At 43.8% G+C, this 56160-nt stretch carries 59 protein-coding genes, 2 tRNA genes, 1 other RNA gene and 1 pseudogene (2 of these 63 only partly in view); 47 read left to right on the top strand and 16 right to left on the bottom strand.

Features of this window, described 5'->3' with window-relative positions; translation table 11 throughout:
* Positions 1 to 671, bottom strand: the 5' portion of a protein-coding gene (gene treR / locus G5B60_RS10700) for a trehalose operon repressor (protein ID WP_164683955.1). 49 nt of this gene lie to the left of the window's left edge; 671 of the gene's 720 nt are visible here — the first part of the coding sequence; the start codon lies at positions 669 to 671; its stop codon lies beyond the left edge, outside the window.
* Positions 672 to 840: 169 nt separating this feature from the next.
* On the opposite strand from treR, the gene treP reads away from it, so the two are divergent.
* The 8 genes from treP (at position 841) to G5B60_RS10660 (ending at position 10388) form a co-directional block, all read left to right on the top strand.
* Positions 841 to 2856, top strand: coding sequence for a PTS system trehalose-specific EIIBC component (gene treP, locus G5B60_RS10695; RefSeq protein WP_164683954.1), 2016 nt, complete (start codon positions 841 to 843; stop codon positions 2854 to 2856).
* A 21-nt stretch (positions 2857 to 2877) separates the two neighbouring features.
* Complete coding sequence (gene treC, locus G5B60_RS10690) at positions 2878 to 4509, top strand: alpha,alpha-phosphotrehalase (protein ID WP_164683953.1); 1632 nt, start codon at positions 2878 to 2880, stop codon at positions 4507 to 4509.
* Positions 4510 to 4729: 220 nt separating this feature from the next.
* Entirely contained in the window at positions 4730 to 5794 is a 1065-nt protein-coding gene (locus tag G5B60_RS10685) for an ABC transporter ATP-binding protein (RefSeq protein WP_164683952.1), read from the top strand.
* A gap of 10 nt (positions 5795 to 5804) precedes the next feature.
* The gene (locus tag G5B60_RS10680) at positions 5805 to 6674 is read left to right on the top strand and encodes a carbohydrate ABC transporter permease (RefSeq protein ID WP_164683951.1); all 870 of its coding nucleotides are present in this window, start codon (positions 5805 to 5807) and stop codon (positions 6672 to 6674) included.
* Positions 6674 to 7489, top strand: a complete 816-nt coding sequence (locus G5B60_RS10675) for a carbohydrate ABC transporter permease (protein ID WP_164683950.1) — start codon at positions 6674 to 6676, stop codon at positions 7487 to 7489. The genes G5B60_RS10680 and G5B60_RS10675 overlap by 1 nt, the downstream gene beginning before the upstream one ends.
* On the top strand, positions 7486 to 8838 hold the full coding sequence (locus G5B60_RS10670; protein ID WP_241154536.1) for an ABC transporter substrate-binding protein: 1353 nt from the start codon (positions 7486 to 7488) through the stop codon (positions 8836 to 8838). The genes G5B60_RS10675 and G5B60_RS10670 overlap by 4 nt, the downstream gene beginning before the upstream one ends.
* A gap of 6 nt (positions 8839 to 8844) precedes the next feature.
* On the top strand, positions 8845 to 9573 hold the full coding sequence (locus G5B60_RS10665; RefSeq protein ID WP_164683949.1) for a glycerophosphodiester phosphodiesterase: 729 nt from the start codon (positions 8845 to 8847) through the stop codon (positions 9571 to 9573).
* Complete coding sequence (locus G5B60_RS10660; protein ID WP_164683948.1) at positions 9573 to 10388, top strand: Cof-type HAD-IIB family hydrolase; 816 nt, start codon at positions 9573 to 9575, stop codon at positions 10386 to 10388. The genes G5B60_RS10665 and G5B60_RS10660 overlap by 1 nt, the downstream gene beginning before the upstream one ends.
* Positions 10389 to 10433: 45 nt before the next feature.
* Here the strand turns inward: G5B60_RS10660 and G5B60_RS10655 are convergent, their stop codons facing one another.
* Complete coding sequence (locus tag G5B60_RS10655) at positions 10434 to 11075, bottom strand: metal-dependent transcriptional regulator (protein ID WP_164683947.1); 642 nt, start codon at positions 11073 to 11075, stop codon at positions 10434 to 10436.
* A 133-nt stretch (positions 11076 to 11208) separates the two neighbouring features.
* Here G5B60_RS10655 and G5B60_RS10650 point away from each other — a divergent pair, with 133 nt between their 5' ends.
* The 4 genes from G5B60_RS10650 to G5B60_RS10635 all read left to right on the top strand — a co-directional run bounded on the left by G5B60_RS10650 (position 11209) and on the right by G5B60_RS10635 (position 15683).
* Positions 11209 to 11934, top strand: a complete 726-nt coding sequence (locus G5B60_RS10650) for a metal ABC transporter ATP-binding protein (RefSeq protein ID WP_164683946.1) — start codon at positions 11209 to 11211, stop codon at positions 11932 to 11934.
* Complete coding sequence (locus G5B60_RS10645) at positions 11931 to 12773, top strand: metal ABC transporter permease (protein WP_164683945.1); 843 nt, start codon at positions 11931 to 11933, stop codon at positions 12771 to 12773. The genes G5B60_RS10650 and G5B60_RS10645 overlap by 4 nt, the downstream gene beginning before the upstream one ends.
* 5 nt (positions 12774 to 12778) lie before the next feature.
* Complete coding sequence (locus G5B60_RS10640; RefSeq protein WP_430523662.1) at positions 12779 to 13702, top strand: metal ABC transporter substrate-binding lipoprotein; 924 nt, start codon at positions 12779 to 12781, stop codon at positions 13700 to 13702.
* 82 nt (positions 13703 to 13784) lie between these two features.
* Complete coding sequence (locus tag G5B60_RS10635; RefSeq protein ID WP_164683943.1) at positions 13785 to 15683, top strand: M13 family metallopeptidase; 1899 nt, start codon at positions 13785 to 13787, stop codon at positions 15681 to 15683.
* 35 nt (positions 15684 to 15718) lie between these two features.
* On the opposite strand, the gene G5B60_RS10630 is transcribed toward G5B60_RS10635, so the two are convergent.
* From G5B60_RS10630 to G5B60_RS10615, 4 genes are all read right to left on the bottom strand, one after another.
* Positions 15719 to 16675 carry a S66 family peptidase gene (locus G5B60_RS10630; RefSeq protein WP_164683942.1) on the bottom strand — a complete coding sequence of 319 codons (957 nt, stop codon included), beginning with the start codon at positions 16673 to 16675 and terminating at the stop codon, positions 15719 to 15721.
* A gap of 105 nt (positions 16676 to 16780) precedes the next feature.
* Positions 16781 to 16851, bottom strand: a tRNA-Cys gene (locus G5B60_RS10625).
* 70 nt (positions 16852 to 16921) lie between these two features.
* Positions 16922 to 18520, bottom strand: coding sequence for a hypothetical protein (locus G5B60_RS10620; RefSeq protein WP_164683941.1), 1599 nt, complete (start codon positions 18518 to 18520; stop codon positions 16922 to 16924).
* On the bottom strand, positions 18513 to 19211 hold the full coding sequence (locus G5B60_RS10615) for an ABC transporter ATP-binding protein (RefSeq protein WP_164683940.1): 699 nt from the start codon (positions 19209 to 19211) through the stop codon (positions 18513 to 18515). The genes G5B60_RS10620 and G5B60_RS10615 overlap by 8 nt, the downstream gene beginning before the upstream one ends.
* A gap of 233 nt (positions 19212 to 19444) precedes the next feature.
* Here G5B60_RS10615 and rpsB point away from each other — a divergent pair, with 233 nt between their 5' ends.
* Positions 19445 to 20212, top strand: coding sequence for a 30S ribosomal protein S2 (rpsB, locus tag G5B60_RS10610; RefSeq protein WP_115271390.1), 768 nt, complete (start codon positions 19445 to 19447; stop codon positions 20210 to 20212).
* A gap of 144 nt (positions 20213 to 20356) precedes the next feature.
* Positions 20357 to 21397: a translation elongation factor Ts gene (gene tsf / locus G5B60_RS10605; RefSeq protein WP_164683939.1), complete on the top strand. Its 1041-nt coding sequence runs from the start codon at positions 20357 to 20359 to the stop codon at positions 21395 to 21397.
* 44 nt (positions 21398 to 21441) lie between these two features.
* Here the strand turns inward: tsf and G5B60_RS10600 are convergent, their stop codons facing one another.
* Complete coding sequence (locus G5B60_RS10600) at positions 21442 to 21909, bottom strand: COG2426 family protein (protein ID WP_115271386.1); 468 nt, start codon at positions 21907 to 21909, stop codon at positions 21442 to 21444.
* 189 nt (positions 21910 to 22098) lie between these two features.
* Here G5B60_RS10600 and G5B60_RS10595 point away from each other — a divergent pair, with 189 nt between their 5' ends.
* Positions 22099 to 22563: a CtsR family transcriptional regulator gene (locus G5B60_RS10595; protein WP_115271384.1), complete on the top strand. Its 465-nt coding sequence runs from the start codon at positions 22099 to 22101 to the stop codon at positions 22561 to 22563.
* The gene (locus G5B60_RS10590; RefSeq protein WP_164683938.1) at positions 22560 to 24998 is read left to right on the top strand and encodes an ATP-dependent Clp protease ATP-binding subunit; all 2439 of its coding nucleotides are present in this window, start codon (positions 22560 to 22562) and stop codon (positions 24996 to 24998) included. Before G5B60_RS10595 ends, G5B60_RS10590 begins: the two co-directional genes overlap by 4 nt.
* A 36-nt stretch (positions 24999 to 25034) precedes the next feature.
* Here the strand turns inward: G5B60_RS10590 and G5B60_RS10585 are convergent, their stop codons facing one another.
* Positions 25035 to 25724 (bottom strand): LiaF transmembrane domain-containing protein, encoded by a 690-nt coding sequence (locus G5B60_RS10585; protein WP_164683937.1) that lies wholly within the window; start codon positions 25722 to 25724, stop codon positions 25035 to 25037.
* Positions 25725 to 25756: 32 nt separating this feature from the next.
* A complete protein-coding gene (locus tag G5B60_RS10580; RefSeq protein WP_164683936.1) occupies positions 25757 to 26203 on the bottom strand; it encodes a LytTR family DNA-binding domain-containing protein in 447 nt (148 codons plus the stop codon).
* Positions 26204 to 26452: 249 nt separating this feature from the next.
* On the opposite strand from G5B60_RS10580, the gene groES reads away from it, so the two are divergent.
* The 14 genes from groES to G5B60_RS10515 all read left to right on the top strand — a co-directional run bounded on the left by groES (position 26453) and on the right by G5B60_RS10515 (position 38888).
* On the top strand, positions 26453 to 26737 hold the full coding sequence (groES, locus tag G5B60_RS10575) for a co-chaperone GroES (RefSeq protein WP_115271658.1): 285 nt from the start codon (positions 26453 to 26455) through the stop codon (positions 26735 to 26737).
* A gap of 30 nt (positions 26738 to 26767) precedes the next feature.
* On the top strand, positions 26768 to 28393 hold the full coding sequence (gene groL, locus G5B60_RS10570) for a chaperonin GroEL (protein WP_164683935.1): 1626 nt from the start codon (positions 26768 to 26770) through the stop codon (positions 28391 to 28393).
* Positions 28394 to 28528: 135 nt separating this feature from the next.
* Positions 28529 to 29479 carry a sugar ABC transporter substrate-binding protein gene (locus tag G5B60_RS10565; RefSeq protein WP_164683934.1) on the top strand — a complete coding sequence of 317 codons (951 nt, stop codon included), beginning with the start codon at positions 28529 to 28531 and terminating at the stop codon, positions 29477 to 29479.
* Positions 29470 to 30792, top strand: coding sequence for a sensor histidine kinase (locus G5B60_RS10560; RefSeq protein WP_430523650.1), 1323 nt, complete (start codon positions 29470 to 29472; stop codon positions 30790 to 30792). The genes G5B60_RS10565 and G5B60_RS10560 overlap by 10 nt, the downstream gene beginning before the upstream one ends.
* Positions 30789 to 31469, top strand: a complete 681-nt coding sequence (locus tag G5B60_RS10555) for a response regulator transcription factor (RefSeq protein WP_164683932.1) — start codon at positions 30789 to 30791, stop codon at positions 31467 to 31469. The genes G5B60_RS10560 and G5B60_RS10555 overlap by 4 nt, the downstream gene beginning before the upstream one ends.
* Positions 31462 to 32739: an ABC transporter substrate-binding protein gene (locus G5B60_RS10550; RefSeq protein WP_164683931.1), complete on the top strand. Its 1278-nt coding sequence runs from the start codon at positions 31462 to 31464 to the stop codon at positions 32737 to 32739. The genes G5B60_RS10555 and G5B60_RS10550 overlap by 8 nt, the downstream gene beginning before the upstream one ends.
* A gap of 118 nt (positions 32740 to 32857) precedes the next feature.
* Positions 32858 to 33292: a PTS sugar transporter subunit IIA gene (locus G5B60_RS10545; protein WP_164683930.1), complete on the top strand. Its 435-nt coding sequence runs from the start codon at positions 32858 to 32860 to the stop codon at positions 33290 to 33292.
* 29 nt (positions 33293 to 33321) lie between these two features.
* On the top strand, positions 33322 to 33816 hold the full coding sequence (locus tag G5B60_RS10540; RefSeq protein WP_164683929.1) for a PTS system mannose/fructose/N-acetylgalactosamine-transporter subunit IIB: 495 nt from the start codon (positions 33322 to 33324) through the stop codon (positions 33814 to 33816).
* Between the two features lie 37 nt (positions 33817 to 33853).
* The gene (locus G5B60_RS10535; protein ID WP_164683928.1) at positions 33854 to 34702 is read left to right on the top strand and encodes a PTS mannose/fructose/sorbose/N-acetylgalactosamine transporter subunit IIC; all 849 of its coding nucleotides are present in this window, start codon (positions 33854 to 33856) and stop codon (positions 34700 to 34702) included.
* On the top strand, positions 34686 to 35540 hold the full coding sequence (locus tag G5B60_RS10530) for a PTS system mannose/fructose/sorbose family transporter subunit IID (protein WP_430523661.1): 855 nt from the start codon (positions 34686 to 34688) through the stop codon (positions 35538 to 35540). The genes G5B60_RS10535 and G5B60_RS10530 overlap by 17 nt, the downstream gene beginning before the upstream one ends.
* Before the next feature lie 7 nt (positions 35541 to 35547).
* Complete coding sequence (locus G5B60_RS10525) at positions 35548 to 35847, top strand: DUF202 domain-containing protein (RefSeq protein ID WP_164684286.1); 300 nt, start codon at positions 35548 to 35550, stop codon at positions 35845 to 35847.
* 351 nt (positions 35848 to 36198) lie between these two features.
* The gene (locus tag G5B60_RS11510; protein ID WP_421038554.1) at positions 36199 to 37167 is read left to right on the top strand and encodes an ABC transporter substrate-binding protein; all 969 of its coding nucleotides are present in this window, start codon (positions 36199 to 36201) and stop codon (positions 37165 to 37167) included.
* Between the two features lie 15 nt (positions 37168 to 37182).
* Positions 37183 to 38082, top strand: coding sequence for an ABC transporter permease (locus G5B60_RS11505; RefSeq protein WP_241154535.1), 900 nt, complete (start codon positions 37183 to 37185; stop codon positions 38080 to 38082).
* 2 nt (positions 38083 to 38084) lie between these two features.
* A complete protein-coding gene (locus G5B60_RS10515) occupies positions 38085 to 38888 on the top strand; it encodes an ABC transporter ATP-binding protein (RefSeq protein ID WP_164683926.1) in 804 nt (267 codons plus the stop codon).
* Positions 38889 to 38896: 8 nt separating this feature from the next.
* On the opposite strand, the gene G5B60_RS10510 is transcribed toward G5B60_RS10515, so the two are convergent.
* Together G5B60_RS10510 and G5B60_RS10505 are read right to left on the bottom strand one after the other, a co-directional pair.
* Positions 38897 to 40126: an MFS transporter gene (locus tag G5B60_RS10510; protein ID WP_164683925.1), complete on the bottom strand. Its 1230-nt coding sequence runs from the start codon at positions 40124 to 40126 to the stop codon at positions 38897 to 38899.
* Positions 40127 to 40228: 102 nt separating this feature from the next.
* On the bottom strand, positions 40229 to 41080 hold the full coding sequence (locus tag G5B60_RS10505; RefSeq protein ID WP_241154534.1) for an Rgg/GadR/MutR family transcriptional regulator: 852 nt from the start codon (positions 41078 to 41080) through the stop codon (positions 40229 to 40231).
* A 121-nt stretch (positions 41081 to 41201) separates the two neighbouring features.
* Here G5B60_RS10505 and G5B60_RS10500 point away from each other — a divergent pair, with 121 nt between their 5' ends.
* On the top strand, positions 41202 to 41639 hold the full coding sequence (locus G5B60_RS10500; RefSeq protein ID WP_164683924.1) for a DUF7679 family protein: 438 nt from the start codon (positions 41202 to 41204) through the stop codon (positions 41637 to 41639).
* Positions 41640 to 41729: 90 nt separating this feature from the next.
* On the opposite strand, the gene G5B60_RS10495 is transcribed toward G5B60_RS10500, so the two are convergent.
* The 3 genes from G5B60_RS10495 to G5B60_RS10485 all read right to left on the bottom strand — a co-directional run bounded on the left by G5B60_RS10495 (position 41730) and on the right by G5B60_RS10485 (position 43356).
* Positions 41730 to 41802 (bottom strand) — tRNA-Lys (locus G5B60_RS10495).
* A non-coding RNA gene (gene ssrS, locus G5B60_RS10490) (6S RNA) lies at positions 41802 to 41993 on the bottom strand. Before ssrS ends, G5B60_RS10495 begins: the two co-directional genes overlap by 1 nt.
* 70 nt (positions 41994 to 42063) lie before the next feature.
* On the bottom strand, positions 42064 to 43356 hold the full coding sequence (locus tag G5B60_RS10485; protein WP_164683923.1) for a replication-associated recombination protein A: 1293 nt from the start codon (positions 43354 to 43356) through the stop codon (positions 42064 to 42066).
* A gap of 109 nt (positions 43357 to 43465) precedes the next feature.
* Between G5B60_RS10485 and G5B60_RS10480 the strand changes: the two genes are divergently transcribed.
* The 6 genes from G5B60_RS10480 (at position 43466) to G5B60_RS10455 (ending at position 49787) form a co-directional block, all read left to right on the top strand.
* Positions 43466 to 43936: a DUF3013 family protein gene (locus tag G5B60_RS10480; protein WP_164683922.1), complete on the top strand. Its 471-nt coding sequence runs from the start codon at positions 43466 to 43468 to the stop codon at positions 43934 to 43936.
* A 19-nt stretch (positions 43937 to 43955) separates the two neighbouring features.
* The gene (gene prmA / locus G5B60_RS10475) at positions 43956 to 44909 is read left to right on the top strand and encodes a 50S ribosomal protein L11 methyltransferase (RefSeq protein WP_164683921.1); all 954 of its coding nucleotides are present in this window, start codon (positions 43956 to 43958) and stop codon (positions 44907 to 44909) included.
* Between the two features lies 1 nt (position 44910).
* Complete coding sequence (locus G5B60_RS10470; protein WP_164683920.1) at positions 44911 to 45654, top strand: 16S rRNA (uracil(1498)-N(3))-methyltransferase; 744 nt, start codon at positions 44911 to 44913, stop codon at positions 45652 to 45654.
* A 189-nt stretch (positions 45655 to 45843) separates the two neighbouring features.
* Complete coding sequence (locus G5B60_RS10465; RefSeq protein WP_164683919.1) at positions 45844 to 48027, top strand: PTS transporter subunit IIBC; 2184 nt, start codon at positions 45844 to 45846, stop codon at positions 48025 to 48027.
* 125 nt (positions 48028 to 48152) lie between these two features.
* On the top strand, positions 48153 to 48962 hold the full coding sequence (locus G5B60_RS10460; RefSeq protein WP_164683918.1) for an endonuclease/exonuclease/phosphatase family protein: 810 nt from the start codon (positions 48153 to 48155) through the stop codon (positions 48960 to 48962).
* Between the two features lie 12 nt (positions 48963 to 48974).
* Positions 48975 to 49787, top strand: coding sequence for an endonuclease/exonuclease/phosphatase family protein (locus G5B60_RS10455; RefSeq protein WP_164683917.1), 813 nt, complete (start codon positions 48975 to 48977; stop codon positions 49785 to 49787).
* A gap of 195 nt (positions 49788 to 49982) precedes the next feature.
* Here G5B60_RS10455 and G5B60_RS10450 read toward each other — a convergent pair whose 3' ends face one another.
* Together G5B60_RS10450 and G5B60_RS11810 are read right to left on the bottom strand one after the other, a co-directional pair.
* Complete coding sequence (locus tag G5B60_RS10450) at positions 49983 to 51146, bottom strand: tyrosine-type recombinase/integrase (RefSeq protein WP_164683916.1); 1164 nt, start codon at positions 51144 to 51146, stop codon at positions 49983 to 49985.
* A 349-nt stretch (positions 51147 to 51495) separates the two neighbouring features.
* Positions 51496 to 51691 (bottom strand): annotated as a pseudogene (locus G5B60_RS11810) (helix-turn-helix transcriptional regulator); the annotation flags it as partial.
* Between the two features lie 226 nt (positions 51692 to 51917).
* On the opposite strand from G5B60_RS11810, the gene G5B60_RS10440 reads away from it, so the two are divergent.
* The 10 genes from G5B60_RS10440 to G5B60_RS10395 form a co-directional block, all read left to right on the top strand.
* Positions 51918 to 52106 carry a transcriptional regulator gene (locus tag G5B60_RS10440; protein ID WP_164683914.1) on the top strand — a complete coding sequence of 63 codons (189 nt, stop codon included), beginning with the start codon at positions 51918 to 51920 and terminating at the stop codon, positions 52104 to 52106.
* A 121-nt stretch (positions 52107 to 52227) separates the two neighbouring features.
* On the top strand, positions 52228 to 52740 hold the full coding sequence (locus G5B60_RS10435; protein WP_164683913.1) for a Rha family transcriptional regulator: 513 nt from the start codon (positions 52228 to 52230) through the stop codon (positions 52738 to 52740).
* A gap of 522 nt (positions 52741 to 53262) precedes the next feature.
* Positions 53263 to 53415: a hypothetical protein gene (locus G5B60_RS10430; protein WP_164683912.1), complete on the top strand. Its 153-nt coding sequence runs from the start codon at positions 53263 to 53265 to the stop codon at positions 53413 to 53415.
* 2 nt (positions 53416 to 53417) lie between these two features.
* Entirely contained in the window at positions 53418 to 53594 is a 177-nt protein-coding gene (locus G5B60_RS10425; RefSeq protein ID WP_164683911.1) for a CopG family transcriptional regulator, read from the top strand.
* A 169-nt stretch (positions 53595 to 53763) separates the two neighbouring features.
* A complete protein-coding gene (locus tag G5B60_RS10420) occupies positions 53764 to 54384 on the top strand; it encodes a Rha family transcriptional regulator (RefSeq protein ID WP_164683910.1) in 621 nt (206 codons plus the stop codon).
* A 148-nt stretch (positions 54385 to 54532) separates the two neighbouring features.
* A complete protein-coding gene (locus tag G5B60_RS10415) occupies positions 54533 to 54799 on the top strand; it encodes a hypothetical protein (RefSeq protein WP_164683909.1) in 267 nt (88 codons plus the stop codon).
* Entirely contained in the window at positions 54792 to 54986 is a 195-nt protein-coding gene (locus tag G5B60_RS10410; protein ID WP_164683908.1) for a hypothetical protein, read from the top strand. The genes G5B60_RS10415 and G5B60_RS10410 overlap by 8 nt, the downstream gene beginning before the upstream one ends.
* 11 nt (positions 54987 to 54997) lie before the next feature.
* Positions 54998 to 55264 (top strand): DNA-binding protein, encoded by a 267-nt coding sequence (locus tag G5B60_RS10405; RefSeq protein ID WP_164683907.1) that lies wholly within the window; start codon positions 54998 to 55000, stop codon positions 55262 to 55264.
* Positions 55265 to 55279: 15 nt separating this feature from the next.
* Positions 55280 to 56134, top strand: coding sequence for a DnaD domain protein (locus G5B60_RS10400; protein WP_164683906.1), 855 nt, complete (start codon positions 55280 to 55282; stop codon positions 56132 to 56134).
* A 16-nt stretch (positions 56135 to 56150) separates the two neighbouring features.
* A protein-coding gene (locus G5B60_RS10395) for an ATP-binding protein (RefSeq protein ID WP_164683905.1) crosses the window boundary here: on the top strand, positions 56151 to 56160 show its beginning. 848 nt of this gene lie beyond the right edge of the window; the window shows 10 of its 858 coding nt (coding positions 1-10); its start codon is at positions 56151 to 56153; its stop codon lies beyond the right edge, outside the window.

Below are 56160 nucleotides of genomic sequence, written 5' to 3'. Positions count from 1 at the left end.
TCCAGCTTGTGGCGGCTTTCGGTGAATTGAAATTGCTCTTGACTGGCTAGAAAGACTTTTGATTTGACAGAGACGACGTGGTGCTCTTGACCGATGTCTAGGAGGAGCTTGTCCATATCTGTGAGCTGGTCGATGGTGATTTCCTTTTGGGCAAAGGCGATGTCAAGCCCCAGCTCATCCTCGAGATAGTGGTAGAGAGAGTCCTCAGCTATCTGACGGTTCATCTCAGCCACCAAATCCTTTCGCAAATAGTCGATGTCAATGACAGAAGCTACCCCGTCCACCACCCGCTGTCTGACAATGCGCCAGATGAGGCTACTAGGCTTAAAGCCTGTGAGCTGCGCCAAGTCCTCATCAACGATAAGCTTATCTATAGAGATGACATTGGTCTGTGAGGGGACATTGAGCTGCTTAGCCAACTCTTGATAGCTGGTCAATTCAGAGACGGGAAAGTTAATCTGTTCTTGCTTTAAGACTTGTGAGCCAGAACCTCGTCTTTTTTTGATGAGTCCTTGCTCGCTGAGTTGCTTTAGGGCACGTCTGATAGTATCACGACTGACCTGATAGTGTTTAGTCAAGCTGTCCTCGGTTGGCAAAAAACTGTCTGGCGGGTAGTCGCCGTTTTGGATAGCTTTTTCAAGCTCATTTGCGATTACTTGGTATTTTTTCATCTATAATCCTCTAAATTCTAAGTATTTGTTTTCTAAAAACCATACAACTTCCTTATTTTAACAAAAATTTTGGAAAAAATCTAAAAATAACTTGCAGACAACTTTAAAAGCGGTTACAATAAAGACACAAAAAGAAATCAAGTTCACACTTGAAGGAGGAAAATACATTATGGGGAAATTTGAACAGGATGCCAAAACCCTGCTCACAGCGATTGGGGGTAAGGAAAATGTCAGTGCCGTAACACACTGTGCGACACGCATGCGCTTTGTTCTCGTTGATGATAAAAAAGCAGATACGAAGACGATTGAGAACATTCCGTCTGTTAAGGGAACCTTTACCAACGCTGGTCAGTTCCAAGTCATCATCGGAAATGACGTGCCGCTTTTCTACAATGACTTTACAGCGGTATCTGGTATCGAAGGTGTCTCAAAAGAGGCTGCCAAGTCTGCGGCTAAAAGCAATCAAAACCTCATCCAACAAACCATGACCTTGCTGGCTGAGATTTTCACACCTATCATCCCAGCCATTATCGTTGGTGGTCTTATCCTAGGTTTTAGAAACATCCTTGAGGGTGTTCAGATGGAGTGGCTAGGACGCAAGATTGTCGACGGTGTTGCGCAAACTACCAAAGACGGCACACCGATCTACAATACGATCGTCGATGTCTCTCAGTTCTGGTCTGGTGTCAATAGCTTCTTGTGGTTGCCAGCGCAAGCGATTTTCCACTTTTTACCAGTAGGTATCGTCTGGTCTGTCACTCGTAAGATGGGAACGTCTCAAATCCTAGGGATTGTGCTTGGTATCTGCTTGGTGTCACCGCAGTTGCTCAATGCCTACGACGTGGCAAATACATCAGCGTCTGAGATTGCTAAAAACTGGACATGGGACTTTGGTTTCTTTGCCATTAAGCGTATCGGCTACCAAGCGCAAGTCATCCCAGCGCTACTATCTGGTCTATCTCTAGCTTACTTGGAGCGCTTCTGGCGTAAGGTCATCCCAGAAGTGGTGTCTATGATTTTTGTGCCATTTCTCTCTCTTATCCCAGCGCTTATCCTAGCACACACAGTTCTTGGTCCAATCGGTTGGACAATCGGTCAATGGATTTCAACCATTGTGCTTATGGGACTTACTGGTTCTTTCAAATGGCTCTTTGGAGCAATTTTTGGAGCTCTATATGCGCCATTTGTTATCACTGGACTCCATCACATGACAACGGCTATTGATACCCAGTTAGTGTCAGACACTGGTGGGACAGCTCTTTGGCCAATGATTGCTCTCTCAAATATCGCACAAGGTTCAGCAGTTCTTGCTTACTACTGGATGAACCGTCATGATGAACGTGAAGCGCAGATTGCTCTTCCAGCCACTATCTCTGCCTACTTAGGTGTTACTGAGCCAGCGCTCTTTGGTGTCAATGTCAAATATGTCTATCCATTTGTTGCAGGGATGATTGGTTCAGGTATTGCAGGGCTTCTATCAACAACCTTTAACATCACAGCCAATGCTATCGGTATCGGAGGTATCCCTGGTATCCTCTCTATCAAGGCACAATACATGCTGCCATTTGCAGGTGTTATGGTGGTTGCTATTGTTGTTCCATTTGCTCTGACAGTCTTCTTTAGAAAAGCAGGCTACTTTACAAAAGTCGAGGATGAAACGGTCAAAGCCCCTCAAGTAGAAGCGCTTGAAGAGGCTGAAAGTAAAGCCGGTATTGACAAAGGCACGCTTGAAATCATCAAGAGTCCACTAACAGGTGAGGTGAAACCTCTCTCTGAAGCCGTTGACCCTGTCTTTGCCCAAGGTGTCATGGGTCAAGGGGTGCTTATCCAACCGTCTGAAGGTGAGTTGGTGTCTCCAGTTGACGGTGTGGTGTCTGTCCTTTTCCCAAGTAAACACGCTGTCGGTATCGTCTCAGATAAGGGCGTTGAGTTGCTCATGCACATTGGTATGGATACGGTCAATCTAGACGGAAAAGGCTTTGAAGCCCATGTTCAGCAAGGAGATAAGGTCAAGGTCGGTGATGCTTTGATTAGCTTTGATATGGCTGTTATCACAGACGCTGGCTATGTCACGGAAACCCCAGTCATTGTCACTAACCAAAACGACTATCAAGTCGATACCCTAGGTGAATTGCCAGCTGCTATCGTGCGTGGTGAGGATGTTCTAAGCGCAAGTCGCATTTAACAGTATAAAGTGAGGATTACTATGTCATTTGATAAAAAAAGTGTTGTCTATCAAATTTACCCCAAATCATATAAAGATACCACAGGAAATGGAATCGGAGATTTACAAGGTATCAAGGAAAAGCTCCCCTATCTGTCTGAGTTAGGCATTGATGTCATCTGGCTCAATCCTTTCTATCCTAGTCCCCAGCGTGACAACGGCTATGACATTTCAGATTACACTGCTGTCAACCCACTTTTTGGGACAATGGCAGACTTTGAGGACTTGGTTGCAACAGCAAAATCCTACGGCATCGAGCTCATGCTTGATATGGTCTTAAACCATTGCTCAACGGAGCATGAGTGGTTTCAAAAGGCACTTGCAGGTGACGCTTACTATCAAGACTTCTTTATCCTAAGAGATAAGCCGACGGACTGGCTGTCAAAATTTGGTGGCAATGCCTGGGCACCCTTTGGCGATACTGGAAAATACTATCTACACCTTTTTGATGTGACTCAAGCCGACCTCAACTGGCGCAATCCCCATGTCCGAGAAGAACTGTTCAAGGTTGTCAACTTCTGGCGTGATAAGGGCGTGAAGCACTTCCGCTTTGACGTGGTCAATCTCATCGGAAAAGACGAAGTCCTAGTTGACTGCCCTGTAAATGACGGTAAACCTGCCTACACAGACCGCCCCATCACACATGACTACCTCAGAATGCTCAATGAAGCAACCTTTGGACAAGATAGCGACAGCATGACGGTCGGTGAGATGAGCTCAACAACGATTGACAATTGTGTCAACTATAGCAATCCAGAACGTCATGAGCTATCTATGGTCTTTAATTTTCACCATCTCAAGGTGGACTATGATAATGGGCAAAAATGGACCCTAAAAGCCTATGACTTTGACAGTCTTAAAAATCTTTTTCACACTTGGGGCGAAGCCATGAGTGAAAACGACGGCTGGAATGCGCTCTTTTGGAACAACCACGACCAGCCTCGTGCGCTCAACCGCTTTGTAGATGTCAAGAACTTCCGCAACGAAGGCGCTACTATGCTAGCAGCCAGCATTCATCTCTCAAGAGGAACCCCTTATGTCTACATGGGTGAGGAGATTGGTATGATTGACCCAGACTTTACAAGCATGGACGACTATGTCGATATTGAAAGTATCAATGCCTATAAAGAGCTGAGAGATTCTGGAAAGACTGACGAGGAAGCCTTTGCCATTATCAAGGCAAAATCACGTGACAACTCAAGAACGCCTATGCAGTGGGACGACAGCACCTATGCAGGATTTTCGACTGCTAAACCTTGGCTAACACTTGGAGCGTCTCACAAAGACATCAATGTCGCAAATGAGAAGTCAGGTAAAATCTTCCCCTTCTATCAAAAACTCATCGCCCTGCGTAAAAACTACCCCATCATCGCAGAGGGCGACTACAAGGCAGCTTATCAAGACAGCCATCAGGTTTACGCCTTTGAGCGTCATCTTGACGGGCAAAAACTCCTAGTTCTCAACAACTTCAGTGCTGAAAAGATAGAGCTTGATTTACCAGAAGTTTACACCAATGGTCAAGTGCTTATCAGCAATTACACAACCCCTAAACTCACACAAAAACTAACCCTAAACCCTTATCAAACCCTAGCTATCCTCATCGAAAACGCATAAAACATTTTGGAAACCTATCTCTGTAGTTTACAGGGATAGGTTTTTTCTTGTTCTATTTTTGATGACTATTTGATAAACACTTTACATGATGGTGCTAAGATAACAAAAGATGATATTTGGAGGTTATTATGGATTGATCTAGCAGATGATGACAAGATATTTGTTATTGATGATGATGTGCCGTTTAGGACAGAAATGAAGTTATTAAAGGAGGAAGAATATGTCCATTCAACTACAGGATGTCAAAAAAGTTTATGACAATGGTGAGGAAGTGCTTAGAGAGGTTAACTTGACCATAGAAGATGGGGAGTTTGTCGCCATTGTGGGACCATCAGGCTGTGGTAAGAGTACACTGCTTCGTATGATTGCGGGCTTGGTGCCTGTGAGTGAGGGAAAGGTTTACATCAACGGTAGGGATGTGACCGATTTGCCACCTAAAGAGCGTGATTTGACCATGGTTTTTCAAAATTATGCGCTCTATCCCTTTCTGACCGTCAAGGAAAATGTGGCTTTTGGTCTCAAAGCACGTAAATTGCCTGCTGACGAGATTGAAAGGAGAGTGAGTAAAGCTATTGAAACAGTGGCACTCACAGACTACGCCGATAAGAAACCAAGTGCTCTCTCTGGTGGTCAAAGGCAACGTGTTGCTTTAGCACGTTCGATTGCTAGCGAAGCTAAGATTTGCTTGATGGATGAGCCTTTGTCCAATTTGGATGCTCAATTGCGCACCTCTATGCGCTCCGTCATTCGCCGTCTGCAACGCCAACTAGGGCTTACTGTGGTCTATGTCACACATGACCAAGTAGAGGCTATGACCATGGCAGACCGTATCGTCGTCCTCAACGACCATCACGTCCAACAAGTCGGCACTCCAGCAGAAATCTACAACAATCCTAATAATGTTTTTGTCGGGCGTTTTCTAGGAAGCCCACAGATGAATATCCTTAACGCTCACCTAGACGCAGAGAGAACACTTCATCTAGCAGACAGTATCAAGCTGCCTAAGCAACATATTGTGACATTCAGCTCTGCCTTTGAAGTGGGTGTTCGTCCAGAAGATTTGACGCTCACAAGGACCAAAACGCCAAACGCTTGTATTACCAATATTGAGTATCTGGGTAATCAATCCGTGTGCCACCTTGAGTTGACAAATGGCTCTAACATTACGGTTTTACTGCCAGAAGAAGGAGCGCACAATGATTGGCGCCTAAACGATCAAGTGAGCGTTAGCTTGACAGGTCGTCATCACATTTTTGACCAAAACGACTGCGCTATAAAGGGATAGGAGTGAGCTGATGAAAAAGAAAGATACTCTCTCAACAGTTGCCTTTTTGGCGCCAGCTGTGCTTCTTTTATTGGTCTTTGTCTTTTATCCAATTGTCAAGACGATTTACACGAGCTTTCACTTGACAGACGTCTGTGGCAAGACCAGCATGTTTGTGGGATTTGATAACTATATGAGCCTATTTAAGAACACTGCTTTTCAAAAAAGTACGCTCATGACCTTGGTTTTTGTAGCTGCTGCGACCGTTCTGACCATTATTTTGAGTCTAGCGATGGCTAACTTTGCGGCTAAAAAATTACGTGGTGCTGGCTTTTTTAAAACGGTTTTTTCAAGCACTATGGGAGTGTCTATCTCAGTGGGTGCAGTGTTTTGGCTCTTTATCTTTAACCCAACAGCAGGACCTATCGCACAGCTCCTATCAATGATGAATCTTCCTGTGTCTAACGTGCTAAGTACTCCCAGCGGTGCCATGCTAGCTGTGGTGATCTCGACCGTTTGGTTAAATCTAGGTTTTGCCTTTCTCATTTTATTGGGCGCTATACAGTCCTTGCCTAGTCATTTGTATGAGTGTGCGGAGATAGAAGGCTTAACGCCTCGTTATCAATTTTTTCATATCACCTTGCCTATGATTTCGCCCACTTTGTTTTTTGTTGTGGTGGTGACGGTTATTGACGCCTTTAAAGGCTTTGGCTTAATTGATTTGATGACGTCAGGTGGTCCTGATAATACGACTAACTTTTTAGTCTATAAGATTTACCAAGACGCTTTTATCAGTGGCGATTATGCGACAGCTAGTGCCGAATCCATCGTTCTTGCGATTATTATCGGTATTTTAACCATGCTCCAATTTAAAGTTTTAGAAAAACGGGTGACTTATTGATGAAAATGACAACTATGCAACGCTGTATGAACTATAGTGTGATTCTTTTGATGACGCTTGTCGTGATGACTCCGCTTGTTGTGGGGATTTACACCAGCTTACTTCCGACAGAGGATCTTATACAGGGCAATATCTTTACTAGCAACCTCTCCTTAGATAACTACATATCTGCTATTCGAGATACGCCCATCATTCGCTACTTTTTGAACAGCTTGTTGATTTCAACGCTTACTATGGTCGGATCTGTAGCAGTCTCTGCCCTGTGTGCTTATCCTTTTGCCTTTATGGAGTTTAAGGGGAAAAAGCTAGTCTTTGCTCTCATTTTAGCGACCATGATGATTCCATTTGAGGCGATTGTTATTCCAAACTTTATCACCGTGAAATCCATGAATTTACTCAACAGCTATGCTGGGCTTATCATTCCTTTTTTGGCGAGTGGTTTTGGGATTTTTATGCTGCGTCAAGCCTTTTTACAAATCCCAAGTGACCTGTACGAAGAAGCGCAAATCGAAGGACTCAGTCATTTGCAATTCTTTCTCAAAGTCGTCCTGCCCTATAGCAAGGTCAACATCGTCGTGCTAGCTTCCTATACTTTTTTAGGCAGCTGGAACCAATACTTTTGGCCAATGCTTGCGACCTTTACAGACACCGTGCGCCCTGTTCAGATTGGACTGAGGCAATTGCAGTCGACAGAAACCTTTAATGACTGGGGTATGATTCAGGCGAGTGCTGTGATTATTATCATCCCAACCTTGCTTGTTCTTTTCCTAGGTCAGCGTCATGCCAAAATCAACAATGAAGGAGCTGTGAAATGATGAAAAAGAAACGTGTTCTTATACCCGCAGCAGTCGCTGCTGCGCTTTGTCTGCTGTTTGCCTTGTCTATCCAGCTAGTCTCAACTAGCTCAGATGATAGAGAAAAAATCGTCTTTTGGCACGAGATGACAGGCTCGACCAAAGACACCTTAGCTCAATTGGTCGACGGCTTTAATAATAGTCAAGATAAGTATGAAGTGGTACCCTATTATCAGGGGACTTATGAAGAAGTGATTCAAAAAGTGCTAAACACTTATGGAACCGACGCTTCACCGACTGTTTTTCAGTCAGCGGATATCTCTGTTGCGCAGTTGTATGAGAGTGGTTGTATTACACCGATACAGACCTTTGTTGATAAGGAGAGTTATGACATCGAGCAAATCTACCCTGTAGCGAGAAATTTCTATTCTTATGATGATGAATTATTTGCCATGCCGTTTAACACCAGCCAGCCTGTGCTTTACTACAATAAAAGCTTGTTTGAAGAGCATGGGATTACACCGCCACCAAAGGAGCCGACTTATTCTGATTTGACCCGTGTCGCTAAAGAGCTAAAAGAAAAAGCTGGCACTAGCGTGTCTGGCATGTCCTTTATCGGCTACAGTTGGTACTTCGAAGAGTTTGCAGCGAATGCTGGTGTGACGCTGGTTGATAACAACAACGGTCGAGATGGAACGGTGACAAAAGCGACTTATAACTCAACAGCCATGCAAGAGACGCTCAGCTGGATTCAAGAAGGGATGAAGGCTGGCTATTTTACCAACTATGGCTCTGGAAATACTGCCATGACCAATGAACTAACAGCCTTTTTATCTGGAAAGACAGGCTTGATGGTGCGCTCATCTAGCGCTAGTCAACAAATCATCACAGGAACGGATGACGAGATTGGCATTTGCTACTACCCACATCCAGATGGACAAGAGCGTAACGGTGTGTCTATCGGAGGAGCAGCATTGTGGATTTCAAATGATAAATCACAAGTCCAACAAGAGGGTGCGTGGGCATTTATCAAGTACATGCTCTCAGCCGAATCCCAAGCCACTTGGCAGGCAGGAACAGGCTATCTTGCCCTAAACAAAGGCTCACAGTACACTGATACGCTATTAGACATGTATAAAGAAAACCCAGCTCTAGCCATTCCCTCACAGCAATTAGCCACTACAGTTCCAAATAAAACCAACTCAGGGACCTTTATGCAAGGGATGAACCAGTCACGTCTTTTGTTGCAAACGGCTATGGAGCAGGTCTACAACGGCGCTGACGTCAAAAAAGCTCTGAGTGAAGCGGAAAAGTCAATGGATCATTATATCACACAAAATAACTTAGCCAATAGCAAGCAAGGAGGATAAAAACCAATGGAAATTTTTGCACACAGAGGCTGGAGCCATGTCTATCTAGAAAACTCGTTGGACGCTTTCTTAGCAGCGGCTCATCTAGGCGTTAGTATCGAGCTTGATGTTCATCAGAGTAAGGATGGCGAGCTTGTGGTCTTTCATGATGAAAATCTAAAGCGTATGACAGGCGTAGACGCTCTGATTAAAGACTTGACCTATGACGAGCTGACGCAGTATCCGCTCCAAAAGGCAGGCAGACTAAAGACCAAGGAGCAGACCATTCCACGCTTAAAGGATGTTTTGCTAGCCTTTCAGGAGGTCGGCTTTTCTAAGACCTTAAATATTGAATTAAAAACGGATGTCTACACCTATGAGGGCTTGGAGAAACATCTAGCTCAGTTGTTAGAAGAGTTGAGTCTTGATTTTAGTCTTGTGATTTCCAGTTTTTCCTATGCGTCTTTAGGTCGCATGCATGAGGTCATGCCAGAGCTTGACTACGCCATGCTAGTCAGTGATGAAAACAGTCTAGAAAAGGGCTTGACAAGCGATTGGATAAGAGCTCTTCATCTGCCTTATACAGACCACCCTTGTCCAAAGACGGACAAAGCCATTCGTTACTGGACAGTGGATGTTCCAGATCAGGTCGCAATCTGTAAAGCGCGTGGCGCAAGCGCCGTCTTTGCTAACGATGTGCAAAATACGCTTTGGATTGATACGCATTATGAGGCGAGTAGAGGAGGAAGTGATTGATGCCGATAAAATTGATTGCCATTGATATTGATGGAACGCTTGTGGATGACCAAAAGCAACTCGACACAGCTACCAGCAGTCTTCTATCGGATTTGGCTAATAAGGGAGTGAGAATCGTTCTGTGTACAGGACGCCCTTATCTCGGAGCGCAAGCCTATCTAGAGCAAATGGGTTTTCACAAAGATTCTGAACAATATGTGATTACCCATAATGGCGCTCTGATTTCTAAAACGGATAGTAGTTTTGTCAAGGCTTTGCCACTTGATAGTGCCTTAGTCAAAGAAATCATGACCTATTGTCTTGAAAAGGGGCTTAGGTTTCACCTGTCGACGCATGAGCATATGTATACGCCTAACGACCCTATCAGCCCTTACACCGTCAACGAATCCCACCACACCAATATGTTACTGCGTCCATTTATGGACATGACGACCGTGGAGCACTTAGATGTATTTGATGTGATGATTGCAGATGATAGTCATCTTTTGGATGAGAATGAAGCTGCGATTAGAGAGCGCTTTGGGAACTACTGCGAGATTGTCCGTAGTGAGCCGCATTTTATCGAGTTTATGCACCCTCATGCTGGCAAGGGCAGGGCTTTAGATTGTCTCACCCAGTCTCTAGGTATCTCCTCGCACGAGGTCATGGTCATAGGCAATGCCCAAAACGATGTGTCTATGCTTGAGTTTGCTGGTATCTCTGTCGCTGTAGAAAACGCCGTCCCAGAGGTCAAAGCCGTATCAGACTTTGTCACATCAAGCAACAACGAGCAGGGCGTCAAACGGGCAATAGAGTATATGAAAGAGAACTTTTAACAATAGCATGAAAAACACCAAAGTCATCATGGACTTTGGTGTTTTTTACTCAACATAAATGCGCTCAGCGATAACATCGGTCATCTGAAAGGTATTGCCATTTGCCACAACGGTAAAGGTACCAGCAAAGCTATCGTGCTCAAGCACTTGAAGTGTCATGCCAATCGTCAAGTGGTGCTGCTCCATGTAATGAAGGAGATTGCGACTGTCACGCACCCGCACCAAGGTGTAGCTGCCAAACTCACTAATCTGGCTGAGTGTCTGCTGGTGCGCTTCGACCAGCGGTTCATTTGGCGCTGGGATAGATCCCCCGTGTGGGCATTCCTTTGGGTAGCCAAGCATCTTGTCCAAGCGGTCAATGAAATGGTCAGAAACCACATGCTCAAGCACCTCCGCCTCATCATGCACCTCATCCGTTGAGTAATTAAGGTGGTTAAGCAACAGCACCTCAATTAAGCGGTGTTTGCGGTAAAGTTTTGCTACCAAGTCTAAGCCCTGTGAAAGCAAAACATAGCCTTTTTCCTTATCTTTTTGGATGAGGTCTTGGGCAATCATTTTTTTAGTCATCTCAGAAGCCGCTGGAGCAGAAACTTCCATTCTTTCAGCGATTTGTTTGTTGGTGATTTTGTCAGACTGTTGTCCCAATTCATAAATACATTTTACATAATCTTCTTTATTTGGTGTCATAAGGATTCACTTTCTAACTAAGATCATGTTTTATTATAACAAAAATTTTCAAAAAGTGATTGACAGAAAAGAGAAAAAAGGGTACTCTAAATATAAAGTTAAGCATGCTTAATAAAATAAAAAGGAGAACCTTATGTTATCGCTGCGAGATATCTGTGTCAGCTATGATGGCAGGCAGCCTATTTTAAAAGACATCAGCTTGAGCTTGCCCAAGGCTGCTATTGTCGGGATTATCGGACCGAATGGCGCTGGCAAGTCCACGCTCATGAAAGCCATGATTGACCTTCTGCCTCACACGGGTGAGGTAGTCTTTGGCGAAAAAGAGCTATCTAAACAGCTCAAAAATGTGGCTTACATTGCTCAAAAATCAAGTATTGACATGACCTTTCCCATCACGGTGCGTGACTGTGTGGCGCTGGGGTGTCAAGTCGGTCTTGGTTTGTTTAAGCGCATGCCAAAGCAAGCTTATCAAAAAGTGGATGACGCTCTTGAAAAGGTCGGTTTGCTAGCACTTAGCAAGCGTCAAATCAGCCAACTCTCTGGCGGTCAATTTCAACGTATGCTGGTGGCTAGAGCCTTGGTGCAGGAGGCGGATTTGATTTTGTTAGATGAGCCTTTTGTGGGCATTGACATGGTGAGTGAGCAGTTGATTATGGAGCTGCTCAAGAGTCAGAGAGATGCGGGCAAGCTGATTTTGGTGGTGCACCATGACTTGAGTAAGGTGTCAGATTACTTTGATGAGATTATTTTGCTCAATCGCCGCTTGATTGCTTATGGTAAAACTAGCCAAGTCTTTAATCGATCTAATCTCGCCAAAACCTACGAAAATCAACTGCCACTTGAGGAGGTGTTGTCATGAGCGCTATTAGTAACTTTTTTGCTGACCTCATGTCCTACCATTTTTTACAAAATGCTGTAGTGACAGGGCTTGTGATAGGATTGGTGTCTGGCGTGATTGGCTGTTTTATCGTTCTTCGTGGCATGTCTATGATGGGGGATGCCATTAGCCATGCGGTTTTGCCGGGCGTTGCGATATCCTACCTTTTGGGGATGAACTTTTTTATCGGAGCGGTTGTCTTTGGCATGCTGGCGGCTGTATCGGTAACCTATATCCGTGAAAATAGTATCATCAAGGGCGACACCGCTATCGGTATCACGGTCAGTGCTTTTCTCGCTCTTGGTGTGATTTTAATCGGTCTCGCTAATAGCTCGACAGACCTTTTTCACATCATTTTTGGGAATATCCTAGCGGTGCAGGATGTGGACAAGTACCTGACTATCGTCGTCTCTTTTGTGGTGCTTGTTGTGATTTGGCTCTTTTACAAGGAGCTTTTGGTCACGAGCTTTGACCCTGTATTTGCCAAAAGTGTCGGTATGAAGGTCAATCGCTATCATTACCTGCTCATGTTGCTGCTTTCTGTGGTGTCGGTGACGGCTATGCAGAGTGTGGGGACGATTTTGATTATCGCTCTTCTCATCACGCCAGCAGCTAGTAGCTATCTCTACGTCAATAACCTCAAGCAGATGATGCTCCTCTCTAGTCTCTTTGGTGTTTTCTCCTCTCTAGCTGGTATCTTTATCGGCTATACCTACAATATCGCCGTAGGGTCTACCATTGTCTTGGTTGCGACCCTGCTCTTTGCTATTAGTTTTGTCATTGCCCCTAAGGGCATTCTTAGAAAGAAGGCTATCTCATGAAAGATATAAAAAAATGGTTTACAGGCTTAGCCCTAGCACTCTTAGCGCTCTCTTTAGTAGCTTGCACGTCTACGAAAGAAAGCACAAGCAAGAAGTTAAAAGTCGTTGCGACAAACTCGATTATCGCAGATATTACCAAAAATATCGCTGGCGATAAGATTGACCTCCACAGTATCGTCCCTGTCGGAAAAGACCCGCATGAGTACGAGGTTTTGCCAGAGGATTTGAAAAAAAGCTCGCAGGCAGATGTCATTTTCTACAATGGGCTTAATCTCGAAACGGGTGGCTCTGCTTGGTTTTCAAAACTGATGAAAAACGCCAATAAGACGGAAAATAAAGATTATTTTGCGGTCAGCGAGGGTGTGACACCGATCTACCTCGAAGGGAAAAATCAAGCGGGCAAGGAAGACCCCCACGCTTGGCTAAATCTTGAAAACGGCATGATTTATGCTAAAAATATCGCTAAGCAATTGAGCAAAAAAGACCCTGACAATAAAGCAACTTATCAGAAAAATCTCAAAGCTTATCTGAAAAAGCTAAGCCAGCTGGACGCTAGTGCCAAACACCGCTTTGATAACATTCCAAGCGAGCAAAAGCTCATCGTCACCAGTGAAGGCTGCTTTAAGTATTTCTCAAAAGCCTACAATGTACCGTCTGCCTACATCTGGGAAATCAACACCGAAGAAGAAGGCACACCAGAGCAAATCAAACGCTTGGTCACACAGCTACAAGCAAGCAAAGTCAAATCCCTCTTTGTGGAAAGCAGTGTTGAAAGCCGTCCTATGAAGTCTATCTCAAAAGAAACAGGTATTCCGATTTACGCTAAAATCTTTACAGACTCTATCGCAAAGAGTGGCAAGACCGGAGACAGTTACTACAGCATGATGGCTTACAACCTTGACACTATCGCTAAAGGTCTAGAAGGCTAATAAAAGCGCTCTAAATGTGACTTTCTGCCTTATTTTTGGTAGAATGGAACTGTTTACAACTATTGCTAAAAAAGGAGCGTTTATGGTTACTTACAAAGATGATTTTTACGAAGCTGTCAACGGCGAGTGGGCAAAGACAGCCGTTATTCCAGATGATAAGCCAAGAACTGGCGGTTTTACAGACTTGTCAGACGAGATTGAAGCCTTGATGCTTGACACCACTGACAAGTGGCTAGCTGGGGATGATGTGCCTGATGATGCGGTGCTCAAAAACTTTATCGCCTTTCACCGCATGGTGGCTGACTATGACAAGCGTGAGGAGATTGGTGTTGCACCAGCTCTGCCTTTGATTGAAGAATTTAAGGCGCTTACGTCCTTTCAAGACTTGGCGGATAAGATGGCAGATTTTGAGCTGTCTGGAAAGCCTAATGCTCTGCCATTTAGCGTAGCTCCAGACTTTATGGACGCACAGACCAATGTCCTCTGGGCAGAAGCACCAGGGCTTATCTTGCCAGACACCACTTACTACCAAGACGGTAATGAACAAGCGCCAGAGCTGCTTGCTAAATGGCGTGCCATGTATGAGGAATTGCTACCTAAGTTTGGCTTTTCAGCGGATGAGGTTGCTAGTCTCTTAGACCGTGTCTTGGAGCTTGACAGAAAGCTTGCTGGCTACGTGCTCTCACGTGAGGAGAGCTCAGACTATGTCAGTCTTTACAAGCCTTATGACTGGGCAGACTTTAAAAAGCTTGCGCCAGAGTTGCCACTTGATGACATCTTTTCTGCTATTCTAGGTGGTCAAGTGCCTGATAAGGTCATTGTCCCTGAGGAGCGCTTTTGGACAGAGTTTGCAGCGGAGTACTACTCTGAGGCAAACTGGGACTTGCTAAAAGCTGACTTGCTACTTTCCGCTGCGACCAGCTTTAACAGCTACTTGACAGACGAGATTCGTGTGCTTTCTGGTGCTTACAGCCGTGCTCTCTCAGGCACACCGCAAGCCATGGACAAGAAAAAAGCTGCTTACTACCTAGCACAGTCTCCTTACACCCAAGCTCTTGGCTTGTGGTATGCTGGTGAAAAATTCTCCAAAGAAGCTAAGGCAGATGTGGAAGCTAAGGTAGCAACCATGATTGAGGTTTACAAATCACGTCTAGAGGGTGCAGACTGGCTAGAAGAGTCAACACGCCAAAAAGCGATTACAAAACTCAATGTCATCACCCCTCACATCGGCTACCCTGAGAAATTACCAGACACCTATGCTCGAAAAATCATCGACCCAGCCTTGAGCTTAGTTGAAAATGCTGAAAACCTAGCGAAAATCTCTATCGCTTACCACTGGAGCAAGTGGAACAAGCCTGTTGACCGTAGCGAGTGGCACATGCCAGCTCATATGGTCAACGCTTACTACTCACCACAGCAAAACCAAATCGTCTTTCCAGCGGCTATCCTGCAAGCACCGTTTTACTCGCTTGAGCAAAGCTCATCAGCCAACTACGGCGGTATCGGAGCTGTGATTGCCCACGAGATTTCACATGCCTTTGACACCAATGGTGCTTCCTTTGACGAAAACGGAAGCCTTAACAACTGGTGGACAGACCAAGACTACGCAGCCTTCAAGGAGCGTACGGATAAGGTCGTTGAGCAGTTTGACGGCTTAGACTCTTACGGTGCTAAGGTCAATGGAAAACTCACCGTATCTGAAAATGTCGCTGACCTTGGTGGTGTCGCTTGTGCTCTTGAAGCCGCGAAAAAAGATGACGATTTCTCAGTGACTGACTTCTTTATCAACTTTGCCACTATCTGGCGCATGAAAGCTCGCCCAGAGTACATGCAAATGATGGCAAGCGTTGATGTCCATGCTCCAGGCAAATGGCGCACCAACGTGACTGTAACCAACTTTGACGAATTTCATAAAGCCTTTGATGTCCATCCAGGAGATGGCATGTGGCGCTCACCAGAGGATCGTGTGATTATCTGGTAACAAAAAAGTTGAGTAGCTTAAGCTACTCAACTTTTTTAATCTTCTGTGATGGTAAATGTCATATCCTCGGTTGAAATGGTAATCGTCGCACCAATAGTCATGGTCAGCAGAGGTTGTGTGTGTGCAAAGTCCATATCGTAGACGACAGGAATTGTCTGTAAAATAGGGTGCTTGTCTAGAATGAGGCGCAGGAGCGACTCAGTCATCTCAGTCTCCTTTGGAAAGCGCCCGATAAGAAGCGCCTTAGGGTGAGGATAGCTTTGCAAAAGCGCTGCTAAGTTGCGGGTAAAGTCATAAAAGAGGTCTTCCTCGGACTGCTCGGCAACTAAGACGTAGTCCGACACCTGAGGGGCATAGTCTGTCCCACGTAGCAGGTTGAAGGTGACGAGATTGCCGCCGATAAGGGTTCCTTGAGCCTTGCCGTGCGTGTAAACTTTCCACTCTGTTGGGAAAAAGTGGCGGGGCTGAGTCGGATCGTACCAAGCGTCACTCGACCACTGGCTACTTGGAGTCAGCTCATAGCTGGTCTGTGTCATGGCTTGCAGCCACATCTTGCTCTGATAGTCTTGCCCTTCATTCATCTTAAAACTCGAATAGCTAGGTCCCATGTAGGTCATGAGGTGGGTCTTGGCAAAGATAGCGTTTAAAAAAGCCGTCGAGTCGGAGTAACCACAGATGATTTTTGGGTGTTTAGCGATAAGGTCATAGTCGAGATAAGGCAACAGCTCATTGGAGTTGAAACCTCCGATAGTAGCCAAAATCGCATCCACATCAGGGTCGCAAAAAGCAGCGTGCAAATCCGCCACACGACTCTCAATAGAAGCCGAAAAGAGCGGGTCATTTTCCAAATAATGCTCGGAAAAAGAGATCCTAAAGCCAAGCTCCTCCAGCTTTTTCTTTGCCGCTAGATTTGCCTCAAAGCCACCCAAACGCTCAATAGACGAAGATGGACTCAACACACGAATGTGACTGCCTTTTTCTAGTTTTTTCATCCTCAACACCTCCAAAAGTAGAATGGCTTTATTATAGCATAAAGTGGGGGTGAAAAGTGTAGTTAACACAAAAAGCTCACAAAAGTGAGCTTTTTAAGGTTATTAAGGCGGTAGACGGATTTGAACCGACGATCAAGCTTTTGCAGAGCCGTGCCTTACCACTTGGCTATACCGCCACAACAGATTACATTTTATCTTAATTTTTGAGATTCGTCAAGTGGTAAATGTGAAAAGTTGAGCAACTTTTTAGCGCAGGTGAAAGGTCTTAGGGGAAAACTTGAGAACAGCTACAAATCCAAGCACCATATAGATGAGACAAAAGCCGATAAAGTAAAGAAAAGCATGGGCTGTCAGCTGAGCGAGTTGAAAAGAGAGATAAGCTGACCAAGAGTAAAAGATAAGATTTGCAATCTGATAAACAGGATTCTTGACCTTTAGGTTTTCCGTAAATGGCGAGAGCAGATAATAAAGAATGAGAAAGTGCAGACTGTAAAAGAGCATTGCTATGCACTGGATGATAAGGAGCCAGATAAGAGCAAGGAGATTGTGACCGTTAGACAAGAGGTAAGCTCCCACAAGTCCTAAAAGCGCGAGCCCTAAAAGTGGTAGATGTAGACGGCAAATGGTAGCAAAGCGGATACGAAGTGCCACGCTCAAATGCCTTGGTTCACGGTAAAAAGTGTAACGCATAAGCTGTCTATCCATATGGTAAAAGCAAAACTTGGTGTAAAACTCGCTAGAAAAGATAATAGAGCTAGCAAGGACAAGCATTGGAAACCACATGGTCGTAACCGCTGACATGGAAAAGGATAGCTTGTGAAAAAGAGCAAGTCCCCAAAGAGCAGCTAGCAAAGCAAGCAACAAACCTAGCTTAGGATAGCACTTGCGCTTGAGGTGGTGCCCAACTCGACTGTAAAAAATCTGATTGAGATAAACAATCCCGTCCCCTGCTGGCTGTCCCTTTACCGTGGTGGTGTTTATGTCCTTTGGCTTCAAATCAAGACCTTGTGTTTGCGCCTCAACCATTACCTTGTCAAAGGTTTGGAGTTGCTCATAGGTCAATAGCTTGCGTGCCAGCTTGTCAAACTGTGGGTAGTGTAGCAGTATATAGCTACAGATAAGAGTTAGCCCAAACCCTAAGACGCCAGCCTGCCAAGTGTAAAAAAGCTGATAAGACAGAGAAAAGCCAAAGAGCGTACCAACTGTTAATGCTAGAAAGACCAAAGCTAATCCCAGTGTGATAGGCACGAGAAACTTATCAGGAGTGTCTGACTTTGCCTTGTAAGTGGCAAGCAGCAAGACCTTCATCAAAAAGCTAAATCCCATAGCACACAAGGTAAGATAAACAGCAGACAAGAGTGGCAATCCTAGATAAGCAAAAATAGCCAGTAGAACTAAGCAAAGGCTGACTCGCAGCAAGAGTTCATCAGCCAATTGTTTGGTAAAAAGATAGCGTCTGATAGGCAGGCGAAAAATCCGAAAGGCAATGATGGTGTCTGTATCCTTAGTCAAGTATTGACTGCGAAAGACACCGCTTAGAAATACACTCAAAAGCACCAGCCACGTAAGAAAATAAGCCCTAGCCTCCACCTTTGGCTGAAAATAATTAGCTGCCAGATGAGATAGTAGCAGTAATGCCACCAAGTAGAGTGTGCGATAGACAAATGCCATTATGATTTTCCAAATGCCTGTTAGATAAACCAGAAGCGTCTTGAGCTGAGTTGCTTGATAGCAAGTGTTTGGGATGTATTTGCCGATAAAAGGCAAGCGCTGTAAGAGGTAGATAAACTGATTGTACTGGCGTCTTCTTGTTAAGAAGGCATAAAAACGTAGGAGTTTAATCATCTGTCTCACCTGCCAATACTTGAACAATCCGACCCTCAAATTGGCTATCATCCCTATCAATAGCAAGAGGTGTTAGCTGCCCGTCTTTAAGTACAACAATCTCATCGCATAAATCATAAGCCAGCTGCAAAATGTGTGTGGACAGGAGAATGATGTGATCTTTTTTCAGCGTCTTGAGGAGTTTTTTGAGTTGGATACCAGCGAGGACATCTACAGCCGTTAACGGCTCATCCAGCAAAATTACCTTAGGCGCCAAAATCACAACCGCTAAAATAGAGAGCTTGCTCTGCATACCGCTAGAGTAGCCCTTGATAATCCGATGTCTGTCTGCCACATCAATTTCCACCATCTCCAGATAGTCATCAGGACTTAGTGTACTTGGACTTTCTCTGATATCCAGAAAAAACTGCACAAATTCATAGCCTGTTAAAAACTCTGGTAGTAGGTTTTCTGCCATGACCATACCGACATGACTAGCTGATAGAGGAAGCTCATTCTCGCCGTCTCTTAGGCGACACTCTCCACTATCAAGGTCAATGTCTTGGTTTATGAGGCGAAAAAGTGTCGTTTTTCCAGCACCATTTCGCCCAAGTAAGCCTGTAATCTTGCCCTCTTCAAAGACCGCACTCGCTTCTTTTAAGACCACCTTATCTTGAAAACTTTTACTGACCTTATCGACAATCAACTCCATAGAAAACCTCCTAAAACTTGTAACCGCTTTACTTATATTATACTACAGCAAAAAACCTTTGTCTAATAGTGATAAAGACTTGTTTTTTTTGCCTAATTGTGGTATCATGATGAGGTTGTATCTTACAACAAATACTCATCTCAAACCAATCGTTTGGCTGTTGCCCTTGTGGTGGTCATGCGAGCTGAAGTTTGAGAGAGGCTAAAAAACATTTTATAAAGGAGAATTTACTCATGGCAGTAATTTCAATGAAACAACTTCTTGAAGCTGGTGTTCACTTTGGTCACCAAACACGTCGCTGGAACCCTAAGATGGCTAAATACATCTTTACAGAACGTAACGGTATCCACGTTATCGACCTTCAACAAACTGTAAAATTGGCTGACCAAGCTTACGACTTCGTTCGTGATGCAGCTGCAAACGACGCTGTTATCTTGTTTGTTGGTACTAAAAAACAAGCTGCTGAAGCAATCGCTGAAGAAGCTACTCGTGCAGGTCAATACTACATCAACCACCGTTGGTTGGGTGGAACACTTACAAACTGGGATACAATCCAAAAACGTATCGCTCGTTTGAAAGAAATCAAACAAATGGAAGCTGACGGAACTTTTGAAGTCCTTCCTAAAAAAGAAGTTGCCCTTCTTAACAAACAACGTGCACGTCTTGAAAAATTCTTGGGTGGTATCGAAGACATGCCACGCATTCCAGATGTGATCTACATCGTTGACCCACACAAAGAACAAATCGCTGTTAAAGAAGCTAAAAAACTTGGTATCCCAATCGTTGCGATGGTAGATACAAACGCTGATCCAGATGATATCGATGTTATCATCCCAGCTAACGATGACGCTATCCGTGCAGTTAAGTTGATTACTTCTAAATTGGCTGACGCTGTTATCGAAGGACGTCAAGGTGAAGATGCAGATGTTGCTTTTGAAGAAGCTGCAGAAGCTGACTCAATCGAAGAAATCGTTGAAGCTGTTGAAGGTTCAAACGACTAATTGCATTTTTAACCTAGGTTGACAAGTCTGTAAAGTAACTGTCAACTAGCTTTACGAAAAGTGTTAATAATTGTCAAACGGGGCAGATGCAAACCGCTCTGTCTCGTTTTTATATATGAAAAATCAAACATAGGAGACGTTAAAATGGCAGAAATCACAGCTAAACTCGTTAAAGAATTGCGTGAAAAATCTGGTGCTGGTGTCATGGACGCTAAAAAAGCATTGGTTGAAACAGATGGTGACATCGATAAAGCAATTGAATTGCTTCGTGAAAAAGGAATGGCAAAAGCAGCTAAGAAAGCTGACCGTGTCGCTGCAGAAGGTTTGACAGGCGTTTACGTTGACGGTAACGTTGCTGCTGTTGTCGAAGTGAACTCAGAAACAGACTTCGTTGCGAAAAACGACCAATTCGTAGCACTTGTTAACGAAGCTGCAAAAGTTATCGCAGAAGGTAAACCAGCAAACGACGCTGAAGCTCTTGCTTTGACAACTGCTTCAGGTGAAACTTTGGAGCAAGCATTTGTTACTGCAACTGCTACTATCGGAGAAAAAATCTCATTCCGTCGCTTTGCCTTGGTTGAGAAGTCTGATGACCAAGTCTTTGGTGCTTACCAACACAACGGTGGACGTATCGGTGTAGTTGCTGTTCTTGAAGGCACAGACGAAGCAACAGCTAAACAAGTTGCAATGCACATCGCTGCGATGAAACCAACTGTTCTTTCTTACGAAGAATTGGATCCTCAATTCGTTAAAGATGAGCTTGCTCAATTGAACCACAAGATCGAACAAGACAACGAAAGCCGTGCTATGGTTGGTAAACCAGCTCTTCCATTCTTGCAATACGGTTCTAAAGCTGAGTTGACAGATGAAGTCATCGCTAAAGCTGAAGAAGCTATCAAAGAAGAATTGGCAGCTGAAGGTAAACCAGAAAAAATCTGGGATAAAATCATCCCTGGTAAAATGGCTCGCTTCATGCTTGACAACACTCAAGTTGACCAAGCTTACACACTTCTTGCACAAGTTTACATCATGGATGACAGCAAGACAGTTGAAGCTTATCTTGACTCAGTAAACGCTAAAGCAGTTGCTTTCGTTCGTTTTGAAGTTGGTGACGGTATCGAAAAAGCAGCAAACGATTTTGAAGCAGAAGTTGCTGCAACTATGGCTGCTGCGCTTGAAAACTAAGCTCTATAAGCATAACAAAAAAGCCCCTCGGGGCTTTTTTGTTATTAACCAGTAATAGCCTTAAGACCAAAGAGTGCGATGGTACCCATGATGAGACCTGCTAGGATAACTCCAAGCATCACAGCGATGATGCTTTTTTTGAAGTCCCAGTCAAGGATACTTGCAGCCAGAGTTCCTGTCCAAGCGCCAGTCCCTGGGATAGGAATCCCTACAAAGAGCAAGAGGGCAATGAAAATACCACGCTCACCAGCTACTTTTTCCAGCTTTTGCCCACCGCTGTGTCCTTTTTTGAGACACCAGGTGAAAAAGCCACCGATAAGAGGCTTATCAGCTCCCCACTCTAGTACCCTTCTGGCAAAGAAGAAGATAATAGGAACAGGCAGCATATTGCCAATAACACCGATAACAAGAGCCTGCCAGTAAGGTATGCCTGTAGCAATGGCGTAAGGAACTGCTCCTCGCAATTCAATCAAGGGAACCATAGAGATGAGCAGTGTAATCAAGTAATTCATAATGATAACCTTTCTTCATTCAGAGTGCTTTCTCCTTTGTTAGAAGCACTTTCTCTATTTTATCTTATCTCTAGGGGATTGACAACTCTAAACCTGCTTTTGCTTGTCTTTTAAGGGTCTTAGTTTGCGAATGGCTTTATTTTTGATATAATAAATGTCAGTATTAGTCAAAGAAGAAAGGAGACGCTAGTGGCTACAAAAAATACCTCTGATAATATTGAGGACTACATCAAAAACTTGCTAGCACAATCTGGTATCGCAGAAATCAAGCGTTCGCTATTAGCCGATACCTTTCAAGTCGTGCCAAGTCAGATAAACTACGTGATAAAGACACGCTTTACTGAGAGTCGTGGCTATACTGTAGAGAGTAAGCGTGGCGGTGGCGGATATATCCGCATTGCTAAGGTTCACTTCTCAGATAAGCACCAGATGTTGGGTAATCTCCAAGCAACTATTGGTGAGCAGATTAGCCAGCAGGTCTATGAGGACATCATCCAGCTTTTGTTTGAAGATGAGGTGATTAGTGAGCGTGAGGGTCATCTGCTTTTGGTGACCGCCTGTGATGAGGTGCTAGGAGAGGACGCTCCTAAGATTCGAGCACGTATGCTACGCAAACTGCTCCAAAGATTGGATAGAAAAGGGTTTCATTTATGAGCGATTATTCATATAAATTACAAGAAGTATTTAGCTTAGCGCAGTACGAGGCGGCACGCTATGACAGTAGCTACCTCGAGACTTGGCATGTCTTGCTGGCTATGGTGGGTATCAGAGATTCGATTGCGGGCTTGACCTTTGCAGAGTATGAGGACAAGGTGCGCTTTGAGGATTATGAGAGTGCTGCGATTTTAGCAATGGACAGGTCTCCTCGTGACAATGTAGCGGTGACTTTCCGTCCGCAATCACGAGCTTTGTCTGAAGTGCTAGACTTAGCACAAAAAATCCAAAAAGTCACAGGCAGTGAAGCTGTAGGGACAGAGCATGTTTTATTTGCTATCTTGGTCAATAAAGATTTGCTGGCGACGAGACTCCTTGAGCTGGCTGGCTTTAAGTACAAGGACGACGGTGATTCCTTGCGTCTTTTGGATCTCAGAAAGTCGCTTGAGCGCAATGCTGGCTTTACCAAGGAAAATATCAAGGCGATTCACACTCTTCGCAGTCCTAAGCCAGCAAAAGCTGGGGGCAATTTTTCAGATATGATGCGTCCGCAGAGTACAGCTGGAGACTTGGCAGACTTCACACGTGACTTGACTGCGCAGGCTCGTGCAGGCAAGTTAGAGCCTGTTATCGGTCGGGACAAAGAGATTGCCAGAATGATTCAGGTGCTGAGCCGTAAAACTAAGAACAATCCTGTCCTTGTCGGTGATGCTGGTGTCGGAAAGACAGCTCTTGCCTACGGTTTAGCGCAGCGCATTTCCACAGGTGATATTCCTTATGAGCTGCGTGATATGCGTGTGCTAGAGCTTGATATGATGAGTGTCATTGCTGGGACACGTTTTCGTGGGGACTTTGAGGAGCGCATGAACCAAATCATCTCAGACATCGAAGAGGACGGGCATATTATTCTCTTCATTGATGAGCTGCACACGATTATGGGCTCAGGTAGCGGGATTGATAGCACGCTAGATGCGGCAAATATCCTCAAACCCGCTCTTGCTCGTGGAACTTTGCGCACGGTAGGGGCAACCACTCAAGAAGAATACCAAAAGCATATTGAAAAAGATGCAGCGCTGTCTCGTCGCTTTGCCAAGATTTTGGTTGAAGAGCCAACAGTTGAGCAGGCTTATGACATCTTGCTTGGTTTGAAAGGGTCCTATGAGGACTTTCACCATGTGAGTATTTCTGATGAGGCGGTCAAAACGGCGGTCACAGCAGCGCACCGTTACCTCACCAGCAAGCAACTGCCAGACTCTGCTATTGATTTGCTGGATGAGGCGAGTGCGACGGTTCAGACCATGATTAAAAAAGAAGACACAGGCTTTTTAAACCCTGTGGATGAAGCCATCTTAAACGATGACATGGTCTTGGCGACAAAATTGCTCAAAAAAGCAACTAGTCAAAAAGAAAAACCACGCCAAGCCGTGACACCAGAGCATATCCTTGCGACCCTGAGCCGTCTATCAGGTATCCCGGTTGAGAAAATGACCGCTTCTGACAACAAGAAATACCTCAATCTGGAGAAAGAACTGCACAAGCGTGTGATTGGTCAGGATGAGGCAGTCTCTAGTATTAGCCGTGCTATTCGTCGTAACCAGTCTGGTATCCGCTCAGGCAAACGCCCGATTGGCTCCTTTATGTTCTTAGGTCCGACAGGTGTCGGAAAGACCGAGCTGGCTAAGGCGCTTGCTGAAGTGCTCTTTGATGATGAGTCAGCGCTTATTCGCTTTGATATGTCGGAGTACATGGAGAAATTCGCCGCCAGTCGTCTAAACGGTGCACCTCCAGGTTATGTCGGCTATGATGAGGGTGGTGAGCTGACAGAGAAAGTCCGCAACAAACCTTACTCTGTGCTCCTCTTTGATGAGGTGGAAAAGGCGCACCCTGATATTTTCAACCTGCTACTCCAAGTGCTAGATGACGGTGTTCTGACCGACAGCAAGGGACGAAAAGTCGACTTTTCAAATACGATTATCATCATGACTAGCAACTTAGGAGCGACAGCCCTTCGTGATGACAAAACAGTTGGCTTTGGAGCGCAGGCACAAGCTCACTCTCACCAAGCGGTACAATCTCGTATCTTTGAAGAGTTGAAGCGTGCTTATCGTCCAGAGTTTCTAAACCGTATCGATGAAAAGGTTGTCTTTCATAGTTTGACGCAAGAGGATATGCAGGAAGTGGTTAAGATTATGATTAAACCGTTGATTGCTCGTCTTGCAGAAAAAGGTATCACGCTAAAAGTACAACCAGCAGCGCTTAGATACTTAGCTGAAAAAGGCTACGACCCAGAGATGGGGGCTCGCCCTCTACGTCGTACCTTGCAGACAGATGTTGAGGACAAACTAGCTGAAATGCTCCTTGGTGGTGAGTTAGATGACGCCAAAACCCTTAAAATCGGCTGCCGTAAAAACCAGCTGGTCTTTACAGTAGATTAAAAACAAAAAGTTCCTTGAATCATCAAGGAACTTTTTTTAGAGATAAACGACACTGAGTGAGCCAAATCCGACTTCACCTTTGAGGTAGAGGGTTTTGCTGTCCTCTGTGATAGGGGCAGTCTGTGGAAGGTCAACACCGCTAAAGCCTGTTTCGATGTTGCTTTTGACGATCCAGTTTTTAGGAATGTAGAGCACCAGCTTACCAAATCCGACCTCGACATTCACCTCAGCGCTGTCGCCTTGGATGATGGCATTGTCAAAATAGACGTTAAGCTTGCCAAATCCGATCTCAGCCTTGGCATAATGAAAATCAGGGTCATTGATGTAGCGGCTGCTAGAGCCAAAGGAAGTGGACAGGTAGTGGTCATCTGTACTTTCTATAAAGGTGTCATCATGTCTTTTTTTATACCAGTGTCTGCGAGAAGAGGGAAAAATCATGGCAAGTCCGATGAAAAAGAGCCAACCAACAAGGATGAGAATAGACAGTGATAAGTGCACCCAGTGGTAGCTTTGATTGCCAATCAAAAAGGCGATGTAGAAAAAGACGAGTCCACTGAGCCAACCTTTATCAAACAAACGACTAAGCCCAAAGACAACAAACAAGCCCATCCAAATCAGCACCCAGATATTTCCTGAAAAGATATTGTAAAGCCCTTGCAGGACCAGTAAAAGCGCCAGCCCAATCAAGAGCAAACCTGACAAAATGCGACGTGATGTGTGTTTCATATTAAAATCCTCCTAAATCATCTAACGGTATCTTATCGTGTGTCATGCAATTTTTCCTTTAACATGTGGTAGTAGTGTCTGGAGACATGCACTTGTTTTTTGGTGTCGTAGAAACGCACAGTGCTTGTTCCAGAAAAAGACTTTTCTAAAGCGTAAATCTCTCGGGTATTGACGATAGTAGACTTTGAGATACGGCAAAAATAGTGCGGCAGCTGCTCTTCAAGCTCATAGAGCTTGAGCTTGACCTCGTAGGCTTCCTCTCTAGCGTGCGCATAGATTTTACTGCCGTCAGTCTCAAAGAAAAGAATACTCTCAATTTTCACGTAAAATTCATTATTTCCCCGATAAAAGAGAATGGGTGGGGCGACTGCTTTTTCTAATGAGCGCTTGATACTCTCGATTTCTGGCGTCAGCTGACTGGTGCGAATCACTACCTCCACATCCTCTAGACGATCGTCTAGCTCGATTGTGATTTTCATTATCAACCTCCTTGACCTCTTCATTATATCAGCTCCTAGCGCACATAAACAAGGGGTTTTCGCTAAGTGGTTATTTTTTGCTATCAAGTGGTAAAAAGACTCAAACGACAGGGGTGAAAAAAGTGGGGTAAAAATTTCTCTATTCTAATCTTTTTCTCTTGACTATTTCTGACCAAGTGTTAAAATAGAATCATGAATTAGCACTCACCTATAAAGAGTGCTAAAAATAGCATGTTTGGAGGTAATATTATGTTGAAACCATTAGGAGACCGTGTGGTTCTTAGTGTAACAGAAGAAAAAGAACAAAAGATTGGTGGCTTTGTGATTGCTGGCGCAAGCGATGACAAGACTAAAACAGCCACAGTAGTCGCTGTTGGCGAAGGCACACGCACTTTAAACGGTGACTTGATTGCTCCTAGCCTAAAAGCTGGTGACACTGTGGTATTTGAGCCTTACTCAAGTGTAGAAGTCAAAGATGGCGATGACACTTATGCCATTGTCCGTGAATCAGATGTATTAGCGATTTTGAGCTAAAATAAATGAAATGTAATCGAGGTAAATAAAATGGCAAAAGATATTAAATTTTCAGCAGACGCAAGAACAGCCATGGTACGTGGCGTGGACATCCTAGCAGATACTGTCAAGGTAACGCTTGGTCCTAAAGGACGTAATGTCGTCCTTGAAAAATCCTTTGGCTCACCGCTTATCACCAATGACGGTGTGACCATCGCTAAGGAAATCGAACTAGAAGATCACTTTGAAAATATGGGAGCTAAGCTCGTTTCTGAAGTGGCTTCAAAAACCAACGATATCGCAGGTGACGGAACAACTACAGCGACTGTCCTTACCCAAGCTATCGTGCGTGAAGGGCTTAAAAACGTAACAGCGGGAGCTAATCCAATCGGTATTCGCCGTGGGATTGAAGCTGCGGTAGCAGCAGCTGTTGAAGAGTTGAAAGCTATCTCTCAACCAGTATCAGGCAAGGAAGCTATCGCCCAAGTTGCTGCCGTATCCTCTCGCTCTGAAAAAGTCGGTGAATACATCTCAGAAGCCATGGAAAAAGTTGGCAATGACGGTGTCATCACTATCGAAGAGTCTCGTGGTATGGAGACAGAGCTTGATGTTGTTGAAGGAATGCAATTTGACCGTGGTTACCTCTCACAATACATGGTAACAGACAACGAAAAGATGGTAGCAGACCTTGATAATCCATACATTCTCATCACTGATAAGAAAATCTCAAACATCCAAGACGTGCTTCCATTGTTAGAAGAAATTTTGAAAACCAACCGTCCACTGCTTATCATCGCTGACGATGTTGATGGTGAAGCTCTGCCAACCCTTGTCCTCAACAAAATCCGTGGTACCTTTAATGTTGTAGCCGTTAAAGCACCAGGATTTGGTGACCGTCGTAAGGCTATGCTTGAAGATATCGCTATCCTCACAGGTGGTGCAGTTATCACTGAAGATTTGGGACTTGATTTGAAAGATGCGACTATGGCGGTTCTTGGTCAAGCAGCTAAAGTAACCGTTGACAAAGATAGCACTGTTATCGTTGAAGGTGCTGGTCAAGCAGAAGCTATCGCTAACCGTGTCAATATCATCAAATCACAAATTGAAAGCACAACATCAGAATTTGACCGTGAAAAACTGCAAGAACGTTTGGCAAAACTCTCTGGTGGTGTCGCAGTCATCAAGGTCGGTGCAGCCACTGAAACCGAACTTAAAGAAATGAAACTTCGTATTGAAGACGCTCTGAATGCCACACGCGCAGCCGTTGAAGAAGGTATCGTTTCTGGTGGTGGTACTGCTCTTGTCAATGTTATTAGTAAAGTAGCAAGCCTTGAGCTCTCAGGCGATGAAGCGACAGGACGTAACATCGTTCTTCGTGCTCTTGAAGAGCCAGTTCGCCAAATTGCCTACAACGCTGGCTACGAAGGCTCTGTTGTCATTGAACGTTTGAAAAATAGCGAGCTAGGTACAGGCTTTAATGCTGCTAATGGTGAGTGGGTCAATATGGTGGACGCTGGTATCATCGACCCTGTCAAAGTGACACGCTCTGCCCTTCAAAACGCCGCTTCAGTTGCAAGCCTTATCCTAACAACCGAAGCTGTCGTTGCTGACAAACCAGCTCCAGAAGCGCCAGCTGCCCCAGCCATGGACCCTAGCATGATGGGCGGTATGATGTAATCAAACCAAAAACTCTTGAGCAATCAAGAGTTTTTTTGATGGAAAAGAAGTCGATATTTTCTGAAAAGTTGCTTTTCTCTGTGATATAATAAGAGCAAGAATCGCTTTGACATTTGCTTTAGGGGAGAGGCTGGTATGAAAAAGGTGTTATCATTTCCTGTAGTTATCACTAGTATCACAGTGTTATTGACTTTGGGGATATATGCTTGGGGACAACAAAAAGCGCTAAATCCTAATCGGCTGACTGTCGGGACGACTTATATGACGATGAATAATGATTTTTATCAAGTGGTAAATGACGAGATTGTCCGTAAGCTAGAAAGACAAGGCAATCGTGTCTATACACGTGACCCACAGTTAAGTGTCACAAAACAGTGTCAGCAAATCGAGCTGTTTATCAAGCAAAAAGTGGATGCTATTATCATTAACCCCGTTGATAGTCATAGCAAGAAGCTGCTAGGCTATTTGAAAAGGGCAAAGCAAAAAGGGATTAAAATCATCGTTGTTGACACGCAATTGTCTGATAAAAAGCTAGCGGATACAACGATTGTATCTGACAATTATCAGGCAGGAGTGCTTATTGCTAAGCATCTGATGGCGGATCAAAAGAGTGCTCAGATATTGATTTTAGAGCATAAAACAACGGTATCTGCCAGCAGTCGTGTGCGAGGTTTTGTCGACACTCTAGCGCCCTATGCTAACTATCACATCGTGGCAAGAAAAGAGACAAAAGGGCAAACAGAAGTAGCCATGCCACAGGTTGAGCGTGTGATTGCAAGTGGGGTGAGTTTTGATACGGTCATGTCGCTAAATGACCGAGCAGCTCTTGGTGCCCTTGCTGCGATTCAGTCGCATAGATTGACCTCTGTTGCCATTTATAGCGTGGACGGCTCACGAGACTTTAAGCAATTGCTCAGTCAAACAAACGCTTTGAAAGGGACCGTTGCTCAGTCGCCTATCACCATGGGAAAACGTGCTGCAGCTTCTGTTTACTCCCTTGTAAAGGGAAAGAAAGTAGCCAAAAACATCACCATCAAGGTGTCTTGGTACGATCGCAATAGTCCTGTAGAGATGGGGTGGCAATGATGACCTATGCAAAATCACGTCCACTGCTGTGGAGAGGCTTTGTTGTGATAACACTTATTGCTGTTATCTATCATGCTTCCTTGTACCTGCTCTGTACGACCTATATCATCGAGACGGGAGCTAGTCAAGCTTTTCTCGATAAGGTTGAGGTCATTCCTACAGCACCTTCGACGGTCTTTTTAGGAAGTATCTTCTCGTTTTTGCTCTTACTTGGTCTCATCCATCTGCGTCAGTCTCTGTTTGAAAAGAGCATTTATGAGGAGTGGCTTTTGTTTCTTGAGATTTGCTTGCTGCTAGTGACTTTTAGCTTTTTGCAGGGGAGTTATAATGGCGTTATTCTTCTGGTTTTATTAGATATTTTCCAGACTTATACGGATTTTTACACGGCTAGGCAGAGGCGCTACTGGGTGCTCTTTTTGGTACTGAGTTTTGCTATGTTGCTCTTGTCCAATAGCCAGATTTTAGCCATGGTTGTCAAATTACCGACCTTAGAGGTCTATCTGAGTTTTTTACCGACTCGCTACCACATGCTGACGCTATTTATCAAGTCTTTTCTCTATTCATTTAGTGTCATGATTTTTATTGTCAATCTTATCCTAGCTATCATCTACTCCGTGTCCGAAACGCATAAAATCGAGGAAGAGTTACGCATGGCTGAGCAGGCAAACAGAGAGCTGCACAGCTACCTTGCTATCAGTGAGAAAAACGCTAAGGACAAGGAGAGAAAGCGTATCGCAAGAGAGATACATGATACACTAGGACATGCTTTGACAGGGATTTCTGCTGGTATAGATGCCGTGCTTGTTCTGATTGACCTTGACCCAAGTAGAGCCAAAAAGCAGCTGAAAAACATCTCAGAAGTGGTTCGAGAAGGTATCAAAGACGTGAGGCGCTCTATTGAAAAGCTAAGACCAGGTGCGCTTGAAGGGCAGTCTCTACAAGTAGCGCTAGAGAAGATTATCCGTGATTATGAGGTGTTGTCAGACTTAGAGATTACACTAGATTATCAGTGGGGTGCTGTTGATTTAGAGGTGACTAAAGAAGACATCATCTTTCGAGTTATCCAAGAATCCCTCACCAATAGTCTTCGTCACGGGCATGCCCATCATGTGACTATCCAGATGACTAGTGATGAGCATTATCACTTGATTATCCAAGATGATGGTGTCGGATTTGAGACGCTGCAGTTTGGTTATGGTTTGACGCAGATGCGTGAGCGCTTAGCGATTATCGGAGCTGGCGTTACTTTTTCTAACGACAAGGGCTTTAAAACGATTGTGGATATTCCAAAGCAAAAAGGAGAGCAACTATGATTAAGGTATTGATTGCTGATGACCAAGAGCTTATCAGAGAGTCGCTTGGCATTATTTTGTCCTCATTTGAGGACATAGAGGTTGTGGCGAGCGCTTCAGATGGTGAGGAGGTCTTAGACAAACTAAAAACAAGTCGTCCAGATGTGATTTTGATGGATGTCAGAATGCCTGTTCTTGATGGTGTCTTGTGTACTAAGCGTGTCAAGGAGCGCTACAGTGACATCAAGATTATCATCCTAACGACATTTGATGATGACGAGTTTATCTTTAGTGCCCTTAAGTATGGAGCGTCAGGGTATTTGCTAAAGGGCGTCTCAACAGAGGAATTGCACAAGGCTATCCACACTGTCTACAGTGGAGGTGCCATGATCAATCCTGATATTGCAAGTAAAGTGGTCACGATTTTTTCACAGATGGCGCAGTCAAACTTTACTGTTCAGGTTGACTCTAAGCAGGTCGAGAATTTATCTGATGTGGAGTGGCAGATTGTCAAGGATGTCGCCTATGGCAAATCCAATAAAGAAATCGCAGCGGATTTGTTTTTATCCGAGGGCACAGTGCGCAATTACTTGTCTGCTATTTTAGCTAAGCTAGAGTTGCGTGACCGCACGCAGCTGGCTATTTGGGCGACTCAAGCAGGTGTGACCTCTTATCAAGTGGAGCATGGCGATGACTAGACGGCGTTTGTATCTTTTTGTAGCGAGTGTAGTGCTAGTAGCCTTGTCTGTGCTTGGCTACTGGTTATATCAAGGGCAGACGATAGTGCTCACGCTTGGGACCTATGCTGATAGTAGCTGGGGTGTGCCTTCTTCTAATAGCAAAGTGATTGATGAGGCGATTGCTCGCTTTGAGAAAAAACACCCTAAGGTCAAGGTCGTCTATGAAACGGGTATCCGAAAGAAGGATTATGCCGACTGGTTAGCGCAGAAAATCGTCAGTGGCAATGAGCCAGATGTGTTTATCGTGCCTGATGATGACTTTAGCCGCTTAGCCTCGATAGGCGCTCTAAAAAACCTCTCCAGTCTTTCCATCGGAGATAAGAGAGTTCTCAACCGTTTTTACCCTTCTGCCTTAGCAGCAGGACGCTATGTTAAGGAGCAATATGCGCTTCCTTTTGAGAGCAATCCTACCATGCTTTGTGTCAATACAGACATCCTTGCCCAAAAGGGGATTGCCATTTCTCAAAAAGGCTGGGATTTGGCGACTTTCCTCTCTATTTGTAAGCGATTAACCCCGACAGACGGCTCTTTGCAACTCTATTCTTTGACGGGATACGATTGGCAAACAGCTTTGGCAGCTTATGGTGGTCAGATTGTGACTGCGGATGGGGACGTCACTATCAATACTCCCCAGATGAAAAAAGCGCTCAATTATATTCACCAGCTTTCAGACATTGAGACAAGAGAAGCAACTGATAATGATTTTGACCAAGGTGAGGTTGCCTTTAAGCCGATGACGCTTGCGCAATACCGCACCTACAAGCCTTATCCTTATCGTAGTGCCAAGTATACCACTTTTTCTTGGACGTGTTTGCCTCTTCCTGCTGCGTCTTCAGATGTCAAGGCGAGCCAGTTATCGGTCTCTTTATTAGCCATTGGTGCCAAGACAAGGCATGCTAGACTTGCTAGTCAGCTATTAAGCGAGTTTACATCAGATGAAACCCAGCAGTCCCTTGTCAAGTATTCTCAAGGCGCCTCTGTCATCAAGAAAGTCATGGTCAGCAAAGAGACGCAGCAATTATTTCAAAGTGACCATCTGGGAGCCAATGTGGTCACTTCAAGCACGCTTGATTATATCCTCAAGCATTCACAGGCTCAGCCGACGGTCAAGGATTATCAAAATATTCTTGCCAAGTCTGACTATCTCATCACCAAGGCGCTCAAGCAACAAACCGTTGATAACGACTTAATCACCATTGAAAAAGAATTGACTGACAACTCATCCTAGAAGCATTCGCTTTTAGGATTTTTTAAGTTATGACATTTGTCATCTGATGAAAATGACAATCCTCCATAGAGAAAACGGTTTCTCTTTTGTACAATAAAGTTACTAAAGGAGGAAGGCTATGAGGTATCTATTATTAGTGAGCCATGGTGAGTTTGCAGCAGGTCTCAAGACATCCATCGCCATGTTTGCACAGGATAAGATAGGTGATGTGATTGCAAATGGGCTAAGAGATGGGATGAGTACTGATGAGTTTGAACGTCACTTTAGACAGTCTCTATCTCATCTAAAAGAAGAGGATCGTGTAATTGTCCTTGCAGACATCATCGGAGGCAGTCCTTTGACTGCAGCTTGCAAGGTGCTAGATGAATTGGGCTACTTGGAGGATGCGATTGTTTTAGGAGGGATGAACCTTCCGATGGCAATAAACGCAGTCGTTATGAAGGATATGCTTGATGGGCAAGAATTTGTCGAGACCGTCCTAGGCGAAGCAGGTGCCGCATTGAGAGAGCTTGATGTCGTCTCTAGTGAAGATGAGCTGGACGATGATATTTGATAAGTGTCAAAAGAAAAAGGAGAACAAAGATGAGTGTTTCATTTGTAAGAATTGATGACCGTATGATTCACGGACAAACCGTTACCCGTTGGGCAAAAGAGTATCCTTGCGATGGCTTGATTGCCGTTAATGATGCTGCTGCTAAAAATAAGGTGTTAATCCAAGCTTATAAAGGAGCTTCTGATAAAAAGACCTTTGTTTGGACAAAAGAAGCCTTTGCTCAAAAATCACAAAAAGTTTTAGACTCTGATAGCCGCTACTTCCTCATCACTAAAAATCCTATTGACATGAAGGAGATTTTGGTAGATCAGGGCTTTGTTCCAGATGACGTCAAGGAGATTATCGTAGGACCTGCAAACGACAGACCAGGTGCTATTAAACTGGGCAATAACCAATCTATTACTCAAGAAGAAGCAGATGCCCTTCAAGCGATTGAAGAAGCAGGCTATAAGGTGAAATTTCAGTTATTGCCAGATGTTTCAATCGGCTATTGGTCAGACTTCAAGAGTAAATTTGGTTATTAACAGATAAAAGGACAAAGCGTTTAGAGAGGAGCTTAAAATGACAATATCTTGGTTACAAGCTGCTTTGTTAGGATTATTTGCAAGTTTAGCTTCCATGCCTGGTATGGGTGGCTCTAGTATCGGAAATTATACCTTAGGGCGTCCTTTGGTTGGAGGATTGGTGTGTGGGCTTATCTTAGGAGATATTAAGCTAGGTATCATCTGCGGGGTGGCTATGCAGTTGGTATACATCGCCCTTGTTACACCAGGTGGTACCGTATCTGCTGATGTGCGTGCTGTGTCTTATATCGGTATTCCACTTGCTATGGTAGCCATCCAATCACAAGGGATTTCTATAAACTCATCAGAAGCCTCAGACCTTGCAAAATCAATGGGGACACTAGTTGGAACGATAGGGACTGTTCTCTTCTACGGAACGGCTACTATGAACCTTGTCTGGCAACACATCGGCTGGAAGGCGGTTGAGGAAGGGAAGTTCAAAAAGTTATACGCTGTTGACTGGGGTTACCCTTGGATTTCACATTTTCTCTTCTCTTTCCTACCAACGTTGATTATGTGTAAATGGGGAGCATCAGCGGTTACGAGTTTGCAACACGCCCTTCCTATGGACGGCATTCCTATGAAAACATTGTTTACCGTAGGGGCACTCTTGCCATGTGTAGGGATTGCGATTCTCCTAAAACAGTTGGTCGAAAAGTGGACAGACTTCGTTCCTTTCTTTGTCGGCTTTACCTTGGCTGCTTCTTTGGTGCTTAACTTGGTATCTTGTGCTGTTATTTCCTTGATTTTTGCGCTTATCTTCTTTGAGATTGATATGGTCAAGATAAAAAAAGAAAATGTCAGTGATGACAGCTTTACATTTGAAGATGATGAGGAGGATATCTAAGATGGCAGAAAGAAAAAGACTCACGAAAAAAACACTAGCCAAGTCATTTCATCACTGGTACTATGGTCACTTGACCTGTTTCTCACAAGAACACATGCAAACCTTTGGCTATCTGACCTCTATGCTGCCTATCGTTGAGGAGTTATACACGGATAAGGAAGAGCAGAAAAAAGCCATGCAGACCTATACCGCTTTCTTCAATACAGAGCCTCAACTAGGGACACTTGTTGTAGGGATTACAGCAGGTCTTGAGGAAGCTAGAGCCAATGGTGATGGTGTTGATGATGAGACCATCAATGGGATGCGTGCGGGGCTTATGGGTCCTATTGCAGGTATTGGTGACTCCCTTGTTGTAGGGACACTCATTCCTGTTTTACTTGGGATTGCCCTAGGTCTGTCAACAGGTGGCTCACCCGTAGGTGCGATTTTCTACATCATCGTCTGGAACTTGCTTGCTTACTTTGGAATGCGGTTTGCCTATTTCAAAGGTTATGAGTTAGGGGATAAGGCAGTTGAATTTCTAGTAGGTCCAAAAGGTCAAGCGATCAGAAGAGCTATCGGAATTGTTGGGGGAATGGTTATTGGTGGTGTTGCTGCCACATGGGTATCTGTAAAGACCTCATTTCAATTAAAGAATTCTTCTGGAAAAGCCTTCCTAGTTCTCCAAGACCAACTGGATGCTGTTTACCCAGGGCTTTTAACCGCTTCGTTTATCGTATTTTGCTGGTGGTTGATGGCTAAGAAAAATATCTCACCAAACAAAGTCATGTTACTGTTAGTGGTTATTGCCTTTGTTGGGGTATTGCTAGGATTCTTCAATCCAGGACTTAAATACTAAAGGAGTTATCATGACTGAAAAAGAGTTACTATCAGGTTATCAAAATGAAATCACTTATCAAAAACACATGATTGACAATCTCAAGCGTTGGTTTAGCTTACTTTTTGTTGTAGCTGGTCTAGGCGTGGTAGCTCTGTATTTCTCAAAAGCCTCTCTAGTCTTACGCTTTAGCGGCATAGGTCTAGTTGCTGTGGGGTGTCTAGGAATGCTGCTTTTTGGCTATGGTATCTATAAAGGGCAACAAAATGTCAATCGTGTCATTGACGATTTACAACTAAAGCTAGCTGCCCTACATCACAAACACTAGGAGGTGACTTCTAGTGTTTTATCCTTTAAAAATCTATTGACAAGTTTCTTAAATAAAGGTATAGTAATATTAACTATTAGACATTTTACACCGTGAGGTGAGGAGGACGAAATGCCAAGAGTAGCAGTGATTGTAAAGAGCAAGGGATATTACTTTAGTTTCTAGATAGACGTTTGTAGCTATGAGGTACAGACGTTGTGAGTTTGTATCTATGAAGCTAAAGCCTTTTGTGATGATTAGCCGATTAGATAAAAGTTTTCTAACTGGCTGTCACTGCTATGTAAACATAGGCATTAACCAGCTAGTTTATCTACCTAGCTGGTTTTTTGATAGCATTTTAGAAAGGGAGAAATGATGAAACGTTTCCTAAAGGGATTGTTAGCGCTGGGTGCTGCTGTGTTAGTGCTTAGTGCCTGTTCGAGCACGTCAGAGAGTGAAAAAACAGCTGACAAGGATGCCAAGCACATAGGTATCTTGCAGTATGTGGAGCACCCGTCTTTGACGGCTTCTAGAAAGGGCTTTATTGATGAGCTGAAAAAAGAGGGCTATGTGAATGGTAAAAACATCGTGATTGACTATAAAAACGCCCAAGGTGATCAGTCTAATCTTCAGTCTATCTCTGAAAAGCTGATTCGAAAAAATGATCTTGTGCTAGGGATTGCCACAACGGCTGCGCAGTCGCTAGCGAGTCTGTCAACGGATGTTCCGATTCTCTTTACCGATGTGACGGATCCTGTGTCTGCTAGTCTTGTCAAAAGCATGAAGCACCCAGGCGGTATCGCTACAGGAACCAGTGATATGGCACCGATTGCCAAGCAAGTGGAGTTGCTCAAAGAGGTGCTGCCAAATGTCAAGAAGGTTGGTATCATGTACACCACGAGTGAGCGCAACTCCGAGGTGCAGGTCAATCAAGCCAAAAAGCTCTTTAAAAAAGCAGGTATCGAAACAGTGGTCAAGGGTATCTCATCCACCAACGACGTACAAGACACGGCAAAGAGCCTCATGTCTAAGAGCGATGCGCTCTTTATCCCAACGGATAACACCATTGTTAGCTCTATCAATCTCGTGACAGAACTGTCCAAGGAGATGAAAGTGCCTGTCATCGGAGGTTCTGCGGACGTGGTGGAGCAGGGGGTCTTGTTCACCTACGGAGCAGACTATGAGAGCCTTGGACGTCAGACTGCCAAGATGGCGATTCAGATCTTAAAAGGGAAAAAGCCAGCAGAGATACCGGCTGAATACCCTAAAGCCGTCAAAGTCGTGGTCAACAAGAAAATGGCAAAACTCTTGGGCATTGACGTGAGTCACATTACAGAATAAAAGTAGAGGATGTTTATGTTAGATATTGTATTATCAGGGATTTCGCAAGGGCTGTTATGGTCCATTATGGCAATCGGGGTGTTCATCACCTTTCGTATTTTAGATATTGCAGACTTGTCTGCTGAGGGGGCTTTTCCGATGGGAGCTGCGGTTTGTGCGCTGTGTATCATGCACGACATCAATCCTATCTTAGCGACTTTCTGTGGCATGCTTGGCGGGATGTTGGCTGGTTTTGTCTCAGGTATCATGCATACCAAGATGAAAATTCCAGCTCTTCTGACAGGGATTATCACACTGACAGGACTTTATTCGGTCAATCTCCTCATCCTAGGCAGCTCAAACGTCTATCTGTCGACACATGAGACGATTGTGACTATGGTTGCAAAGCTTGGCTTGGATAGAACCAGCTCGGTTTTACTGATTGGTAGTGTCTTTGTCGTTTTGGTGATTTTAGTTCTTTATCTTTTCCTCAACACCCAGCTGGGACTTGCGCTCCGTGCGACGGGAGACAATGTCGCTATGGGACAGGCTAACGGTATCAAAGTCGACCGTATGAAAATTTTAGGCTATATGATTGGAAATGGGCTCATCGCACTCTCAGGAGCGCTCTTAGCGCAAAACAACGGCTATGCTGACCTCAACATGGGGGTTGGTACTATCGTTATCGGCTTAGCCTCAATCATCCTCGCTGAGGTCATTATCAAGCACTTGCCACTTGGGAAACGCTTGTGGTCATTGGTGCTTGGCTCTGTCATCTACCGCTTGATTATCGTCTTTATCCTAACGACCGACATCGAAGCGCAGATGATTAAGCTGGTGTCAGCGATACTTCTAGCGGTTATTCTCTACATCCCAGAGTTGCGCAACAAATTGGGCGTGCGCCCCTCAAAAACATTAACGAAAGAAGGTGACTAGTTATGGCTTTACTGGAACTTGCTGGTATTCACAAGACCTTTGAAAAAGGCACTGTCAATGAAAATCATGTCCTTCGTGGGCTTGATTTGACCATCAATGAAGGCGACTTTATCTCCGTTATCGGAGGAAATGGCGCTGGAAAATCAACGCTTTTAAACAGTATTGCAGGACTTGTCACCATTGATGAGGGCGATATTAGACTCGAGGGCAAGTCTATCCGAAAAGATTCTGTTGAAAAGCGTGCTAAAGCGATTAGCCGTGTTTTCCAAGACCCTCGTATGGGAACAGCAACCAATCTCACCATCGAAGAAAACATGGCGATAGCCTTTCGTCGTGGGAAGAAGCGCAGCTTCTTTAAAAATGCCGTCACTGATAAGGAGCGTGAGCTCTTTAAGAGCGTGCTGAGTGAGCTTGGCTTGGGCTTAGAAAACCGCCTCAAAACCGACGCTGCCTTTCTCTCAGGAGGGCAACGTCAAGCCTTGACGCTGTCTATGGCAACCCTTGTCCGACCAAAAGTACTCCTCTTAGACGAGCACACTGCTGCCCTAGACCCTAAGACCAGCGAGATGGTTATGCAGTTGACCAATAAAATCGTCAAAGAGCAAAAACTCACCAGTCTCATGATTACCCACAACATGGAGCACGCCATCACCTATGGTAACCGCCTTGTCATGCTCTATCATGGTAAAATCGTTGTGGACATCTCTGGCGAGGAGAAAAAGAACCTAACCGTTGCGCAGTTGATGGAACTCTTCCACAAAAATAGCGGACAAGAGCTAACAGACGACGCTCTTGTGCTCGGTTAAAGTTGAGCTTAGCTCAACTTTTTTTGTGTGGTGAAGAGAACAGAGAGGAAAGCCAATCCTGTAAACAAGAGCCAAGTCAGCTTTTCTGAAAAAGGTGTGATGAAGCTAAAAATGACAACACCTAGTGGAGCTGATAAGGTAAAGAGTAAGGTCAGAAAACTGCTCACACGAGCGAGGACTTGGCTGGGCAATTGGCTTAATAGCAGCGCATTGAGCTTGGGGTTGACCTTTCCAGATAAAAAGCAAGTTATAAAGAGAAATAATAAACTAAAAATGGCTGGTAGAGAAAAGAGTTGACTAAGCCCTGTCAGAAGCAGCATAAATCCCGCAAGGCTGACTAAAGTTTTAAGTGAGCGTTTGGCGAAATAATCTCGTGTTGACAGACTTCCTACTAAAAGCCCACCAATCATAGCGACCTCAACTATCAAAACACCTTGACTGTAGCTAAGCCCTAACAAGGGTTTCTTGAGTAAGATGATATTGTAAATAGACGTCATAGCGCTAGCGAGCATATTGATCAGCATAATGCTAAGCAGTAGCGGGATAAAATGGACGCTTTCCTGCTCTTGAAAAATCGTTTTGACTTGCAAAAACAAGTCTTTTGCCTGCTTTGGTGATGAGCTTATCTCTTCTTTTAGCGCAGTATGCTGGTAGGTTAAGTCCTGTCTTATAGGAAATAGCACTAGTGACGCTAGGATAAAGGATAGTGCGTTGATAAAGGCGATAAAAGCAAACTGTTGATTGGCAATCGTTAGTAACCAAATGCCTAGTGTCTGACCTAAAAGGTTACAGATATAGATAGCAAACTGACTACTAGCATAGGCACTAACCAGGTTCTCTTTAGCGACTTGTTTCTGCAAAATCGGCAAGCGTAAGCCATTGGCGTAGTCACTCAAACAATCGCTGATGATATTGACCAAGCAAACAATGGCAAAGACCAAAAGACTTGGCTTGTTAATGATAAAGCCAACAAGTGTGAAAAGACTAGCTTGGACAAAGCCGCATGTTATCAGCCAGCGCCCTTTTTGCTTGGTTTTATCAGCTCTTACCCCAACCAAAAGACTAAATAAAGTGGGTATCATCATGGTGATATTGGCGATACTGACGATGATTTGCGACTTAAAGCAAGTAGCAGCATAAACGACAAAGACGATATTGTAGAGAGAAGCTCCGAGGTTATCTAAGATACGTGACAATAGCAAATGACGGTAGACTTTATTTTTGATGATGAGATGCATGGCAAGCTCTCCTTTCTATTTGCCTTTATTATAGCCGAGGGGAGGACGCTTGCTAAAAAAGTTGCATATGTTCAAAAAAACACCACTTCTTTTTAAATGGTGTCAGTTATCTGCCTGTAGTAAGAGGTCTAGTGACCTTTGATAGTAGCTTGCAGCCTTTTGGCAATCAAGAGTTTCAAGTATCGAGATAGCTTTTTGCATTTGCCTTGTACCATTCACTTTATCCCCTTTTTTATAAGTCAACAAACCTTGGGCAAAAAGGTAGACAATCCGAAAGTAGGCTTCTTTTTCATGATAAAAGCGTTTCTTTATCTGCTGGTCAAAGTAAGTGGCATTGTCAAAATCCTCCTCGTCAATAGAGAGTAGAAAGCCATTAAGGAGCATAGTGTGAATGATGGCACGATTTTCTGGAAGATCGCCAAGAGTATCTGTTTTACGCAAGATTTCCCGTGTATATCTGCTAAAGAGCTCAACACTAAGCAGGGGCGTGCTAATGGCAAATAGCTCTAGCTCGTATCTTCCCCAAATCTCTGTCTCAAACAGATAGTCATGCAAAAAACGACTTTCTTTCTCGGTCATAGTGACGCCATCGTCTAGTGCTTTGAGATGTGCCTTGATGACGAGAGCATTGACAGCGTGTTCACGAGAAGATAAAGCAGCTTCCCTCTCATAAAGGGCTCTTAAGCCAGCGACATCCATCTGTGTTTCAAGATTGAAAATGGCTTCTAACAATGCAGCAAAAGCAGATGGTGTAAAGCCATGAGCTAAGTACAAAAATTCATTGACATCTGTGTGGATATGCTCCAGTGCAGTGAGAAACTTATCTGCAGAAAGGTCATTTTGCCCAGATTCGAACCTAGATAACATGGAGGGTGAAAAATCGTCTTTGCAAGCTTCCTTGAGAGTGATATGACGTGATGTCCGTAGTTGTTTGAAAGTAGCTCCTAAATCCATAAAGACTCCTTGTGAGGTCGTTTTCTTTATTATAATATATTTCCCGCTAGATATGGTATAATAAAAAACGAAAAGAAAAAGGTTTGGCTAAATTATATCGGAAGAGTTGAGAAAACTTAAAATGGCAAAGCGAAAAATCTACTTTTATGTCGAGGTTGAAGAGCTCAATGGCACTCATCGTATTTTGCAGTTGCCAAGAGATTTGCAACTGCCAATGCGCCAATATTTTCACGCCAACCGTGGAGCTTGGCAAGAGCTTTTGCGAGGCGGTCTTATCAATATCGCAACAGAGCCCTACACCGCAGAAAATGACTTTCAGCCAACGATTCGTTTGACCAAAATTTGCAAATTTTTCTACAGTCGAGAGGAGCAGGACGAGCGAAGTCGTGGGCAATTTCTAATCCAATCTAACTGGCAAACCCCAGGTATCAAGCATTTCTGGGAAAGTGCTAAGTTCATCCAACACGACTACCCTATCAAAAACAAGGTCCTCCTAACCTTAGACTACTACCGTTGGCGTAGACGCCACAGAAAATATAAGAATAGAAGAAAAAACTAGTCTCCTAATGAGGCTAGTTTTTTACCATTCATGTCGTTAGCTCAAAAAAAGAAAAAAGCCTTTAAAACAAGGCTTTCAAAGCATTTTATATGCCCCCTACAGGGCTCGAACCTGTGACCCATGGATTAAGAGTCCACTGCTCTACCAACTGAGCTAAGGAGGCTGGGTGCTGTATTGGCACCGTGATTCACGTTTTGTATTGAACCCGCACAGAATAAGCAGGTGGGCAACTCGCTCTAACTTCAGTCGCTTCCGTGTGAGACGGCTTGCATACTGTTAGAAGACTTATGTTTCCCGAAAATACAAAAAATAGTCGGTCAACACTCGATATGAATTCGTATGCCACAGCAGATTTCTATGTTTCTATAATACCACTTTCTCAGAAAATTTCAAGTGCTAAATATTATTTTTTGGAAAACGATTGCTAAAAAGTCGCATTACCCTTTTCATTCTTTGATAAATGGTCGATACGCTCTTTGTTGGCAGCGAGAGCTCGCTCGTATTTTCCTGTGTGGTTGGGGTCAAAGTAGTTTTTGCCTTGCAACTTATCTGGCAAATACTGCTGAGCCACCCATTTTTCAGGGTAATCGTGCGGATACTTGTAGTTTTGAGCATTGCCAAGGTCTTTGCTACCAGCATAGTGCCCGTCGCGAAGATGTCTTGGAATAGGCAGTGCACCGCTTTGGTGCAAATCAGCGATAGCCTTGTCCATGGCTAGATAAGCCGAATTTGACTTTGGTGATAAGGCAAGGTCGATAACGACATTACTAATCAAGATACGGGCTTCGGGAAAACCAATAGACTTTGCGGCTTCAAGGGCGGTCACGGTGTGGACTTGAGCGTCTGGGTTGGCAAGACCGATATCCTCATAAGCGATGACAATCAAGCGCCGAGCAAGACTGGGCAAATCCCCTGCTTCAATGAGGCGTGCAGCGTAGTGGAGACTAGCATTGACATCGCTGCCACGGATGGACTTTTGTAGAGCAGACAGCACATCATAGTGCCCATCCCCGTCCTTGTCCATGGTAATGTAGCTACGCTGTAAACTATTTTCAACGGTGTCAAGAGTGATGTGGCGAGTGCCGTCCTTACCCTCCTTAGTCGACATGACCGCAAGGTCAAGAGAATTGAGCGCTGAGCGCAGGTCTCCGTTGGTCGCTGTTGCGATGAAGTCGAGCGCCTCATCATCTAGTCTAATATCAAAGTCAAAGCCACGCTCCTTGTCAGACAGGGCTATTTTGAGTGCTGTTTTGACCTCTTCAACGGTCAATGGCTCCAGCTCAAAAATCTGCACACGGCTACGAATAGCGGGTGTGACGGAGAAAAAAGGATTTTCAGTGGTCGCTCCAATCATGATGATATTGCCATTCTCAAGGAGTGGCAGCAAAAAGTCCTGCTTGGTCTTGTCAAGCCTGTGAATCTCATCAAGCAGCAGCACCAAGCCGCCAGAAAATTTGGCTTCCTCAGCGATTTCCTGCAGACGTTTTTTATTGTCCGTCGTAGCATTGAAGGTTCTAAAAGCATAGTCGCTGGTTCCTGCGATAGCAGAGGCGATAGAGGTTTTGCCGATACCTGGCGGACCATAGAGAATCATGGAACTCAGGCGATTCGCTTCAATCATTCGGCGGATAATCTTCCCCTCACCAACCAAGTGCTGTTGCCCAATCACCTGATCAATCGTGCGAGGTCTCATCCGCAGTGCAAGATTATTTGGCATACGTTATTGTCCTTTGCGTTTGTAAAAGTCACTAAAGACCTTTCTATATTCTATTATAACAAAAACTGTGGTAGAATTAGAGTTAAGAACGAAGGAATTGAGGACAACAATGGCTAAATATGGCTTTTTATCAGTGTTAGAAGAAGAGTTGGATAAGGGGTTTTCTTACGATTATGAGCTGAACTGGGATAAGCGCAACCACGCAGTGGAGTTGAGTTTTATCCTTGATGCGGCAAATACCGAAAAGATTGCGACCATGACAGCTGATGGCGAGGTTTTGGATGGCGATATTGCTCTAGAGGAGTTTGTTATCTTTTATGACCCGAGCAAGTCTCGCTTTGAAGCGTCTGATTATCTGGTGGCTCTTCCTTTTTTGCCTAAAAAAGGCTATTCTAGGGAATTTTTGGCTTACTTTGCGGCATTTTTACAAGAAACAGCTGACCAAGGGCTGGATGGTATTTTAGATTTTCTAGAGGATGAGAGTCAGGAAGAGTTTACCATGACATGGGATGAAGCGGCTTTTGAGGAGGGCAAAAACGCTCTTGATGAGACCGACTTTTATCCTTATCCGAGATATTAGAGTAAAGGAGTAGATAGAGATGGAAACATGGCAAGAAGTGACGATTAGGGTAAGCCGTGAGGCAGAAGAGCTGGTCTCAAATCTCTTGATTGAGCTAGGGAGTCAAGGGGTTGCTATCGCTGATAGCGCAGACTATGTGGGGCAAGAAGACCGCTACGGCGAGATTTTCCCAGAAGTGGAGCAAAATGAAACCATTGCTATCACGGCTTACTACCCAGATACCCTCGATTTAGCAGAAGTCACCTCTCAGTTACAAGAACGCTTAGCTGAGCTTGAGAGAATGGGGCTCTTAGCAAGTTCTGCTATGCTCAGTAGTCAGACCTTGGATGAGGAGGACTGGGCGGAGAATTGGAAGAAATACTATGAGCCGACTCGTATCACACACGATTTGACCATTGTACCGAGCTGGACAGACTATGAGCCGACTGCAGGTGAGAAGGTCATTCGCCTTGACCCTGGTATGGCGTTTGGGACAGGGACGCACCCGACGACAAAGATGAGTCTTTTTGCGCTGTCACAGGTTCTGCGTGGAGGTGAGACGGTGCTTGATGTGGGGACAGGCTCTGGCGTGCTCTCGATTGCGAGCTCGCTTTTAGGTGCCAAGGAGATTTACGCCTATGACCTTGATGAAGTTGCTGTGCGTGTTGCGCAGGAAAATATCGACCTCAACAGCAATACAGACAATATCCACGTCTCAGCAAACGACCTTTTAAATGGTATTACACAAGAGGCTGATGTCATTGTCGCTAATATCCTAGCTGATATTTTGGTTAATCTTGTGGAGGACGCTTATCGCTTGGTCAAGGATGAAGGGTATTTGATTATGTCAGGGATTATCGCTGATAAGCTGGAGATGGTTGTAGCCGCAACGCAAGAAGCTGGCTTTTTCCTTGAAACCCACCTCATCCAAGGCGAGTGGAATGCGCTTGTTTTTAAGAAAACTGACGACATCTCTGGCGTTATCGGAGGGTAGCATGCAGCAGTATTTTATCAAGCAGAAGCTAGAAAATCCCATCACCATCACAGACAAGGAAACGCTCAAACACATGTTTGCTGTCATGCGTCTTAGCACAGATGATGAGGTCGTTTTGGTCTTTGAAGATGGTATCAAGCGCCTAGCTAGGGTGGTCGATAGCGAGCGACACCAGTTTGAGCTGGTCAAGGATTTAGATGAAAATGCTGAGCTGCCTGTTGAGGTCACTATTGCTATGGGCTTTCCAAAGGGCGATAAGCTGGACTTAGTCGCTCAAAAAGGGACAGAGCTCGGCATGGCAAGCCTCTGGGCATATCCAGCAGACTGGTCAGTGGTCAAATGGGACAAGAAAAAACTCACCAAACGTCAGGAGAAGCTTGAGAAAATTGTTCAAGGAGCCGCTGAGCAGAGCAAACGCAATCACCTTCCTAGTGTGCAATTCTTTGCAACTAAGGACAATTTTATGCAAGAACTTGCACAATTTGACCTTATTTTGGTGGCTTATGAGGAGTCTGCAAAGGCAGGAGAGCACTCGGCATTTGCGAACGCTCTCCAACAATTAGAAGCAAATAGTAAGGTTCTTTTGATTTTTGGTCCAGAAGGCGGCATTTCTCCTGATGAGATAGCAGCTTACCAAAAAGTAGGTGGTTTGCTGGTTGGCTTAGGACCTCGTATTCTGCGTACGGAAACGGCTCCACTGTATGCTCTATCTGCTATCAGCTACGCTTTAGAACTCAATCGTTAATGTTTATTTAGCCCTTAAAAAGGGCTTTTTTTGATGTTATAAAATCCATTACAAGTCAAAAAATTTAAAAAATAACAATTTTTTACCTCGAAAAGGTTTACAAATTACAAAAATGTGGTAAAATAGTATCAAGAAATGCAAACGGTTGCACAACAATAAACTAGACGCAACCCGAAAAGGAGTTCTATTATGAAACAGTTGTTCAAAAATTTGACCAGCTTTGAATTCTGGCAAAAATTTGGTAAAGCCTTAATGGTCGTTATCGCCGTTATGCCAGCGGCTGGTTTGATGGTTAGTATCGGTAACTCACTACCGCTTATCAATGCTAACTCACAAATTCTTGCAACAGTTGGTAACATCATTGCCCAAATCGGTTGGGGGATTATCAACAACTTGCACATCTTATTTGCACTAGCTATCGGTGGTAGCTGGGCAAAAGAGCGCTCAGGTGGTGCTTTTGCCGCAGGTATTGCCTTTATCTTGATTAACTTGATTACAGGTCACTTCTACGGTGTTAGCGTTGACCAAATCGCTTCAGGTAAAGGTACTGTCCACAATGTCTTTGGTCAAGCAATGCACGTCTCAGACTACTTCATCAACGTGCTTGGTCAACCAGCGCTTAACATGGGTGTCTTTGTTGGTATCATCTCTGGTTTTGTTGGTGCGACAGCTTACAACAAATACTACAACTTCCGTAAACTTCCAGACGCTCTCTCATTCTTCAATGGGAAACGTTTCGTTCCATTCGTTGTTATCCTACGTTCTACAATCGTAGCGCTTGTTCTTGCTATCGTTTGGCCACTTATCCAAGCTGGTATCAACGGCTTTGGTATGTGGATTGCAAGCTCACAAGATACAGCACCATTCTTGGCACCATTCCTATATGGTACGCTAGAGCGTTTGCTTCTTCCATTTGGATTGCACCACATGTTGACAATCCCAATGAACTATACGCAGTTGGGTGGTACTTACACCGTCCTAACAGGAGCTGCAAAAGGGACACAAGTGCTCGGTCAAGACCCATTGTGGCTTGCTTGGGTAACTGACCTTATCAACCTTAAAGGTTCAGGAAACACTGCAGCTTACAATGATCTTTTACATACTGTCACTCCAGCTCGTTTCAAAGTCGGTCAAATGATCGGTGCTTCTGGTATCCTTATGGGACTTACCCTTGCTATGTACCGCAATGTTGATGACGACAAAAAACGTAAATACAAATCTATGTTCCTCTCTGCTGCGGTAGCAACATTCTTGACAGGGGTAACTGAACCTATCGAGTACATGTTCATGTTTGCAGCGCTTCCACTTTATCTTGTTTACGCCGTTGTTCAAGGTTGTGCCTTTGCTATGGCGGATCTCGTTCACTTGCGTGTTCACTCATTTGGTAATATCGAGTTCTTGACTCGTGTGCCAATGGCGATTAAAGCTGGTTTGTTAGGAGATGTCTTGAACTTCATTTGGGTAACAGTCCTCTTTGGTGTTATCATGTACTTCATCTCTAACTTCATGATTAAGAAATTCAACCTTGCAACATCAGGACGTAACGGTAACTACGACGATTCTGACGTTACAACTGACACTGCCACTGCTGGTGTTGACGTTCCTGTTAACTCACAAGTTGTCACTATTATCAACCTTCTTGGTGGTAAAGGAAACATCGCTGACGTTGACGCATGTATGACACGTCTTCGTGTAACGGTTAATGATGTTGAAAAAGTCGGTAGCGAGGACGCATGGAAACGTGCAGGTGCTATGGGACTTATCATCAAAGGTTCAGGTGTCCAAGCGGTTTATGGACCAAAAGCTGACGTTTTGAAATCTGATATCCAAGACCTTCTTGACTCAGGTGTTGACATCCCAACGATTGACCTTGAAAAGGTTGAGGACAAATCTCCTGAAGCTAGCCAATTCAAAGGTGTGAAAGATACTGTTGTCTCTGTATCAGATGGTGAGGTTATCCCTATCACAGCTGTCAAAGACCCAGTCTTCTCACAAAAAATGATGGGTGATGGTTTTGCTGTTGAGCCTGAAAATGGCAATGTCTACGCACCAGTTTCTGGACTTGTCACTAGCGTCTTCCCAACAAAACATGCTCTTGGCTTACTCACAGACAATGGTCTTGAAGTGCTTGTACACGTTGGTCTTGATACCGTTGCGCTAAATGGTGCGCCATTCTCTGCTAAAGTATCAGACGGACAACGTGTTGAAGCAGGTGACTTGCTCCTTGTGGCTGACCTTGACGCCATCAAAGCAGCAGGACGTGAAACAACAATCATCGTTGCCTTTACAAACACTGCTGAAATTAAGAGCGTGACACTCGATAAAGAAGGTAAACAAGCAGCGAAAACACCAGTCGCAACCGTTGAGCTCTAATCATCAAGTGTATAATGAATGTCGAGTCTGGAGCAGTTTGTTCTAGGCTCTTCTTTCTATTTTTAAGTGACGATAGGCCTCTAATGGTGTAGAATAAAAGGTAAATAAATTAGCGAGGACATGACATGACAAAAGTTCTAACTCTCAATACGCATTCTTGGATGGAAGACAATCCCCTAGATAAATTAGCAAAGCTGACAGATGATATCCTAGCAAACGACTATGACCTCATTTGCTTGCAAGAAATCAATCAAGAAATGACCAGTCAAGTCGCAACGAAAGTGCCTAACTATCAAGGACTTGACAGCTCACCGGCTATTCATGTGGACAACTACGCTTTACTACTCGTTTTAGCGCTGTTAGACAAGGGGAAAACCTACTATTGGTCTTGGGCTTATAATCATATCGGCTATGACAAGTACCACGAAGGTGTTGCGATTTTGTCTAAGGAGCCGATTGAAGCCTTTGACATTTTGGTATCGGATGTGGATAAGGAGACGGACTACCATACCCGCAGAGCCTTGGCGGTCAAGACTGAGCTTAATCAAAAGCCTGTTTTAGCGCTCAGCGTTCACCTATCATGGTGGGACAAGGGCTTCCAAGGCGAATGGGCAAAATTAGAAGACGCTTTACTAGCTAAAGACTTGCCCGTTATCATTATGGGAGATTTTAACAACCCTTACGGACACGAGGGCTATCAAATGATACTTGATAGTAAGCTTGGTTTGAAAGATAGCCATGCCGTAGCCAAAGAAACCTCAGGCAGTCATACTATCGAAGCCAATATTGATGGCTGGGAAGGCAATGAACACGACCTGAAAGTGGATTATATCTTTACCAACTTAGATGTCTCTATCAAACGCTCGCAAGTCGTCTTTGATGGGGAAAACTCTCCAGTTCTTAGTGACCATTTTGGTGTTAGCGCCAGCTGGTAGAAGGAGCTCAATATGAAATGTTTGACCTTGAATGCTCATTCGTTTAGGGAAAATCTCCCTCTAAAGCGTTTGTTTGACTTAGCAGAGCACATCCTAGAGGTGGACTACGACATTATCTGTTTACAGGAGATTAACCAACGTCTCGAAACGGCTGTTGCTAGTGACTTAGACCACTTTACAGCGCTGTCTGACTTTCCAAAAGTGCATGAGGACAACTACGCTTTGTACTTGGTCAATTACCTCAAAAAACACGGCAGGACTTACTACTGGTCTTGGGTCTACAATCATATCAGCTATGATGAGTATAATGAAGGGGTCGCCATTTTATCAAAGACACCTTTTGAAGCGCAGGATTTGCTCGTTTCAAACCGAGACGATGAGTATGACTACAACACCAGACGTGTGCTGATTGCTACAACGACTATCGAAAACAAGACCATCACCTTTGTCAATGTTCACTTATCCCAAGAAGGTACAGGCTTTGAGGAAGAGTGGCACCGCCTAGAAAAAGCCCTAGCTCAAAAACCAAAGCCCTATATTCTTTTAGGAAATTTCAATGCAGCTACGCATAGTAAGGGCTACCAGCTCGTCATCAATAGTCCTCTGCATTTGCAAGACTGCCACGCCATCGCAGCTGACAGTAGAGGAGACTTTACAGTGCTTGAGACGCTGAGTGATGGCAATGAGCGTGAGCTTATGATGGATCATGTCTTTGTCAGCCGTGACGTCACGGTCAATACTTCCTACGTATCTTTTGACGGCGGGCATTCGCCGATTGTGAGTGACCACTACGGACTTGCGGTTGATATTAGTTTAGAAGATTAAAACCAGACTTTGTCTGGTTTTTATGAGTTTATCATGAGAAAAGCGCCAGCGGGGCTGTTTTAATGGGAAAAATATGCTATAATGAAAAGAAATAATATTTTTATAGGTTGACGAGGTGTAAAACCTTGATATGAAGCACTTTAGAGCTGTTTTCTAAAGTGCTTTTTTCTGTTTAGTTACCCTTTTAACTACCCTTTACAGATTATTGATGGCTGTTTCATAATTTGAGACAGCTTTTTTAGCGTTGTCTTTGTTTGTGTGCCAGTAGGTGTTTTCTGTCATCATAAGATTAGCGTGCCCTAGTCTGTACTGTACATCTTTGGGGCTGGTGTTGGCGTATAACATCATGGTTGTGTGCGTGTGACGAAAACCGTGAAAGCATACGTTGGTTACTCCAGCAGCCTTAAAATGCTTGTCAAGGCGCTTTCTAAGTTTGGATGCATAGGCGTACTTTTCGGTAAAGACAGAGAACACCACGGTTTCAGAGCGTCCTAGTTGCCAAGATTGCACTTGCTGACGTTTTTTATACTGTTTCAGCATGAGCAAGGTCGCCTTGTCTATGGGAATGTCACGGTATCCCGCTTTAGATTTGGGTGAGTTGACCTCTTGCTGACGGTTGAGCGTTTTGGTAATGCTGATAATACCGTTTTCTAGGTCAATATCAGACCACTCAAGGGCGAGCGCTTCACCGATACGGCAACCAGTGGCTAACAATAGCTTGTACAGGACGACATCAAAGAGGTTTTGATAATTGGATAGGTCGAGCGTGTCCAGATAGTCAAGGAACTGTTTCAGTTCTTTGTTGTCTAGGTACTTGATTTTGGTCTTTTCTTGCTGCTGCTTACGTGGGACGATAACATCATTAGCGGGGTTGTGTCCTATGATTTGCATGGATACGGCATACTTTAGGATACGCTTATTCATGTTGTGCAGCAAGGAATAGTTAGCAAATGCGCCCTTAAGCCCTCTATTTGCCTTGTCAGCCCATTTGTTGACTTGTTGCTGTATGATTGGGGTAGTGAGCTTATCCACCTTATAATCACCAAAAACAGGCAAGAGATGAACCCTTATCAGCCCTTTCATAGATTGGCGGGTGTTGGGCTTGACGGTGTTTTTATAGCTATCCCACCATAAATCAACCAGTTCTTGATAGGTCACAACCGCTATTTTTTTCTTTACGGTTGAGCCGTTGGCGATAAAGTTGTTAATCGCTTCACGAGCCTTTACCTTGCAGGCTTTTTTAGTTGTAGCCGTGACCGTTGTACGAGCTTTCTTGCCAGTCATGGCATCAACGCCGAGATAGACACTAGCACGGTACACGATAGCACCGTTTTTCTTTTTGTATTCTTTGATATTCATGATAAACCTTTCTAAAACATCAGCAGGCAAGCTATGGCTAAAAGGGTTTAAGGTATATCATGGTTAAGGGGTTACGAGAATGCCCTTATTTTGTCGTTTAATTTATCTAGTAGGAATATTAATCAGTCTATATTTTTCCTTTCGCTATGATAAATTCTGTAAAGCATGGCATAGACTATTTCTAAATCTTCCGAAAGTAAATTATCAATTATTTCTTTTGAGGATTCTACAAGGTCATCTCTGCGCTCTGTGCTAGAATATAACTTATGTGCTCCCGTATTACTAAGATAGTCTAGTAACTCTGAAGGACTTAAATGAGCAACATCCCTTGTGATAGCAGTTCTTAACTCTTTATCATTTTCATACCCCAACAGATACCCCACACTGACCCCAAAATAGTCAGCAAGTTGCTGGGCTTTTTCGGATTTAATGTCACGCTCACCGTTTTCCCAAGCTATTATAGTTCTCTTCGTTACCCCCATTTCATCTGCTAGGTTCTTTTGTGTCAAGCTTTTTTCTTTGCGTAGTTCTTTCAATCTATTCATTTTATCAACACCTTTCATCTACGATTATAACACTAATTTTCATTCAAGTATATAAAAAGTGAAATAAAATATCACAAAAAAGTTGACAAATAGTTTATAGTGATATAAAATAACACCATAAACTAAATAATGTGACGTTAAATATCACCTTTTAGTTACAAGCAGACAATCAATCTATTCAACTTTTCACTGTCTGCCTTTATTTTTAGAGAAAGGAGCTATTAACATGCTGATTACAGAAAAGATGGCTGAGCAAGTCAGAGTAAAGCGAGCTATTGAGCGGATGACAGCCAAGGATTTAGCTAAGAAGCTGAACACTACCAACGTTACGCTAAGAAAAGTAGAGCGTGGCGACTATGACGCCCCACGCCGTATCTATAACGCTGTTATGGAATGGCTAGCAGAGGACTATTAGACATTTTTGACTAATAGCTTATGCAGAATTTGCATAAGCGCGTGAACTTGAAAGGTGGTGATTTTATGGTATAGCGGATACAGTGGGAAACAGTAAAACATAGAATAGAGAGGTAAAGAATATGGAACATTTACAAGTTAATTTAGAACAAGCAAAAGTTATTAGTCTAGATAGTCGTCTAGTGGCTGAAATGGCAGGTAAAGAACATTCTAGATTGATGAAAGATATTCGCAGATATAGTGAATATTTGAAGAAGGCAAAATTGCCCGCTACTCAATTTTGGGTAGCAGACAGCTATACCGCTAAAAACGGCAAGACACAGCCTTGTTATCAGATTACTAAAAAAGGGTGTGAGTTTATCCAGCACAAGATGACAGGCGAAAAGGGCGCTATCTTTACCGCTAAGTATATTAATGCTTTTTGGGAGTTAGGCGAACAACAAACGCAATTGCCCTACGCCCCACAAGCCCCACAACCACGTATCAGCGTAGACGCTGAATGTGACTATCTGGACAGACTAGCACAGGCGCTATTAGACGCTGATACTAGAGCGAATAAGCTAACAGAGCTTAGAAAGATGTTTACGTTCGCAACAATGCTGATGGGTGACATTGATTACACTAATCACCGTTGAGTTGTGTCCAAAAATGAACGCAACAAAAAAAGGCTTATCGGAGCTCCCCAACTCAAAAAGCCTTTAAGAAGATATGAAGAAAAAACAAATTAAACAACATTAGCACAGCAGGCAAGCTATGGCTAAAGGGGTTTAATAAAGTCTTTATGCTTATATTCTAGCATAAATTGCTAGAAAAAGATAGTCCTTTGACAATTGAATATGGGTGCGTGGCGAAAGTTTTTTTAAAAAAGCTGTACAAAACCATTGACATAGCGCTGTACATAAGTTATAATAGTTTATGTAAGGTTGAGAAATCTCACAAATCTAGTAGAAAGGAAAAGGTGCTATGAAGCATCGTAAGGAAAAAGAAAAACTCTCCGCAAAAGATAAAGTAGAGTTAGTCGTTGCAGTCACAACGCTGGCTAAACTTGTCTACGATATTGCAAAAGAGTTCTTCTAAAAACCAAAGCGAAACGCAGGGAGCGCAAGCTCCTTGATGGTTTCGTGTACATTGTATCATAGTACTGTAGGGAATGCAACATGACTCAAAAACTGATGTATGTCATTATTGCTTTAACAGTAATGAGCTTTATTGTTTCGCTAACAAATGGTTTTGATTTATCTGATTTATTAAATGATCTAACTATCGTTGGTTTAGCTGTAACTAACATTCTCCAGCAAAAAGAGAAGTAGACATGGCTAAAAAAATGGGGCGACCCTTGAAAGGTAATACCAAGCGAGAAAAACGGCTTACAATTCGAGTAACAGAAGATGAGTTTAGACTTATTGATGATGTTACTAAAAAAACAGGTCTGTCAAAGACAGAGACTGTCCTAAAAGCTGTTAAATTGCTTGATGAAACTTTGAGGTAAAAGAAAAGCCCGAAGCTCTCCACGACCAAATTTTGAGCTTCAGGCAACCACGCACCCATATTTAAAAACAAAATATGAGATACGCTTATATTATAACATGCGTACTCTATTTTGTGAACCAAAAATTACAGAAAGGGAGTGCGCTTTTTGTGTACTCAAAAATAGGAATATGGATTTAGGAATTATTTTACATAACGATACATTAGTCGTTGATAGTTTGACAGTAGCAGATGTTTTCAACAAAGAACATAAGCGAGTTTTGCGAGATATTCGCAAGCGAATTGATGAGCTTGAGAACTTGGAATTTAACGGGGGCAAAATTGCCCCCGTTGCAGAAATCGCATTAGATAGCTATTTTGCGGAAGGTGAGTACACCGACCCTAAGGGTGAAATTCGACCGATTTACTACATGACCCAAAAGGGTTTTACACTTTTAGTTATGGGTTACACTGGCCAGCGAGCGCTTGAATACAAGGTAGCCTATATCGAGCAGTTCGAGCAAATGAAAAAAGTCCTTGCGGGTTACAAGTCGCTAGATGAACCGAATTCTTACCACCTTGTCAATAATATCCGTGAGTGTTTGGCGAGCGCTGAAATCATTATTCAACCAAAAGATGATGAGCTAGGGCGTGATTATTTTGCAATCGGCATCTATGGCTTGCTACGCTACTACGGATATGAAAAAGCTATCTCGCTTTCGTATATCCCTCTATTCGCCCTAAAGTCATGGAGATTGGTTTGGCAACCTTTGAAGAGATTGTCAACTACTGCGCTGTTAAGGATAAGCTAAAACCTGCTTATCTGAAAGCAACCATGCAGGATTGGCATCCGTCAGAAGTTGGGCTATATATGCCGCCTGTATTTGGCGTTTCGGGACTATTGACGGATTAAGAGCAAGAAAAAAGGTTTAATAGATTAGAAAAACGAGAGGTGACAAAATGAAATTACAGGAACTAACGAGTGAAATAGACGTTATCAATGCAGGTTTAGCGGATATTTTGAGCGCTTCGGATATAGTTGAATGCTATATTTTACAGAACCCAAATGATGTAGAAGAATTTAACTATCTAGTTACTAACCGCTCTGGGGTTTATGGTGTTACAAATCTAATTATTGATAGATTGACAGATATACAGAAAAAAACAGCCGATATTTTGGAGCAATTGGAAAAAGCAGGATGGGAACAGGAGGTTTGCAATGATTGATGAACTGAACCTAAGTCCTATGGGTTACCTGGTGTTTTTTGTGGTGGCTATGGTCTTGCTGATAGTCGCAATACGCCGTGAAAGCTATTTTACGCTTGATAGCGAGCCTTTAGAACCTAGGGAGAATTCTAGGGATGAAGTCGTAGGCGCACGCTATGGCGCTGTTATGCAGATTGAGAGACATTAGGAGGGTGAACCATGCAGCTATTATCACAAGAAGCAGAGCTTGAGCTATTAACCAAGATTGATGAACACCTAGCCAAGCGCCTAGAGCTAGCTAAGCAAGATAATGATGACTTTGATTTAATTTCTAGGTCGGAATTACTCCAGAAACTAGATATCAGCTCAACAACGCTAAGAAAATGGGAGATCCAAGGTTTAAAGACTTACCAGTCACCTTTTGAGAATAGCAAGAAAATCTATTATCGAAAAAGTGACGTTTATAACTTTTTGACATTAGATTAGGAGGGATAGAGCAAAGTGCTTATTTTAACCAAAGAAATCAAACAAGCTATGAAATTTTACAAAATGCCCAGAGCGCTTTTTGAAAGTAAAGAATATCAAGGTCTCAGCGTTGGTGCTAGGTCAATGTACATGCTGCTATTTGACAGGTTAGACTTGTCTGTCAAAAACGGCTGGACTGATGAACAAGGTTACACTTATCAGTATTATACGATAGACCAGTTTATGCTTGATTTGAACTGCAGTAATAAAACCGTTGTGAAATTGAAAAAGGAGCTATCAGATTATCAATTACTCAATGAGGTTACTCAAGGGGCAAATAAACCCAACAGACTGTACCTAGGCGTTCCGAAAGACCAACAGGGCGTGAACAATTTACACAATGGGCGTGTAGAAAGTACACAACAGGGCGTGAACAATTTACACAATGGGCGTGTAGAAAGTACACAACAGGGCGTGAACAATTTACACGGAATCAAGACTAATATATCAAGACTAATAAACAAGACTGATATATCAAGAACTACTAATCAAGAAGGAGCCGCTGAAGTTGCCGACAAAAATCCTATTTTTGAAAAACTCAAGGAAGCCTTTGGTGAAATGTCGGTAGGTGGTCGAGTTGTTGAGGAGGTGGAGGACTTGTTAGAAACTCATGGACAGGCTTTAGTGTTATTTGCCCTAGATGAAACTATCTTGAATGCAGGGAAGTCTATTAGGTACACAAGGGCTATTCTTAACAATTGGCAGAGTCGAGGGTTGAGAACCGTTGAGCAGGTCAAACAAAATAAAGCTGACTATCAGCGACAGCAACAGCCTAATCAGCAAGAAGCAGATAATGAACCTTTCGACCCTTTTCCAGACGTTCCATTTTAGAAGGAGGTAACCAGATATGCAACAAC

This window comes from Streptococcus hyointestinalis (genome assembly GCF_011039275.1).
In the GTDB taxonomy this organism is placed as follows: Bacteria; Bacillota; Bacilli; order Lactobacillales; family Streptococcaceae; genus Streptococcus; species Streptococcus hyointestinalis_A.
Note: the sequence above shows the minus strand (reverse complement) of the source record. Positions and strands in the feature narration are given on the sequence as shown.

Excerpts from the sequence above, each read along its gene's own strand:
- treP (WP_164683954.1), top strand. The coding sequence starts at position 841 with ATGGGGAAATTTGAACAGGATGCCAAAACCCTGCTCACAGCGATTGGG.
- treC (WP_164683953.1), top strand. The coding sequence starts at position 2,878 with ATGTCATTTGATAAAAAAAGTGTTGTCTATCAAATTTACCCCAAATCA.
- G5B60_RS10685 (WP_164683952.1), top strand. The coding sequence starts at position 4,730 with ATGTCCATTCAACTACAGGATGTCAAAAAAGTTTATGACAATGGTGAG.
- G5B60_RS10680 (WP_164683951.1), top strand. The coding sequence starts at position 5,805 with ATGAAAAAGAAAGATACTCTCTCAACAGTTGCCTTTTTGGCGCCAGCT.
- G5B60_RS10675 (WP_164683950.1), top strand. The coding sequence starts at position 6,674 with ATGAAAATGACAACTATGCAACGCTGTATGAACTATAGTGTGATTCTT.
- G5B60_RS10670 (WP_241154536.1), top strand. The coding sequence starts at position 7,486 with ATGATGAAAAAGAAACGTGTTCTTATACCCGCAGCAGTCGCTGCTGCG.
- G5B60_RS10665 (WP_164683949.1), top strand. The coding sequence starts at position 8,845 with ATGGAAATTTTTGCACACAGAGGCTGGAGCCATGTCTATCTAGAAAAC.
- G5B60_RS10660 (WP_164683948.1), top strand. The coding sequence starts at position 9,573 with ATGCCGATAAAATTGATTGCCATTGATATTGATGGAACGCTTGTGGAT.
- G5B60_RS10655 (WP_164683947.1), bottom strand. The coding sequence starts at position 11,075 with ATGACACCAAATAAAGAAGATTATGTAAAATGTATTTATGAATTGGGA.
- G5B60_RS10650 (WP_164683946.1), top strand. The coding sequence starts at position 11,209 with ATGTTATCGCTGCGAGATATCTGTGTCAGCTATGATGGCAGGCAGCCT.
- G5B60_RS10645 (WP_164683945.1), top strand. The coding sequence starts at position 11,931 with ATGAGCGCTATTAGTAACTTTTTTGCTGACCTCATGTCCTACCATTTT.
- G5B60_RS10635 (WP_164683943.1), top strand. The coding sequence starts at position 13,785 with ATGGTTACTTACAAAGATGATTTTTACGAAGCTGTCAACGGCGAGTGG.
- G5B60_RS10630 (WP_164683942.1), bottom strand. The coding sequence starts at position 16,675 with ATGAAAAAACTAGAAAAAGGCAGTCACATTCGTGTGTTGAGTCCATCT.
- G5B60_RS10620 (WP_164683941.1), bottom strand. The coding sequence starts at position 18,520 with ATGATTAAACTCCTACGTTTTTATGCCTTCTTAACAAGAAGACGCCAG.
- G5B60_RS10615 (WP_164683940.1), bottom strand. The coding sequence starts at position 19,211 with ATGGAGTTGATTGTCGATAAGGTCAGTAAAAGTTTTCAAGATAAGGTG.
- rpsB (WP_115271390.1), top strand. The coding sequence starts at position 19,445 with ATGGCAGTAATTTCAATGAAACAACTTCTTGAAGCTGGTGTTCACTTT.
- tsf (WP_164683939.1), top strand. The coding sequence starts at position 20,357 with ATGGCAGAAATCACAGCTAAACTCGTTAAAGAATTGCGTGAAAAATCT.
- G5B60_RS10600 (WP_115271386.1), bottom strand. The coding sequence starts at position 21,909 with ATGAATTACTTGATTACACTGCTCATCTCTATGGTTCCCTTGATTGAA.
- G5B60_RS10590 (WP_164683938.1), top strand. The coding sequence starts at position 22,560 with ATGAGCGATTATTCATATAAATTACAAGAAGTATTTAGCTTAGCGCAG.
- G5B60_RS10585 (WP_164683937.1), bottom strand. The coding sequence starts at position 25,724 with ATGAAACACACATCACGTCGCATTTTGTCAGGTTTGCTCTTGATTGGG.
- G5B60_RS10580 (WP_164683936.1), bottom strand. The coding sequence starts at position 26,203 with ATGAAAATCACAATCGAGCTAGACGATCGTCTAGAGGATGTGGAGGTA.
- groES (WP_115271658.1), top strand. The coding sequence starts at position 26,453 with ATGTTGAAACCATTAGGAGACCGTGTGGTTCTTAGTGTAACAGAAGAA.
- groL (WP_164683935.1), top strand. The coding sequence starts at position 26,768 with ATGGCAAAAGATATTAAATTTTCAGCAGACGCAAGAACAGCCATGGTA.
- G5B60_RS10565 (WP_164683934.1), top strand. The coding sequence starts at position 28,529 with ATGAAAAAGGTGTTATCATTTCCTGTAGTTATCACTAGTATCACAGTG.
- G5B60_RS10555 (WP_164683932.1), top strand. The coding sequence starts at position 30,789 with ATGATTAAGGTATTGATTGCTGATGACCAAGAGCTTATCAGAGAGTCG.
- G5B60_RS10550 (WP_164683931.1), top strand. The coding sequence starts at position 31,462 with ATGACTAGACGGCGTTTGTATCTTTTTGTAGCGAGTGTAGTGCTAGTA.
- G5B60_RS10545 (WP_164683930.1), top strand. The coding sequence starts at position 32,858 with ATGAGGTATCTATTATTAGTGAGCCATGGTGAGTTTGCAGCAGGTCTC.
- G5B60_RS10540 (WP_164683929.1), top strand. The coding sequence starts at position 33,322 with ATGAGTGTTTCATTTGTAAGAATTGATGACCGTATGATTCACGGACAA.
- G5B60_RS10535 (WP_164683928.1), top strand. The coding sequence starts at position 33,854 with ATGACAATATCTTGGTTACAAGCTGCTTTGTTAGGATTATTTGCAAGT.
- G5B60_RS10530 (WP_430523661.1), top strand. The coding sequence starts at position 34,686 with ATGAGGAGGATATCTAAGATGGCAGAAAGAAAAAGACTCACGAAAAAA.
- G5B60_RS11510 (WP_421038554.1), top strand. The coding sequence starts at position 36,199 with ATGATGAAACGTTTCCTAAAGGGATTGTTAGCGCTGGGTGCTGCTGTG.
- G5B60_RS11505 (WP_241154535.1), top strand. The coding sequence starts at position 37,183 with ATGTTAGATATTGTATTATCAGGGATTTCGCAAGGGCTGTTATGGTCC.
- G5B60_RS10515 (WP_164683926.1), top strand. The coding sequence starts at position 38,085 with ATGGCTTTACTGGAACTTGCTGGTATTCACAAGACCTTTGAAAAAGGC.
- G5B60_RS10510 (WP_164683925.1), bottom strand. The coding sequence starts at position 40,126 with ATGCATCTCATCATCAAAAATAAAGTCTACCGTCATTTGCTATTGTCA.
- G5B60_RS10505 (WP_241154534.1), bottom strand. The coding sequence starts at position 41,080 with ATGGATTTAGGAGCTACTTTCAAACAACTACGGACATCACGTCATATC.
- G5B60_RS10500 (WP_164683924.1), top strand. The coding sequence starts at position 41,202 with ATGGCAAAGCGAAAAATCTACTTTTATGTCGAGGTTGAAGAGCTCAAT.
- G5B60_RS10485 (WP_164683923.1), bottom strand. The coding sequence starts at position 43,356 with ATGCCAAATAATCTTGCACTGCGGATGAGACCTCGCACGATTGATCAG.
- G5B60_RS10480 (WP_164683922.1), top strand. The coding sequence starts at position 43,466 with ATGGCTAAATATGGCTTTTTATCAGTGTTAGAAGAAGAGTTGGATAAG.
- prmA (WP_164683921.1), top strand. The coding sequence starts at position 43,956 with ATGGAAACATGGCAAGAAGTGACGATTAGGGTAAGCCGTGAGGCAGAA.
- G5B60_RS10470 (WP_164683920.1), top strand. The coding sequence starts at position 44,911 with ATGCAGCAGTATTTTATCAAGCAGAAGCTAGAAAATCCCATCACCATC.
- G5B60_RS10465 (WP_164683919.1), top strand. The coding sequence starts at position 45,844 with ATGAAACAGTTGTTCAAAAATTTGACCAGCTTTGAATTCTGGCAAAAA.
- G5B60_RS10460 (WP_164683918.1), top strand. The coding sequence starts at position 48,153 with ATGACAAAAGTTCTAACTCTCAATACGCATTCTTGGATGGAAGACAAT.
- G5B60_RS10455 (WP_164683917.1), top strand. The coding sequence starts at position 48,975 with ATGAAATGTTTGACCTTGAATGCTCATTCGTTTAGGGAAAATCTCCCT.
- G5B60_RS10450 (WP_164683916.1), bottom strand. The coding sequence starts at position 51,146 with ATGAATATCAAAGAATACAAAAAGAAAAACGGTGCTATCGTGTACCGT.
- G5B60_RS10440 (WP_164683914.1), top strand. The coding sequence starts at position 51,918 with ATGCTGATTACAGAAAAGATGGCTGAGCAAGTCAGAGTAAAGCGAGCT.
- G5B60_RS10435 (WP_164683913.1), top strand. The coding sequence starts at position 52,228 with ATGGAACATTTACAAGTTAATTTAGAACAAGCAAAAGTTATTAGTCTA.
- G5B60_RS10430 (WP_164683912.1), top strand. The coding sequence starts at position 53,263 with ATGACTCAAAAACTGATGTATGTCATTATTGCTTTAACAGTAATGAGC.
- G5B60_RS10425 (WP_164683911.1), top strand. The coding sequence starts at position 53,418 with ATGGCTAAAAAAATGGGGCGACCCTTGAAAGGTAATACCAAGCGAGAA.
- G5B60_RS10420 (WP_164683910.1), top strand. The coding sequence starts at position 53,764 with ATGGATTTAGGAATTATTTTACATAACGATACATTAGTCGTTGATAGT.
- G5B60_RS10415 (WP_164683909.1), top strand. The coding sequence starts at position 54,533 with ATGAAATTACAGGAACTAACGAGTGAAATAGACGTTATCAATGCAGGT.
- G5B60_RS10410 (WP_164683908.1), top strand. The coding sequence starts at position 54,792 with ATGATTGATGAACTGAACCTAAGTCCTATGGGTTACCTGGTGTTTTTT.
- G5B60_RS10405 (WP_164683907.1), top strand. The coding sequence starts at position 54,998 with ATGCAGCTATTATCACAAGAAGCAGAGCTTGAGCTATTAACCAAGATT.